This is a genomic window from Peribacillus sp. B2I2 (assembly GCF_041261685.1).
Taxonomy (GTDB): Bacteria; Bacillota; Bacilli; order Bacillales; family DSM-1321; genus Peribacillus.
On the sequence record NZ_JBGCCB010000001.1, the window covers coordinates 3,461,335 to 3,519,005 of the forward strand.

Below are 57,671 nucleotides of genomic sequence, written 5' to 3' on the forward strand. Positions count from 1 at the left end.
AACAACATCCCATCTTCCGGTGTAAAAGATAGCTGGATGGCGGGTTATACAACCAATTATACAGTCGCAGTATGGGCTGGTTATGATAATGCATCAGGTGAGAAATTGGAGTATCTGGGTGATTCTTCTCAAAGGATCCCTAAATCAATCTTTAAGAATTTAATGGAGCATATGGCTCAATCAAAAGAAACGAAAGACTTTGATCAACCTGACAGCGTTGTAAAAGTTGGAGTCATAAAAGGTTCGAATCCGGCTGTTAAAGCCAATGAATATACGCCAAGCAGTAAAATCACTTATGAATATTATGTTAAAGGTCACGAGCCAACACAAGTGACGACAGAATATGAGAAAATTGACTCACCAGGCATTAACGCTTCTTACAATCAAGAAAGTAATGCAATCGATCTATCATGGTCATATCCTAAAGGAAATGCACAATTCGAGGTTATGATGTCCGTTGATGGCGGAGCACAGAGCGTATTAAAAAAATCGAAGGATACTAGTTTAACAATCCCTAACCCAACCCCTGGAAGTAAATATACTTTCTCAGTGGTAGCGTTAGTGGATAACCAACAAAGTGATCCTGCTAGTACATCTGTCAAAATACCTGCTGAAGCGGTAGTCCCTGAGGATACTGAGGACGAGGAGATTGAAGATCCAGCCGAAGGTGAGGATACGGAACAAGAAACTCCTGCTGAAGGCGAAGAAGATAAACAAGACGAAGACAAAAACAACAATGGCAACAATGGAAATGGTAATGAGAATGGAAACACTGATAATAATGGCAATGGAAACAATCCTGATGATGGAAATGGCAATAAGGATGATGAAGACGTTGAAGGCGGGGATCCTGGCACCGACCCTGGGACGGTAGAAGAAAAACCAGTCGAAACCCCTGACCCTGACCCTGACCCTAATCCTAACCCGGACCCTGATCCAGAAAAAGAGAAAGACAAGGATAAAGAAAATCAAGATTGACTAAAAAACGTCTAAGCTTATAGCTTAGACGTTTTTTTTATTCTTATTTTTGATCATGAACTTCACATATTGTTTTTCAAATTCTCGGAACAATTCACTAAGTTGTCTATACGAATGGAAAGAAGCAGGTCTTTCAAGGATGAAAGACAGCCTTTCGGCCAGGTTCACCGGAATATGATTTAAAGATTTTATTTGTAGCCGGAAATCACTCAATACCACTGGCTTTCCATGCATCCAGAAGACTGCAGTTAAAAATAATCCTATACCCTGCTTCATGAGTCCCAAGGTCCGTCCCACTTTTCGCTCTGAAAATAGCAAGCTGCATTCTGTATCGATTCCCTTCCATTTTTCCATTAGTTCCTTTACATGAAAAGCCCCCTTAGTCCAAGGAGTATACGACTCAACATCATTATAGTAAAGTAACTCATACGGAAAAGCCTCGAATGGGATCGAAACACTCCACCCTGCATAGTGTTCTTTTTCCAAGATGGTTTCCTTTTCAGGGAAAAACAAAGGATGGGCCAATTCTGCAGGGACTTTTAATGATATGGACTGCGTCAATTGGCCTCTTTCCTTTTCATTCTTTTTTTTCCTTCACGGCATAATTCGAGAAGTGGGCAGGTTTCACATCTTGGTGACTGTGCCTTGCAATGATAGCGTCCAAAGAATATCAGGCGGTGATGCGTAACGGACCATTCATCCTTTGGTATCTTAGCCATCAACGTTTTCTCAACATCGAGGACACTATCTTTCCAACGGCATAATCCCAGGCGCTTGGAAACACGCTCTACATGGGTATCCACAGCTATCGCTGGCACATCAAACGCAACGGAAACGACTACATTAGCCGTCTTTCTGCCCACGCCAGGCAATTTAACAAGCTCATCACGATCTCTGGGTACTTCCTTACCGTAATCTTCGATCAGCATGCGCGACAACTTTTGTATGTTCTTAGCCTTGTTACGAAACAAACCGATTGAGCGAATGTCATTTTCCAACTCTTCTATCGGAACGCTTATGTAATCCTCAGGCGTTTTATATTTTTGAAATAAATCCTTAGTGACTTTATTGACTAATACATCCGTACATTGAGCTGACAGGGCAACGGCAATCACCAATTCAAATGGATTGGAGTGATTCAGCTCACAATGGGCATCCGGAAACATTTCCCCCATTGTATCCAGACAATATCGAATTTGAGCTTTATTCAACATATTGGTTCTCCTTCAATTTACATTACTGCTCGAGCCAGTTATAAAAAGGCACATCTTTCAATGGTTGTGCAGTTTCCGTCTTCCGGTCCCTCTTTTGATGAACTCTAAATTTTTGTCCTTGCTCCCTTGCCTGTTCCAAGGTTTTTATTCCATTCTTTTTCCACTCGAATAAAATTCGATCAATGTATCGGAAATTCAATTTACCGGAAATGACAGACTCCCTAAGAGCTGACTTAATGATCTCAGGCTGATGGTCGTCCTCCATCCACATTGCCAATGTCTCACATTCAAATGGAGATAAAGGGCGGCCGAACTCCTGTTCAAAAATTGTATAAAGGCTCTCCCCCGCTTTTTGGACCTCAGCCGACTCTGACTGTTTCAAAGTTTTTAAGAAACAGTCCATCATTTTTTCATAAAGTGGAGACAACGAATATTTTTCCTGTCCGATTTCTTGACTCCCTTCAACAACCATTTCAACAAATCCCCTTTGAACCAAACGCTGGATTAGGAATAGACATTCCGTTTCCTGCAATGTCATTCGGTCAGATAGTTGGGATGGTGCAGGGAAATGGTTACCTTTATCGATAAAGCTTTGCAATTGTAATAATAGGACCATTTCTTGTTCATTCAGTCCCATTGTCTTATAGTTAGTCAACAAAAAGGATGGAATCGTTATCGTTCCTTCCTTAAACCACGCATATAAATGTTCTTTATTCATGTTTTTGGACACCTCTGATTAAGTATAACATGAATATGGCTCCCCGAATAAGCTTATAATTTTAACAAAAAACGGTTATCTGCCCAATATGACCAGATAACCGCTTCTTTAAGAGATCAAGGATATAAACGATTTAATAGACGTGGGAACGGAATGGTTTCACGGACATGTTCAACTCCACTGATCCAAGCAACAGTACGTTCTAACCCCAATCCGAAGCCCGAATGCGGTACAGATCCGTATTTTCTTAATTCCATATACCATTTGTAAGCATCTTCGCTCAAGCCATGCTCGTTGATTCTTTGTTCAAGCAATTCCAGATCATGAATCCGCTCCGAACCGCCAATTATTTCCCCGTATCCTTCGGGAGCGATCAAATCGGCACAAAGAACGACTTCTTCCCTGTCAGGAGCAGGCTGCATATAGAAAGGCTTGATTTTGGTTGGATAATGAGTTATGAAAACTGGCTTTTCATAACTTTCTGCTATTGCAGTTTCGTGCGGCGCCCCAAAATCATCTCCCCATTGGATATCATCAAATCCTTGTTCATGAAGGAACTTAATGGCTTCATCATAAGTAATACGCGGGAAAGGAGCTTTAATTTGTTCAAGCTTTGCTGTGTCACGGCCCAGGGTATTCAACTCAAGCTGACAGTTTTTCAATACAGATTGGATGATGGAAGATACGAATTGTTCCTGAACCTCCAGATTTTCTTTAAATTCGATGAAAGCCATTTCCGGTTCAATCATCCAGAACTCGATTAAATGCCGTCTTGTTTTGGATTTTTCTGCCCTGAAGGTAGGACCAAAAGAAAATACCTTCCCTAGTGCCATTGCTGCCGCTTCCATATAAAGCTGTCCACTTTGTGAAAGGTATGCATCCTCATCAAAATATTTAGTCGCGAACAATTCACTCGTTCCCTCTGGAGCGCTTCCTGTTAAAATTGGGGGATCGACTTTTACGAAACCTTCTTCATTAAAGAATTCATATGTAGCCCGGATTATTTCATTACGGATTTTCATGACTGCATGCTGTCGTTTTGAACGCAGCCACAAATGGCGGTTATCCATTAAGAATTCAGGACCATGCGCTTTAGGTGTAATTGGATAATCCAATGATTCATGAATGATTTCAATATCTTTCACTTGTAATTCAAAACCGAACGGCGAGCGTTCATCCTTTTGAATGACACCTGTTACATACATGGATGTCTCTTGCGAAACCGATTTCGCACGAGCGAAAACTTCTTCACCCACTTCAGCTTTCACGACCACTCCTTGAATGAAACCGGAGCCATCACGGATTTGAAGAAAAGCAATTTTCCCACTGGAACGCTTGCTGGCAAGCCAGCCTCCAATGGTAACTTCTTGATTGACGAATTTGCTAGCATCTTTTATTGTAATTTTCACGGAATTTACCTCCAAAAATAGCTTAACTTACTATGTAATTTACTCTACTTATTATACCCATAGCCCTGCTTACAAGCAAATAAATCAATTGAAGCGGAAGTTCCACGCCTTTGATATCACTTTCAGGTTTTTTGAGCGTATTCGCCAGATTGCATGGTAGATACTACACTAACGAATTTGCTGACATGGTAGCCGCCCAAGGCAGTAGGATCACCTCGGTATATGTATCGATTGGCATTTCAGCTTTTAAAACTATGATTGAACCCTATCATCATAACTTTTAAATATCTGCTACAGGACCTGTTCAAATATCTATTTTCTTGTTCCCAGACCATTGATGGAACAACCACCTATAAGCAGTTATGTATGTGCTGTTGGGTAGAACAATGCCATTAGGTCCTTTCATCGTATTTGTAGCCATCGTTACCCAAAACAAATTCCTTAAAGTAATCACTTCCCCCCCATATAGGCACGAACACCCCTATATTGCCATTACAGTAGCCTGCAGAGATTACAGCCATAAAGTCCAATTTTTTCGGATACTGTGTGCATCCATGAATGCATATCGGTTCAACCACCCATTCTTAAGAATCTGAACCCAAAGGGAATTTCCACATTATAAGAGAATCCTCCTATGAGTTATGACCAAGGAAGATGTCTGGATGCTCTACTAACTAAATGTTCAAGACATTTTTCAGTTAAAACCAATCTTTTTAACAATTTTTTGCATAATTATACTGAATAATCTAAAAATGTTGAACTTAAACAAAAAATCATATACGATATCATATATGATTAATAATAAATCAAGGGGTGAGTGTCCATGGCAAAAGCAAGAGTGAAACTCCAAAAATCTGAATATTCTGAAGAAGTGGAAATATTGTCGAAAAAGTATTTATTAATGAACGGTGATAAATATGAAGTATCTCAAATAAAGTTGGATATCCCTATTTCAGGAACGGTATATGGGACATTATTAAACTATAAAGGATCATTGGATGCATTGAAGGAGAAGTTCCACCAAGCTCCTTATAATGAACCTCCTAAAGGGCCGATCCTTTATATTAAACCTAGAAACACGTTATCTTCTTTTTCAAATCCAGTTCCCCTTCCAAATGGCATACCTGCATTGGAAATCGGGGCGGCACTTGGAATAGTTATCAATAAAACGGCAACAAGAGTCAAGAAAGAACATGCACTGGATTTTATAGAAGGTTTTACGATCGCCAATGATATTAGCATTCCGCATGAAAGCGTTTACCGACCTGCGATCCGCTATAAAGCACGTGATGGATTTTGCCCGATCGGTCCCTGGATCGTATTCAAGGACTCCATATCCAACCCCGATTCTCTAGGGATCCGTGTATATATTAATGGGGTGCTTAGGCAAGAAAATTCAACTTCAAATCTAATTCGCTCCATCTCCCACCTAATTGAGGATGTAACAGACTTCATGACTTTGAATCCGGGTGACGTCCTTTTAGTAGGAGTCCCAGAGAATGCACCACTGGCAAAAGCCAATGACCATATTAGAATAGAAATTGACGAAATCGGATATTTGGAAAATACAATCATTTCCGAAGAAAAACTATCAATGGAGGGAATTTTATGAAGAGAGCACGTATAGCCTATGCAGGTGCCATACATCAAGCAAGTGAATATAATGGCCAGCTCCAATTGGCGGATGGCCGGATTGTCCATGAGCAAGATGTTGTCTGGCTTCCCCCAGTGGAACCGCGGACTGTGTTCGCACTTGGTTTGAATTATGCAGACCATGCGAAGGAGCTTGCTTTTAAAGCCCCGGCAGAACCCCTGGCGTTCTTAAAAGGTCCCAATACCTTTATCGGCCACCGTGGGCAGACAAGACGGCCTGCTGATGCATCTTATATGCACTATGAATGTGAACTGGCAGTCGTCATCGGTAAAAAGGCGAAGAACATAAAAAAGGAAGAAGCCTTTAAGTATGTAAGTGGATATACCATTGCAAATGATTATGCAATACGGGATTATCTTGAGAATTACTATCGACCTAACTTAAAGGTTAAAAATCGCGATACCTGCACCCCCATCGGTCCTTGGCTAGTAGATGCCGAAGATATTACAGACCCTTCAAATCTTGCCATCAAGTCATATGTCAACGGAAAATTGACTCAGGAAGGCAACACGAAAGACATGATTTTCAGCATCGCTGATTTAATTGAATATTTCAGCAGCTTCATGACATTGAGTCCAGGCGATATAATATTGACAGGCACACCGGAAGGATTGGCGGATACTGCTGTAGGCGATGAAATCATCACTGAAATTGAAGGTATCGGAAAACTCGTCAGCACAATAGTCGGTGACGATATATTTACAGAAGGCGGGGATCGGCCACATTTAAAATCCATAATTAACGGAAGGGACTAATTACATGCCTCATATTATTATAGAGTATACGGATAATATCAAAGATGAAATCCAGATTGACAGCTTATTGAGCAAGGTGAATGATGTACTGATCTCCTATCCTTCGATCTTTCCAATTGGCGGCATCCGATCCCGGGCCATTGAATTGAAGCATTATCGTGTTGCCGATGGTACAGAGGATGATGCCTTTGTTCATGCCATACTAAAAATTGGCGCTGGCCGCCAGGATAGTGATAAAACCAAAGTATGTGACCAACTTTTTGAAACGATGGAATCCCATTTGGCATCCCTCTTTTCAAAAAGATATCTTGCCCTCTCCATGGAACTTACGGAATTCAGTGATTTTGGCACATATAAAAAGAATAATATTCATGATCGATATAAATAAATGAACTATTGGAATTCCGACTGTACAATAAAAGGCCTTCCCGATCATCGGGAAGGCCTTGAAATGATCGGATACCGCTACCGGTCTCAGTTGATTTCTGCAAGATGTTCAGTACGGTTTAAGAACTCCTTGACACGATCCACATATTCCTGTTTATCATAGCCGTTATATAAAGCGCTGGCCATACGGACCGGATCCCCAAAAAAGAATCTTTCGTACAGTGTTTGCCTGGTTCCAAATGAACTCATGCATACATCCCATGCGAGGCGATACAATTTAACCCTGTCATAGGCTCCACCATTAGCGGCCTGAAGATATTTATCCAAATCCGGTCGAAGCTCCGAATTGAAATCGGCTTCATTAGGTATCGCCATTAAACCACTAGCACCAAGAAGCTGCATTATTTCACTGAATCTAGGGTAAATCTTCGGATAATAATTACGGGCTATGTTTAACGGTGTGAAATCAGGTGTCATCATTCCCCACTTATCCACTTTCGCGTTTGCTTCCGAAGCTGTAATGAAAGCTTTTACCGTTTCAAGGGCTATGATGACTTCCGAAATTTTCTCCTGAACATGCTGGTATTGCCCTATATTGATGGTCTCCACCATTAGTTGCAAAATCCCTAGAACGAACTCGGTTTTGACGATATTCTTCGATACTACCTGATGGGTCATATGAACAACCGCATTGCTTTCATTATAAGCCTGGTTGCAAATGCCTACATCCCCATATGCAAATACCCGATTCCAAGGAACAACTACATCATCAAAAACGATAATCGAATCCATTTCCTCAAATCGTGAACCAAGTGGATGGTCGAAATGTGATTTTCCATAGTCAAATGATTCACGACAGATGAATTTTAACCCCGGTGTATTATTTGGTATGGAGAATGCGAATGCATAAGGGTTTTCTTCTTCAGATTGTTTAAGCAATGTTGAAGGGAAAACCATGATTTCATCCGTAATTCCTCCTTGTGTAGCTAATAACCTGGCTCCCTTTATAATAAGCCCTTCCGAATTCTTGCCGGCAATCCGGGCAGCGATGTAAGGGTCCGGAAGCTTTGCCGCACTAACTCCCCTATTTACCTGTGGTTGAATCAGGGTATGTGTCAACGACAAATCCTTTTCCCGGCAGAGCTCATAGTAATCTTTCATATTTTTCGCAAATGCCGAATCCTGGTTGCCGAACATATCCGCCGCAGAACCGTACGCCATCATCCCACTGTTGATATAATCAGGGGAACGTCCCATCATTCCATTATTATGTCTTGCCCATTCTTGAATCATTTTCCTCCTTTTTTCAAGGTCTTCCTTAGTACGGGGCTGCATGAATGAGGTTCCTACTCTTTCATTGGAAGTTGGTGAAATATAAGTCATGATGTCTTCTTTCGCAGAATCATGTTGGAGGTCATATAATTCCGCCTGTGTTTTCATGACCCCTTTAAAAGCTGGATGTTCACTGATCTTATCCTCTACTTGCTCCCCATTGATCCATACATTCGCCTTTGCTTTGTCTACCCTATTAATATATTCTTTACCCGTTTTTGCCGGCATGATTGTATCCCCCTTCAGCATCAATAAACGAAGCGCTTACAAATGAATAATTTCAAAAGTTCAATTAATTAATAGAATTGCAGTTAAGTGTGTGCTGAACATGAATGATATCCAAATCCATCTACAAGAAATTTTCCATTAAAAATTTCAGTAAGCAGTTCTTCCATAATATAGCGGTTTTCCATTTTATATTCACCAGTTCATTTTTTCCCTTAACCGGTAAACAGTTGGTATGATCGGATGAATTGTTTGTCACGGAAACGTGAACACATGCATAGTCACTCCAAAATCAGAGTCAACGTTAGCTTTGACGAGACGCTCATTCATTCACCCTATATCCGCGCTGCAATCAGATGATGAATTCAGGCTTGCTTTTTTCCAGGATCGGTTCTTCAAGAGTAACTTCTTCACCTGATATAATATCAAGAACAGCGGAAGCCTCATCAAACCATGAATCCGGAGCTTTGGCTCCCCAGAATGTCTGACGCCTTGGATCATTCAAATCCCAATGGATTGGTTCTGTATCTGGGTCGGACGTTAAGTAATCCCCATTGTATAATTCGATCCTATGACCGTCCGGGTCTCTTAAATATAGGAAAAATGCATTGGATAGGCCATGTCTTCCGGGGCCGCGTTCGATGGACTGTGCATATCCGAGTGATGCCAGCACATCACATGCATGGATAAGTGCAAGGGGATCTGGCAGAAAGAAGCCTACATGATGAAGTCTTGGACCGATTCCGTTCATGAATGCCTGGTCATGGACCGTTTGTTTTCTATGTAGCCATGTCGCCCATAATTGACCTGACTCATCAACAGTGTCTTCCGAACAGGCAAAACCTAATTCCTTCACATAAAAATCATGGGCTTTTTGCACATTTGTTACACTACAATTCACATGATCGATCCTTTGGACCCTTGAACCCCTATGCAAATCGAATCGTTGCAGCAATCTCTCGGCTTTATCCATTTTGTTGAAAAATTCCACTGGCAATCCGGAAATATCCTGAACTCGAAGCGATTTGCCTAATGCATGCTGTGTTCCTTCTTTCATCCACTTCATTTTCATCCCCTTTGAAAGGAAAAAAGATTCCAATTCTTTAAGGTCTTCCTCTTTTTCAACTTTGTATCCTATCGCTTCAACGCTTGGCTTTTTTGCCTTTTTCAAGATAAGCGAGTGATGATGCGCTTCCTCTAAACCACGTAAATAAATGTGTTCATTTGTTCTTTCCGTTTCAACAAAACCTAAAGCATCCACATAAAAGGCCCTTGATTTATCTAAATCTGTTACATTAAGTATCGTTCTCGCAACACGAATAATAGAAAAATTCATAGTATTCTCCCCTTCTTTTGAAATCCGAATTATTTTTCAGCAGAAGAAACGGCATTTCGTTTCGAATCCCCGAATTTTGGAATATGGTGTTCTCCAATCGCCACGTGGATAACTTGTGTTTCTGTATAAAATTCAAAGCTATAATGGCCACCTTCACGTCCAACCCCACTATATTTCGATCCTCCAAATGGTATCCGTAAATCTCTTACATTTTGAGAATTCACCCAGACCATCCCACTATCGACAGCTTGAGCAAATCTATGTCCTCGTTTCATATCATTGGTCCATACATAAGCAGCAAGCCCATACTTTACATCGTTGGCCATTTTCAGTACTTCCTTTTCCGTCTTGAAAGGAATGACTGCCATGACAGGTCCAAAAATTTCTTCCTGTGCTACCGTCATATCATTTGTACAGTTCAAGAGAAGCGTCGGGGCGATAAAATTCCCTTCTTTAAATTCACCCGGTATGACACCGCTTACAATTTCTGCCCCTTCATCTTTTGCTATATCCAGATAACGGGAGACATTATCAAAATGATTCCGATGGATCAGCGGTCCAATTTCCGTTCCTGCTTCCATTGGATTTCCAATTTTGATATTATGAACACGTTCCTTCAATTCTGCAACGAACTGGTCTATTATCGATTCATGGACAAATAACCTGGAATTAGCCGTGCAGCGCTCCCCATTGAATGAATAGATTCCCCAAACCACTGAATCCATGGCCTTTTCCAGATCGGCATCTTCAAAAATGATAGCTGGTGATTTACCTCCGAGTTCCATGGAAAAACGTTTCATTGTATCCGCACCATTTTTAATGATTTCAGCGCCAGTAGTCGTTTCTCCGGTAAAGGATATCAATTGGACATCAGGATGGGCGACCAAGGAAGCTCCTGCTGTCTCCCCAAAACCGTGAACGATATTGAATACGCCTTTTGGCAAACCGGATTGGTCCACGATTTGAGCCAATTTATTAGCTGTCAACGGAGACCATTCCGCCGGTTTAAGGACACATGTATTACCTGTAGCCAGAGCCGGGGCGATCTTCCAGGTTTCTAACATGAAAGGCGCATTCCAAGGAGTGATCAACCCCGCCACTCCTATCGGTTTATGAATCGTATAATTAATGAAAGTGTCATCCACTTGATACGATTCTCCTATAAGCCTGCTTTTCACCATTTCAGAATAAAAACGGAAATTCTCCGCTCCCCTTGCAGCCTGTTTTTTTGTCTGGCTAATCGGCAACCCTGTATCAAGTGATTCCAAGTAGGAAATTTCTTCGGCATTTTCTTCAATTAAATCAGCAATCCTATTAATGTATTTCAATCTTTCTTCCACTTTCATCTTTCTCCATGGACCGTTATCGAATGCATCTTTTGCAGCAGCTACCGCTAGATCAATGTCCTGTTTAAACCCTTCTGCCACATTATTGATTGCTTGATTATTAAAGGGGCTAAGATTTTCAAATGTTTTCCCTGAGGTACCATCAACAAATTGACCATTGATGTAATGTTGGACATCTTGCACGGGATAAGTTGGCATGATAAATCCTCCTTAATAATTAATTCGGGAAGAAGCCAAAAATAGTATGAAATTCTGCTACCTTCCCAATCTACCAATTATGAGCCGATCACTTGGTCAATAAGTCCGTATGATTGAAGGGTTTCACGCAGTTCCTTTTCTAATGGTTCCGAAGGCGGGCCCATAGGCGGCCTTAATGCAGGATTGATTTTTCCCATCATCCCCATCGCTGCTTTTAAAGGTCCTGGATTTGTTTCTTTAAACAAAACATCATTCAATGGCATTAATTTATAATGGAGGTCCAGAGCCTTATTCACATCACCTTCCACCCAATGGTTATAAATTTCCGCCACTTCTTTAGGAGTGATATTGGCTGTAGCACTTATATGTCCAGCTCCTCCTATAGCCAGCATTGGATAGCATAATAATTCTATGCCTGAATATAAGAGAAAATCCCTTCCACAATTCAATAAGACACGGTTCACATGTTCGAAATCCTTATTAGATTCCTTTACACCAATAATATTTTTACAATCTTCAGCAAGGCGTGCCAATGTCTTCACTTCTAAATTCGTCGCCGTTCTTCCAGGAATGTTATAAACGATAAGCGGGATGTCAACAGAATCAGCTACTGTCTTAAAATGATTGTAAAGTGCCTGTTGATTTGGCTTATTGTAATATGGAACGATCACTAAAGCAGCATCCGCCCCCATTTCCTGTGCCCTTTTTGTCAAATGCAACGTTTCTTTCTGATTAGCAGATCCAGTACCAGGAGCGACTGGAACACGGGAATTTGCTGTTTTAATGGCCGTTTCCATCACTAATTCCCGCTCCTCAATCGTTAGAGAACTGGGCTCGCCTGTAGTCCCGCATACCGAGATTCCATGGGAACCGCTTTCAATATGCCAGTTTACCAGATTTTCAATTGCTTTTACATCCACTTCCATCTTGTCATCAAACGGAGTGATTACAGGAGCGATGGATCCTCTTAAACGGCTTTTGATTTCTTCGTACATTTTTCCTACCACCTTTTCATTATTTGAATATTCGGAATAATATAAGTGGAAAAATCGGCCTTGCTTTTATAAATAATCGTTCGACTATTATAAAACAAAGCCTTGATCATCAAAGTGCCTGATCGTGATTAGTGTCCGACCTCTGCTTGAATGTACTTATGGCATTCAGTTTATGCTTTCTCACCAATGATTCAATATCTTCAAAAGACGCTTTTTCCTTTAAAAGCTTTATGATGCTTTCATGTTCAAGAATGGATTGGACTGCGCGTTGCGGCACCATGGTGAACATTGACTTTCTGACTCTATTCATTCTTTGTTGCGCCTGTTTAATTTCCTCAATTAAAAAGGAATTTCCGCATCTTTCATAAATTTCAGCATGAAAACACTCGTTTAACTTACCAAACAGCTCTAATTCAAAGTTATGGAGCGCTTTTTCCATTTCTTTGTTTAATTTAATTAGATTTTCAAAATCATGATCATTCATCGTTAAAGAACTGAGTGCGGCTGCATAGCCTTCAAGCAAAGATAAAACAGAAAGAGTTTCAATGTATTCGCTCTCATTTATGCTTGTAACCACTGCTCCACTATAAGGCTTATATTGAATAAGGCCGTCAGATTCAAGTTGTCTGATTGCTTCCCTGACAGGAATCGGACTTAAACTAAGTTCTTTTGCCGTTTGATCGATAATGATCCGCTGTCCAGAACCGTATGTTCCATCCAAAATTAATTTACGAAGGTGTTCATAAGCAATTTGCTTTTTGCTGGGGTTTTTGTTTTTATCTTCCATATTTTCATCATATATGAAATCATATATGATTGCAATCGGTTTTCATTAAAAATCATATATGATATTCCTTTTTCCTTTGCAAGCTTGATTTGCATTATATAATGTTCAGTTACCTATGAAAGGTTTGATGTGATAAAAACTCCCTTTAAATGGGAGGGGTATTAATTCCACTAAAAAAACCTGCAGACCCTGTTGTAGCCAGGTAGTCTGCAGGTTTTTTTAAAAATTATGCCATTTTTGATGTAACGAATGAATGGATTCTTTCAACGGCTGCTTCCAGCAATTCCAATGAAGTTGCATAAGAGAGTCTGATGTTATCAGGTGCACCAAATCCTGAACCTGGAATAACAGCCACTTGTGCTTCCTCCAGCAATGCAGTCGTAAACTCTTCGACATTGCTGTAACCCGTTAATTCAACTGCACGTTTAACGTTCGGGAATAAGTAAAATGCCCCTTGTGGTTTAATGCAGCTAATGCCCGGAATCTCAACCAATTTATCATATATCTTATTCAAACGGCCTTCAAATGCCTGACGCATTTCCTCCACAGGCTCCTGCGAACCTTCATAAGCAGCAATCGCTCCATATTGAGCGGTTGTCGTAGGGTTGGAAGTGCTATGGCTAGCAAGGTTCGTCATTGCCTTAATGATGGACTCTTCACCGACTGCATAACCAATTCTCCAGCCAGTCATCGAATGGGATTTAGATACACCATTGATGATGATCGTTTGCTTTTTCAATTCCGGTGAAATCTCTGCAATGGATGTATGTTCAGCATTTCCATAAACCAACTTTTCGTAAATCTCGTCGGAAACGATCAAGATATCATGAGCTAGGCAAACTTCCCCGATAGCCGCTAGTTCTTCCCTGGAATAAAGCATGCCCGTTGGATTGCTTGGCGAGTTGATGATAACAGCTTTGGTTTTTTCGGTAATCGCTTGTTCTAATTGTTCCTTAGTGATTTTATATTGGTTTTCTTCCGTTCCGACTACATAAACTGGCTTTCCGTCAGCAAGCTTGATTTGCTCAGGATAACTTACCCAATACGGTATCGGAACAATCACTTCATCTTCTTCATCCAGGATCGCTTGAAACAATGTGTAAAGTGCGTGCTTTGCACCAGAACCAACTAAAATTTCAGAAGGTTTGTATTCCAGGCCTTGATCACGCTTCAATTTAGCTGCAATTGCTTCTTTTAGCTTCGGCAGACCAGCGGATGGCGTGTATTTTGTTTGACCTTCATTCATGGATTGAACGGCTGCATCTATAATATGTTGGGGCGTATTATAGTCTGGTTCACCTGCCCCCAAACCAATTATATCAAGACCTTGGGCCTTAAGTTCCTTTGCTTTTGCAGTGATGGCCAATGTTGTTGATGGGGTTAATGACTGAACCCGGTTCGCTAATTTCATTGTAAATTAATCCTCCATTCTAAATGCTTCGATAATACTTAAGCCATTCCCCAGTTTTAAAATCGTAATAATCATAGTTAAAACGCTCTGATTCATCAAGATAAGTTACTTCCCAAAGCGGAACGTTCTTTTCCATGCCTAGCTTAACTGAAATGATTTTTTGGGGATTGAGCTTTTCATTGACAATGCTTAAGATTTCTTTTTTTGATTTACCATCTTTATAGTTTTCCACTACTATTTCTTTCTTCTTGTCCTCAGGAAGCCAGACTATTTTTTTAGTCCCTTTTTCTCCCTTACCAATGATGACAGAGTATGAATCCTGCCCATTATAAAGGTAGAAATCTTCCATAGTCACAAGGCCGCCCTCTTCCTTCGCCTTTTTAAAAGCCTCATCACCAGCTTCTTTTTTAGGCTGCAACGCTTTAATATATGCCCCGCTGACAAATCCGATAAAACAAAGGACCAGGATAGAAGCAATAATCAACCATTTTTTCAAAGCTGCTTTTCCCTCTTTCTATGTACGATAAATTGTAAATATCGCTTTTTCTTGATCTTCGGAATCCAATGCCAGACCGAACATTAAATCATCTTTTTTCAATGTTCGGTTCAAAGAATCCACAATTTTATACAGATCAGGAGAATGTTGCAACCTGACTGTTGAAATTACTTCAATTTTACTTTCCATGAAAACGCCCCTCCATTTTTAAATATTGTCAACAACCACTGGTATGAAAAGGATTTGAAGGCTTTACCACCTTTCACATTATACCAGTTCATAAGTTATTTTTCTTTATAAATTGATAAAAATTCAATTGGATTAATGAATAATCTAAAGATTCTTTATATCCACTCTTCTATCATATCAGCCATTTCTATTATTGAGGCTTGATGCCAGTCGACTGCCGGAATGGCCTTTTGAAATTCGGGACCATATTTGGCAGTGACGATGCGGCGATCAAGAATAACCAAAATCCCTTTATCTTCTGGAGTTCGTATAAGCCTGCCGAATCCTTGTCGGAACCTTAACAGGGCTTCAGGTAAAGAATACGCAGAAAAAGCATTACGCCCTTGCTTTTCGAGAAGTTGGCATTTTGCAGCTGTCACTGGTTCATCCGGAGGAGAAAAAGGCAGCCTGACAATGATTAAACAAGATAAATCCTCGCCTGGTATATCGACGCCTTCCCAAAGGCTGGTTGTCCCAAAAAGGACGGCTTTTTCGAAATTTTGGAAATTCCTGAGCAGCCTCATACGGCTTCCACCAGAAATTCCTTGTGCAAACAGGGTGAACTCATCCAGGACACCAGTGTCTTTAATGGAATGATACGTTGCCCGCAGCATCTCATGGGAGGTGAACAATACCATCATCCTGCCTTTAGCTGCCTGAGCGGCGGCAATAATATGGTTTGCTGCGGTTTCCGAGAATTCCTCCACCGTTAAGCAATTGATATCCGGTATATCATTTGGAACCAGAACCTTTACGAGTTCCTTATAAGGAAAGGGCGAAGGAAAACTCGCTGTCTGAATAAGCTCATTCTCTAAACCGAGTTGTTCTTTAAAATAATTAAAAGAATCCTTCACCACAAGGGTTGCTGATGTCATGATCACACTTTTTTGGCGCCCGAAATAGGAATCCCATAACCATTTACTTCCTGAAATCGGCTGAACCGTAAGAGTCACCCCGTGCTGAGGTGCTGAATTCGTATAATCAAGCCAATAAATATTTACTTCATGAGGCTTAATGAAAAATTCATGTAGGGAGTCCCTGGTATCCTGCAAATGCCCAAGCAGCACTTCAATATCATTTAAGTAAAATAATGAATTTTTACCCAAGGGGGACTCTTTATTCAACAAAAGCGCCAATCTTTTCTCTAATTCCGTGATGATATAACCTAACAAGTCAACCAATCGCTCAGCCACCAGGATCGCTTTACCCCATCTGCCATCATCTATTTTGAATGAAAGCCGTTTCGGACTCATGGAACGGGAAAGTTTTTCCGCCTGACTGGAGATGTAATAAAAAAGCTGTTCGAATTCATAGGAAAAGTCACTAAGCTTTTGATCTAATTCATGCGAAGACTTCCCATCCGTCAGTCCATTATTTAAGAGTAACCTGTCCAATTTGTACAATAATTGCTTTTGATCTGATGTCCCTAGTCTATTCAAAACCGTCTTCACCGAAATATAATTAAGCCTGCTCCCAAGCTGTTTAGATGCAGCCTGTTCCAAATGGTGTGCTTCATCGAGTATCAGATACCCTTTCTTGGGAATCAAAGCGTCTTCTGTAAGTAGATCCGTCATTAAAAATGAGTGATTAGTGATGATGATATCCGCCTTGGTCGCCGTTTTTTTTGCCCTTTCAAAAAAATCCAATTCTAGCCAGGGCTGTTTTAAACCGGCGTATGTAAGACCATCACTTTGCAGCCTATTCCAAAACAGTTGACCGCCGCTTGTGAGATTCAATTCATCTTTATCGCCTGTTACGGTTTCAGTAAGCCAAACCAATATCTGCATTTTAGTTAATGCCGTTTCATAATTATCTTCCTTTTCACGCAATGCCCTTTCGAACTTCGCCAAGCTCAAATAATTACTTCTTCCCTTTAACAAAACAGCTTGAAAGGTAAAAGGAAGGATTGACTTAAGCTTAGGGACTTCGTTTTGGAGAAGTTGATCCTGTAGCTGAAGCGTATACGTCGAAATGACGACCGGTTTTTGATGTTTTCTTGCAAAATAAACGGCTGGAAGCAGGTAGCCTATGGATTTTCCAATACCTGTCCCAGCTTCAATGATTGCATCTTGGCTGGATTCGAAGGAATGGTGAATCATGTTCATCATATCAAGCTGACCGCTTCTTGCTTCAAAAGCAGGGAATGCACTTTGAAGCATGGAGATTTTTTCCTCATCATCGAGCGGGAATTCTGACTCCGTGTCTTTATGGTCACTCTCTTCTTCGGCCTTTTTAAATGCAAGGCCCCTATAAGTTATAAGATCTGGTGAATGGACTTCTGCTTTAGCAAGTTTGCTTGCTATGCAAGCATCTATCAATTCGGAAATTTCACTTTGTAAGGAATAAGATAATCGATATAATTGTTTAAGCGTCATCACCGGAAGATTCATCAGCTTTTTTTTCAATTCCAATAATAATAGAGCGGTGGCATATGCATCACTATCCGCTTGATGGGGCCTGGAATGATCTAGGTTTTCTTCTTTAGCCAGCTGGTGCAGCTTATATCCATCGGATGTTGGCTTTAATATTTTCGCTAATTCTACTGTATCAAGGGTGGAACCATAAAACGGCTCAAACCCACAGCGTACTAGTTCTTCCTGTAAAAAAGATAAGTCAAATAAAACATTATGGGCAACAAAACAAGCCCCTTCTATCAGCCGGGCAATATTTTCTGCGACATCTTCAAAGTCAGGTGCATTTTTTACCGTCTCGTTGCTTATTCCGGTCAATTCTTCAATAAACAAGGAAATTTCCTGTCCAGGGTGGATGAATGTCGAGTATTCATCCACAATTTGGTCATTTTCGATGACCACGCCAGCAAATTGAATAATTCTATCCCCTTTTTTCGGAGAATTCCCTGTTGTTTCCAAATCGACCACTACATATCGTTGCATCATGAATTGTACACCTCAAACTTCGCTTTCTCCACTTCCTGATGGAATTCTCTTATCTTTTTTATACCATAATAATCGTAATAAAGGAAACAAGCCGTTCATCATACCTATTCTAAAACCCGTTCCACCATTCATCATCCGCCGAAAAGGGCCGACACCCGTGCATGATTCATGCACATGTGCCGGCCCTCCGCTTACATGATTGTAGCTGCAGGTTCTTTTGAAATCAGTTCAATGATTTTGTTATTTTCATCCATGATCGCAACTTTTGGTTGGTGATCTCCCAGTTTATCCTCGGCAACCATCACGTAAGAAATGATTATCACGATATCATCCGGCTGCACCAGTCTTGCTGCCGCTCCGTTCAAACACACGACACCGCTCCCCCGTTCACCCGCAATCACATACGTTTCAAGTCGAGCACCATTATTATTATTCACGATGGTGACTTTTTCATTAGGCAGAATACCCACCGCATCGATTATGTCTTCATCAATTGTAATACTGCCAACATAGTTCAAATTAGCTTCAGTTACCCGTGCACGGTGGATTTTTCCATTCATCATCGTTCGAAACATCACATTTCCCCCTGATCTTCATGAATTATTCTACATTTAAAGTAATATTATCTATTAGCCTTGCATGCTTGAACTTAACGGCGATTGCAATGATGACGTTTCCAGAAAGCATTTCAATTGGTTTAAGTTCCGGATATTGATAGATTTCAATATAGTCGATCACCCCATTTGTATGGGCACCAATATGTTCACTTACCAGAGCCGTGGCGGTTGCAGTATTTCTTTCACCTGATATAATCGCATCTTTGGCCTTTAATAAACTTTGGTACAGCTCTTTAGCTTCCATTCGTTCCTGATCTGATAGGTTAACATTTCGAGAGCTCTTTGCTAACCCATCTTCTTCTCGTACGGTATCTACAGCTACAAGCTGGATCGGGAAATTAAAGTCTTTGATCAATCCATCTATCACGGCGACTTGCTGGGCATCCTTCTTCCCGAAGTAAGCTCTATCAGGAAGGATGATATTGAAGAATTTCGTCAAGACCGTCGCTACACCATCAAAGTGTCCAGGCCTTTGTCTCCCGCATAAACAATCCGTCCTGCTTTGGACAACAACTTTGACTGATGGTTCTTCACCGTACATTTCGTGGACTGTTGGATAGAAGAGATAATCCACTCCGGCATTGGCTGCGACATTTTCATCCCGTTCCAAATCCCGTGGATATGTTTCAAAATCCTCATTTGGTCCAAATTGCAACGGATTAACAAAGATACTCAATACCACAATATCATTTTCTTTGCGAGCCTTTTCCATTAGGGTTGCATGCCCCTCATGTAAAAAGCCCATTGTCGCTACATAGCCAATGCTTTGGTGATTGCTTTTTTCCTCCCGGAGCGCCTTTTGCAAATCTGCTGCTGATGTAAAAGTTTTCATCTTTTCCCTCCGTAAAGTTCTGTAAGCTGCTCTTCCTTCATCGTAAATGAATGTTCTTTCGACGGAAAATCTTTAGATTTCACTTCATTGACATACCTTGTTATCGATTGGCCAATCAGTTCATTCGCATCTCCATAAACTTTTACGAATTTTGCAACCCGATCTACCCCATACTTGATGACATCATGATAAACGAGGACTTGACCATCCGTGTCTGCACCTGCCCCAATTCCAATGGTAGGAATCCCCAGGTTCCTTGTGACGAGTTCCCCCACTTGATATGGTACACATTCAAACACTACTGCCATCGCACCTGCCGCCTCACACTTTTTCGCATCTTCCACAAGCTGTGCTGCAGCTTCAGCGTCTTTTCCTTGCACTTTATATCCGCCCAGAACGCCGACTGATTGAGGAGTCAAGCCAAGATGGGCTACAACCGGGATGCCCGCCTTCGTCAATGCTGATATTTTATATACAACATCGTCTGCTCCCTCAAGCTTTATGGCATCCGCATGACCTTCCTGCATGATGCGGGCTGCATTCTTAAGTGTTTCATCCATGGATAGGTGATAGCTCATAAAGGGCATATCAGTCACGACAAATGTATTTGGGGCCCCGCGTTTTACTGCTTTTGTATGATGGATCATGTCATTCACCGTAACAGGGATCGTAGAGTCATAACCCAAAACGACCATTCCTAAAGAATCACCGACTAAAATCATGTCTACACCTGATTGTTCGGCTAACTTTGCCGACGGATAATCATAAGCCGTAAGCATGACAATTTTCTCTTGATTTTGTTTCATTTTCAAAAAATCTCCGGACAATTTCATTACGTTTCCTCCTTTTTGTTGGAGGAGATGAAAACATCAGAGTAAACTGGTGTCTATACATTCATACGCAAAAAAAGACTGACTAAAAAAGTATCTGTTTAGCTAAGAAAAATGGCTTAAAAAGCCAGATTTCGTTCAATAAACAGCACTTGTCATTTTAGTCAATCCCTTTGTTCCATCAGAAGTTTCATCCCTCCGTCCCAGTCCAATCTCTGGATCAAGGCAGATTTTCAAATAATTTGGTATTTATGGGGGTGCAGTTCACATGAGATACTGCCCACTTGCATTATATCAAGCCAATTTCAATAATTCTATTTATTTTTCGCGGATTTGACAAAAAAATCTACTGAATTTCAATATCTGCAGAATAAATCGAATGTACTTTTCCTTTTCCGTCTTCAAGTAGTAAAACACCTGAATCCGTTATGCCCAATGCTTTTCCGACAATCGTGTCATTGACGGTACTGGCTTTGATAACCTGTCCAAGGCTGATCGCATAACTCTCCCATAGGTCCTTTATTGGCATGAAGCCTTGTTCTAAATAGAGTTCGTACAAGTTTTCCAGACGAAACAATGCTCGTTGAATGACCTTGGACCTTGAAACCGTCCCTCCATTTTCTATGAGAAGGGAAGACGCTTTTTCCTGCAGTTCTTCAGGAAAATCCTCCAATTGCTGGTTGATATTCATTCCAATTCCGATAATGACAGAATGGATTCTATCTGACTCCGCCTGCATCTCCGTCAGGATGCCCACCACTTTCTTGCGATTCACCAAAATATCATTCGGCCACTTTATTTGTGGCTTCAAATCAGTGGTATCCTCTATAGCCTGAGCCACGGCGACCGCGGCCAATAATGTAAGTTGTGGAGCCTCATGAATCGGGATTTTCGGTCTTAGTATGAGACTCATCCATATGCCGCTGAATTTTGGGGAATGCCAAGATCTCATCAATCTTCCTTTTCCGGATAATTGTTCCTCGGCAACGACGAGGGTCCCCTCCTGAACGCCTTCATTTGCTAGTTGATGCGCAATTTTTTGAGTGGATTCCACAGTTTCCTGATAGTGGATCATTTTGCCGATCGTTTTTGTTTCCAAGCCAAGTTGTATTTCACTTTCTGACACTTTTTCCGGCGCTGATATGATCCGGTAGCCTTTTTTCCTAACGGCTTCAACATTATAACCTTCACTGCGCAGGTCTTCTATATGCTTCCATACTGCCGTACGTGAACAACCAATATATTCTGCAATTTCCTGACCGGATATAAATGCACCATCCGCTTTTGAGAGGGCTTCCATCAACTTTGTTCTTAACTCAGATTGCATTTCTCCAGCCACCTCTTTATTTCTTCTTTATCATTTCTTAATTCTTCATTCAAGACAGCTTTCAATATTTTTTCCAAGTATTCTTTCACCCATGGACCTGGTTTCTCTTGATGCCAATTCAATAAATCCGTCCCCGTTACGGCAAGATCCGACATATGTTTAATAATGAGTTCATTGTAGCGTAGATGTGCATTCTCCTCTGCACGCGATACATTTCCCCCAGTCAGTGCTGCCCTGACTTTAGCAGCTTGTACAGTTACGCCATGACCTGCCTGAAATACATCGATAGCTGAATTTTCAAAAGAGGGTTCTTTCTTTACTAGCTGTATGATACGTTGAACGTTTCTTATCGTTTTCAATGGCAGCTTCCATGCCCTTAATGCCTCTTCCATTTCCCGATCACTTGTATGAACCATGATTACTGACCATATTTCTGCCGCTTTAAGCTGATGAAGCGGAAGATTTAGTAATTTACTTAAATGCTCCTTCTTACTGGAGAATTGAGGCAGGTATCGATATAATCCGCTTTCTAGCAAGAGAGAGAGAGCCCTTAACTTATTGGATCCGGCCAATAACTTTTCAAATTCAACCAGGATTCTTTCGACAGCGATTTCACTGATGATCTGGGCGTTTTCTTTAAGGGAATCAAAGGTTTCTTGATCCAGTTCAAAATCAAGTTGACTGACGAACCTTAATGCACGCATCATTCTCAAAGCATCCTCATGAAACCTTTCATGCGGGTTGCCAACCGTGATGATCCTTTTTTCAGTCAAATCACGCTTTCCATTAAATGGATCGATAATGTTTCCGGACTTATCCATGGCCATTGCATTCATCGTGAAATCTCTTCTCCGTAAATCCTCAGTCAAAGAACGGACAAATTGCACAGAATCGGGTCTGCGGAAGTCCGAATACCCGCTTTCCGTTCTAAACGTCGTAATTTCGTATGTACCCGAATCCGTAATTACAAGGACTGTTCCATGGTCAATCCCGATATCAGCCGTTTTAGAAAAAATCAGTTTGATTTCCTGGGGTGTTGCGGAAGTAGCAATGTCCACATCGTTGATGGGCCTGCCGAGGATATAATCCCTTACTGAGCCACCAACGAAATAGGCCTCGAATCCTGCTCCTTCAATCAATTCGAGAATGGGTACTGATTTTAAGAATAACTGATCCATCAGCATCCCCTCCCTATTCCATAGATTTACTTTCAAGTGCTTGAAGGTAGATGGCTTCATACTCTGACATGATTGTAGCCGAATGAAAATTGGTATTGGCCCTTTCCAGCGCAGCCTCAGAAAAGCGTTTATGCAAAATCGGGTCGCTTAAAAGTCCAATCGCTTTTTCTGCAACCATTTTGACATCACCCAATTCACAAATATAACCAGTCTCCCCATCTACGATGACTTCAGGAATTCCCCCGATATTCGTCCCGATACAAGGAACTCCACATGCCATCGCCTCGAGAAGCACGAGGCCGAAACTCTCCTTTTCAGATAATAGGAATATCAGATCACTGATTGAATATAATTCGGCAAGGTTATCCTGCTTGCCAAGAAACAAGACCGATCCATCGATCCCAAGATCTTTAGCCAATTTCAAAACGGTTGTCACTTCCGGTCCGTCACCTACGAGCAGAAGCTTGGCAGGCATTTTCTTTTGTGTTAAATAAAACGCCTGGATGACATCTTTCACACGCTTTACCGAACGGAAATTCGAGACGTGTATGATCACTCTTTCATCTTCCCTGATTCCGTATTCATCCCTCAGGTATTCTGAATTGGATTTATGGTAATCCCTTTCATCAATAAAATTATAAACGGTTTTGATTTCCTTATCCGGTGCGATTAAATCATGCGTTTCCTGGACAAGGGAATTAGATACCCCTGTAACGACATCGGACTGCTCTATCCCGAACTTTATCAAATTGGTCAATGAGGGATCATGGCCTAATACGGTTATGTCCGTACCATGCAGTGTGGTCACGATCTTTACTTCATTACCTGACATCTGCTTTGCAAGGATCGCACAAACAGCATGTGGAATTGCATAATGAACGTGAAGGATATCTAGTTTCTCCCGTTTTACCACATCCGCTATCTTGCTGGCAAGGGCCAGGTCATATGGTGGATATTGAAAGACTGAGTAAGAGTTCACTTCAACCTGGTGATAATAAATATTACAGTACATCTTATTCAAGCGAAAAGGGAGGCTTGATGAAATGAAATGTATTTCATGTCCTTTTTCTGCAAGCATTTTACCTAATTCAGTTGCTACGACACCAGAACCCCCAACTGTAGGGTAACAGGTAATTCCAATTTTTAATTTCATAAGATTATTTTTCTCCTAACAAGTCGGCATCGATCAGTAACGGTTTTTTTGTCATGAATCCTTCCGCATAGGCGACACCCACTTCTTTTCCGAACATCCGCTCCCGTGCCTCCACTGTCTCGATATAGCCATTCACTAGCGGGGTTTCAACAGTTCGTTCACTTTTTTCGAATTGGCTGCCATAGGCTCTAAGACTATCCAGTTTTTGTGATATTGAAGAAGTGATGTCCACGACGAAGTCCGGTTTGTGAAAACCATTTATCATATAATAGTACATATTCTGGACACGATGAGAATCCAGGCCTTCTTCTTCCATATACTTTCTGACTCCTGCCGAAAAAACTGCTTCTTCGACTAATTTGGCACAGTTTCCATGATCGGGATGCCGATCTTCAAAAAAAGGGGCAAATACAAGGGCAGGTTTATATTGACGAATGACTGTAATGATTTGATCTATGTATTCCGCTTTCATATATAAACCCCGGTCGGGTAAATCAAGGGAAATCCTTTTCACCCCAAGGATTTCAGCAGCCTTATCCGCTTCCTCCTGACGCAATGGAACGGTTCCATTGGATGACATTTCAGCTTTTGTCAAATCACAAATGACAATTTCCTTTCCTTGCTTCACATATTTAGCAATCGTGCCCCCCATACCTATTTCAACATCATCCGCATGCGCGCCGAAAGCCAGGATATCTATGTTACTTTTGTTTATCATTTATCTCACCTTGTTTTTTCCGTAGTTTTAGCCAGTCCATATACCCATGTTTCAAACCTTGTATCAGCACTTCTGCCGTGCCCATATTTGTCGCTAAGGGAATTTCATAGACATCGGATAGGCGTATAAGCGCTGATACATCCGGTTCATGTGGCTGTGATGTCAATGGATCGCGGAAAAATAGGACCATATCCATTTCTCCGCGCGCAATCATTGCACCTATTTCCTGATCTCCGCCAAGAGGTCCTGAATGAAAACGATGGACAGGCAGTGAGACTTCTTCCATAATTCTTTTACCAGTCGTACCTGTAGCAAATAATTCATGCTGCTCAAATACAGCTTTATAGGCTGTTATAAATTGAATGATATCTTCTTTTTTCTTATCATGGGCAATTAAGGCAATTCTCATCGTAAATCCTCCTTCTCCCTATTCGATAATATTTTCCAGGCCGTATACAAGAACATCCAATTTCATGACGGTATCGACAGCTAGTTTGACTCCTGACATGAAGGATGCTCGATTAAAGGAATCATGTCGGACCGTCAATAGCTCTCCCTCACTTCCAAAAAGCACCTGTTGATGAGCAACTAGGCCCGGAAGGCGTACACTATGGATATGCATACCGTCTACATTTGCTCCTCTTGCCCCCTGGATGGTTTCTTTTTCATTTGGGTGTCCTTGTTGTTTTGTTTCACGTACCGCTGCAATCATATCTGCCGTTTTGGAAGCCGTACCAGAAGGTGCATCCAGTTTTTGATCATGATGCATTTCGATGATTTCCACATCCGGGAAATACTTTGCGGCCATTTGTGAAAACTTCATCATCAAAATGGCTCCGATTGCAAAGTTTGGCGCGATGATGCAGCCGATGCCCTTTTCTTTTGTAAGTGAATCAAGCTTCGCTAAATCTTCCTTTGTAAAACCTGTCGTCCCCACTACAGGGCGGATGCCATGATTAAGTGCCGTTTCGGTATGAAACATCCCCACTTCAGGTGTTGTTAAATCGATCAATACGTCTGCTTCAACAGAAGAAAAGCATTCATTTATATCCGAAAAAACAGGTGCTTCAATACCGTGGAAACCTTCTATTGCGGAGAGGCTTTCCCCGTTATACTTACGATCTATGACAGCGGCCAATTCAAACCCTTCTGTCCCATGTACGAGCTTCACCGCTTCATTTCCCATTCTGCCACGAGGACCAGCTACAATTACTTTCACTTTACTCATTTTTACCTTCCCCTTCCATTTCCTCTTCTTTTCTTGTCCATCTATCTTTATCACGGGTTGTAAACTTTTCCATGACCTTATCATGTGAGCTTTGAAGGTCAATCCCTAAAGAATTGGCAAAACAAATTAACACAAAAAGCATGTCCCCCAATTCCGCTTCAATACTATTCTCTTCCTCGGTTGGTTTCTTCGGTTTTTCACCATGGTAGTGATTGACTTCCCTAGCCAATTCCCCAAGTTCTTCCGACATGCGGGCAAGCATGGCCAAGGGGCTGAAATATCCTTCTTTGAATTGTCCTATGTATTGGTCGACTTCCGCTTGCATTTGTTGGAGCGTCTTTTGCTTTTCCATATAGTCACCCATTCTTGATTTTCGTTTTCAAACATTATACCTTCTCCATGTTAGCTAAAAGTGAAACGGATGACAACAGATACGTTTGCGAATCAAAATTGCCCATAGTTGGTTAATTAGTTATAATAAGTAAATTACTGATATGCTAACCTTTGGAGGTATGGGACATGCTTTTGGGCTTAAAATTGAAAAATACTATATTCATCCTTTTTGGGGCTGGAATCTTCGCCTTTGGCCTTGTGCATTTTAACATGCAGAACCACTTGGCCGAAGGCGGATTCACCGGTCTCACCTTGATTATATATCAACTTATCGGGATAAATCCTTCTTATTCTAATTTGATTTTGAATATTCCCCTATTTTTAATAGGGTGGAAATATTTAGGCCGCACATCTTTCTTTTATACGATTATCGGAACAGTCGGCCTCTCCGTTTGGCTCTGGGTTTTCGAGAGATACCAAATCGATATAGATCTCGGAAACGATTTGATGCTGGTGGCATTGTTTGCCGGGGTCTTTGTTGGTGTCGGGCTCGGGATCATCTTTCGTTACGGAGGGACAACAGGCGGAGTAGATATCATTGCCCGTTTTGCCCACCGTTACTTAGGAATGGGCATGGGACGGACCATGTTCATCTTTGATGCAGTTGTAATTGGCCTGTCCATCCTTACCTACCTGGATTACCGGGAAGCGATGTATACCCTCGTTGCCGTATTTATAGGCGCTAGAGTAATCGACTTTATGCAAGAAGGAGCCTATGCAGCCAGAGGTGCAATGATCATTAGTGAGAAGAACAAGGAAATTGCCGAAAAAATCATGAATGATATGGAGCGTGGCGTAACGGTATTACGGGGATACGGGTCCTTTACACGCAATGACCGGGAAGTCCTCTATTGTGTTGTTGGGAAAAATGAGCTTGTCCGCTTAAAAAATGCCATAACATCGGTGGACCCTCATGCATTCGTATCTGTAAGTGAAGTACATGACGTATTGGGCGAGGGCTTTACACTTGATGAGAATAAGAACCCCATTGAAAGGTAATCGAGGGGCTGGTGGCATACCGAATGGAATGTAATCCTTTTGAATGTTTCCCCGAATACCTGACTTTTATAAGCAATGTACAACAAATATTTTTAAAAAGCGTTTATAATTGCATGTTAAAAAGGACCCCATCCCGTGATGGCGTCCTTTTATCATTAATCTTCTTCTCTCATTCCTGTATACATAAGCAGAAGACGAACTAATTCCAGTACGGCTACAAGAGCGGCAGCAACATAAGTCATTGCAGCTGCACTTAATACTTTTTTCGTTTCCCGTTCTTCATCATTTCGGATGACCCCAACTGAAACGAGTTGATCCATCGCCCGTGAAGAAGCATTGAACTCAACCGGCAGTGTTATCACTTGGAAGAGAACAGCGGCTGCCATGAAAACGATACCCGCCAATAGCAACCCAGGAATTGAGGCTAACATCCCGATTAATATTAAAATCCAAGATATGTTAGAACCAAAGTTAGCTACCGGTACTAACGCATGGCGGAAACGTAAGAATGCATATGCTTCTTTATCTTGAATCGCATGTCCAACTTCATGGGCTGCAACCGCTACACCGGCAACTGAATGGCCGTGATAGTTATCTGTTGATAAACGCACCGTTTTATCCCTTGGATCATAATGGTCCGATAGCATTCCAGGTGTCTCTTCGACCCTGACATTGAACAGACCATTTTGATCCAAAATGGCCCGCGCCGTCTCAGCACCATTCATACCAGAAGAAGCCGGTACCTTTGTATATTTTTTATACGTGCTTTTCACTTTCATTTGTGCATAAATCGGGATTAAAATGATAATCGCCAAATAAATGAAATACATGGTATCCTCCTATGACTATAATTACTCTTAATTCTATGGATTGAGGGCACCCCTGTCAAATATAGTGTTCTCTTCCCCTGTCTTTTTAATCATTATGTTCTTTCCTTGGTTTCTCCCTATCACCTTTATATTTTCTCCAGCCTACATAAGAAAGCGTCATAATGATGATACTGCCTGTCGATATGATGACCCACCAAAGGGAAGGATCTGCATCATCTTCCCCCATTTCATCAAAAATGGAGGTTAGTTCGCTTTGTAATGCATCCAGTTCCTTTTGACTCTCTCCATCACTGATTACTTCCGGTCGGTATTGGTTGATGTATTGAATCCTCGTGTCCAGTTGCTGCATCGTTTCTTTAGAAAGGTCGACTTTCAAGCTAGGATATATCATTTCATATTGTGAAAGGAATAAGTTCAATTGGCTATTGAATGTAATCGTGTCTTGATTGATGGCGGCATTCTTTGTCTGCTGGAAAGAATTCATCATTTGATCCTCCATCTCTGTCCAAAGGGGCTGATGGGTAGACTTGACCGCATCAACGACAAGCCGGAACTTTGTTACAGAATTAACCTTTTCGGAATCTCCCTTATTCATATCCTTTATTGTCATCAACGCTTCATTATGAGCTACAGTAATAATTCGAAGTTCGTCCATGTCAAGGATCTGCTCTTTCGCTGTCTCTTTTAAAAACCGATCAGAAAAAAACGTCAGCATCTTTTCCGAATCTCCATATCGCTTCAACTTGGCCATTTCCAAGGCACTATCGGAAATGTTATCTAATTGCTCCAAACTTGAAGAGGATTCTGCATAGACAGGGAAATGTAAGACGACAAATAAAACAGCAATGGTTAATATGAATTTTTTCAACATGCTACTCGTCCCTCCTCATATCTCTACTAAAACGATATGAAAGAACAAACATGAGTAGACCTCGTTCAACACAAAAAAAAATTAACCCTGCTTTTACAAAGCTGTATACAGGGCTAACTTTTTAATGGATGAAGGATAGGGTGATCCGCTTTTTTCTATATCCAAAATACCAGCCGACAAAAATGGAAAGTATGCTGAGCCAAAAAGTAAAATAACCTATCGAGTTCATATATACCAATAGATCACGATATATTGGCATCATTTCAAAAACATAATCGATTATGTCATTATGTATGGTCCAAATCCCTGCGACTATCAAATGCCAAGGTTTTATTCGATAAAATGGTGCATATAATACCCCTTGAATCGCCATTCCCAAATGAGAAGCCATTAACATATAGCCTTCCCATGGCAATGAACCTGTTGTCACTAATGTCATTAGATTCATAACAACTGCCCATATACCATATTTGAATAGTGTTATTATCGCCAACGCTTCCATAAGTCTAAAGTTTCTTTTTAATAGGAACCCCAATAAAACAAATACAAAAAACAGGCTAGCTGTCGGGCTGTCCGGTACAAAAGCCAAAAAAATGGCCGGAGTGTTTTCCAATTGACTTCCGTACCAATAATATCCAAAGGCTGTTCCGAATATATTTATTATTAATAACAAAAAGAGCATTTGCCGATTTGCAAGCCAACTGTAGATAACATTCATTCTTTTACCCTCACTTACATTCTCATGTATACTCATTTTACATTCCATCACCTTGAAAACCAAGCATTCATTTCAATTTCCTTTCATTTACGCTTCAATTTACCAATAAAAAAGCCGACAACCGTAGTCGTCAGCTTTTCATTTACAGCATATGAAAGAAAATGCTGTTGATGGTTATATTATTTTGCTGATAATCCAGATACAAATTCAGCTAATGTTGCCAATTCTTCATCTGTACCTTTGAACATGCCAGCTGGCATGGCACCCTGGCCTTCGCGAGCGATTTTAGAGATTTCTTCTGGCTTTAAACCTGTGTCAATTAAGCTTGGCGCTCCAGCTCCACCAGTTAATTCTGCTCCGTGACAGCTAATACAGCCACTAGAATCCATCAGTTTATACCCATCGCTTTCTTTATCAATGTCTGCACCTTCTACGATTGCTCCTTGCTTCTTGGAAGCTTCCCAATCGTGATGTGCCGCAGACTCCCATGTTAAATAGAAAACACCCGCCATTGCCAATAGCATGAAGCCTACAGCAAAAGGACGTTTCGCTGGGCTCCGCTCTGGACCACGATCTAAAAAAGGTGCCAAGAGCAATGCCCCGAAAGCCAAACCAGGTATTACCATGGACCCGATTGCATTATAAGGGCCTGAAGCATAAGTATACTTAAGTAATTGGTAAAGGAATAGGAAATACCAGTCTGGCAGCGGAATATACGCTGTATCTGTAGGATCTGCTATCCTTTCCAATGGCGATGGATGTGCGATTGTCAGGCATAGATAACCTACAAGAAATACGGCTCCGACCATCCATTCTTTTAAAAAGGAAATTAGGCCAAAATGCTTCAGTTTTCCCAGGATATTCTGAATAATCTTTCGGAATATTCGGTTTACGGTCCGCGGAGATACGCGAGTCACCTACGAATTTCATACCTTTCCCACGATGCATTGAACAATTCCCCTCCTTTATGAAAAGGTTTTTTTGGTTCTTGATTCACCATTCTTTTATAGTGGACCTGAAATACCTTGTTTTCGGATCATTAGGAAATGAGCCGCCAGTAAAGCAAATAATGCTGCAGGCAGGAAGAATACATGAATTGCAAAGAATCGTGTCAATGTCTGTGCTCCAACGATGGTTGGATCTCCTGCTATCAATGTCTTGAGTGCCGGTCCCATTAACGGTACCGATTCGACAATTGTCAACGTAACTTTCGTTGCGAATAGCGCTTTCATATCCCATGGCAATAAATAACCAGTCAAGCCTAATGCCAGCATGATGAAGAAAATCAATACGCCGACCATCCAGTTCAATTCACGCGGTTTTTTGTAAGCTCCCTGGAAGAAGACACGAAGAGTATGTAAAAACATCATAACGATAACTAGACTTGCTCCCCAGTGATGCATACCACGGACAATTTGACCGAAGGCAACTTCATTTTGCAAATAATAAACAGATTCCCAAGCGTTTTTAATGTCCGGGACATAGTACATCGTCAAGAACATGCCTGACAAGATTTGGATGACCGTAATAAAGAAAGTTAACCCACCAAAACAATATACGAATGCAGAAAAATGATGTGCGGGGTTAACATGTTCAGGAACCTCATGGTCAGCAATATCCCGCCATAATGGCGTAATATCTAAACGCTCGTCCACCCAGTCATATAACTTTGTTAGCAATGTTTACGCCTCCCCATGCGGTTTTAGTTGACCCAAATAAAGAATTCCATCTTTTTCTTTCGTGCCATAGACATCCAATGGTGAAACCGGCGGTGTCCCTTTCACGTTCACTCCATCTTTCGTATACCTGCCGTAATGGCAAGGACAGAAAAATTGATTCGGATTAGACTTATCCGTATTCCATGCTACCGTACAGCCTAAATGCTTACAGATTGGAGATAATGCAACGATATTGCCATCATCCGTTTTGTAAACCCACGCTGTATTTGTTTCTTCAGACTCATACCACCCATCGACCTGCTTGAAACTAAAGTCGACACGGGTTGGTTCGGTAGTCAGTTCACTTACCTTCTGCTTAGTTGCAATGTAATCCCCGCCTTTATCTGCTGATAATACAGGATCAATTGCAAACCTAACCATAGGCATCAACATACCGGCCGCCATAAATCCACCAACGCCAGTAAGTGTGTAATTAAGGAATTGACGTCGTGAAACATTATGCTTGCTCATGCGTTTTCCCCCCCTCTATTACTATACTGAGAGCCCAAAGGACCAATAAATAGCAACACTATAAAACTAGGACATTTCCATGATATCTCAATAATTTACCAAGGTCAATATTTGTAAAACCCAAAAGGTGGCAACTATGTGTCAAATAATGCGAAAAATCCTACTTTTTTTCATTTTTCCAATTATAAGTGAATATATCAAGGATCTGGAGAACCTGCTGGTTAATCATTTCCCTGGCTTGTTCAATTTCAAGCCCCTCCAGGGGGACGGCAGGAATCCATACTAAATTATTTTCCAATTCCCGCTCTTCCTTTTTCCACTCGAAATCTGATGTAAGAAAAAAAACATGCTTGAAATTATTTTCTTTCACTTCATTGGCCCAACCCTTTAACCGCTCAATCTTATCCAATTCATCACTTAAATAATGAAATGTTGGCAATAAAAGAATTCTTCCTTTCATCTGCTTTTCAAGTTCCAAGCTTAAAATGGTAAGAAATTCATTCATTGAACCCGTTTGCTTCATTTGCGATCCAAAAGATAGGGGAACCAAAGGAATTAATACGGTATCCACATATTCTTTAGATTGCATATACATGTCAAGATCTTTTGCTGTCCACTTCATGCTTTTCTTCACTCCCGATTTTTTAAATCAACTCCTTATCATTTTACCATTATTTTTATAACATCTTTACCATATACCCATAGTCTTTACAAAAATGTGGATTTTATCAATGTTTTATAAAAAATAAAAACCTTTCCTGATTACGGAAAGGTCATTTTATTTCATCCAAGTACTTTTAGTTGATTCAATTGTTCGGTTAAATCCTTAAATGCTTGTTCATCATGCTTATCAAGTGCTTCATCGATTTCCTTTAGCAGACGATCCCTTTGAAAATAAAGCATGCTTTTTTCTAAAAATTGTTCAGCCAGCAGCTGATCTTTTTCGTTCGATGCCGTAGATTTCGGCATGAAGGGATTATTTTCCAATACCGCTGCATATTGATAGGAAGAGTAAGCGGATTTAAAATTGAGCTGAATATAAATGTCTTCATCCCGATTTAACCGGATATCATGAAAAGATTTCTCTGCATCGGTCGTCATGATATTGGACTTATAGAACCTGAAAGGGACTTCATCCACACAATGTGTCGACATAATTAGTCCGCGTGGGCAATATTGGGCATTTTCTACAAAATGAACCTTTTTCATTAGTTGATCATGACTCATTAAGTAATTCAATATCCACACGCATTCTCTTCGTTTTAGTTGATAATGATTTAAAAACCACCGAATAAAATCCTTCTTCTCATTCACAGAAACAGGGGCAGCCACCATGAATTCCCTCCTCTGTCTTGATTTAGTTTCATTTCGCTTATCTACAGTTCATCTGTACTTTCACCTAGCCGCTCCAAAATCATCGCATACTCATCATTTGCTGGGTTTATCTCAAGCAGCTTATTAAATACTTCTCTAGATGTGGCTCTGTCTCCTTCTTCAATTAAAAAGAAACCATAGTCTTCCAGGAAATCTTGATTGTTCTTGAATGAATTATATGCTTTATGATAGCTGGTTAATGACTCTTTAAATTGTTCGGTGTGTTGATAAGATACAGCAGCTATCCAGTCAAACTGCGGATCATCCTCTCCATACCGCCTTACTTCACCAATACACTCGAGTACATCTTCATACCTTTCGTGGTGCATATAAAGTTTCAAGAGGGTAAGTGCAGCTTCCAGGTATCCTGGATCAATGGCAAGAGCTTCTTTAAATAGATTTTCCGCCTCTTCATCAAGTCCGCTTTTCAAGGCAATTTTTCCACCGAAGAAGTAAAGTTCCTTATTGAATTCATCAGCCTTGATTCCTTCTTTGACCGTTTTCAGGGCATTTTCCAAATCCTCAAGATGTTCATAACTCTTTGCCAGGTATAAATATAGGGAATGGTATTCATGATCTAATTCTTTCAGTTCAACAAACTTTCGTACCGCTGTCTCATAAAGACCTGCCTGAAAAGCCGTAAATGCATATTCAAATAGGGTATTGATTTCAAGTCCATCATTCAAGGCCTTTTCAAAGTGCGGAAGGGCCTCCTCGAATTTCCCAGAACTGCTTAATGCTTCAGCAAGCCTCTGATTGACATTAACTCCAGCGATTTCTTGTTCCTGTTCCAAAACCTTTATGTAATTTGCAATGGCTTCCTGATCCCTTCCTTGATGAAAGAACAGTTCAGCTAGCGCAAAATCAATGATGATCTCATCGGGAAGTATTTCCTTTGCCTGCAGTAATTTTCGTTCACTGACCTCATCCATCCCCTGTAATTGATAAAGGTCCGCTTCCAAAAGCAAAGCACTTGGATATACTTCATCATCTGCACTTACTTTTTCAAGCATCAGCATCGCTTCATCTTCCTGGTCCATGTCAATCAGGATTTCCGCCAATGAAACAATCAATTCTCCTTCATCAGGATAGAGTTCCAGAAGATGTTCAAAAAGATCCTTTGCCTCCTCCACAAAACCAAGCTGGAGCATTTCCTCGGCCAGCAACAATATGTCCTCTGCTGACTCTGATGATTTAATACGATTTATATGTTTAAGAGCTTCTGTTAATTCCCCTTTTTTTAAATGCTGTATAACTTGTTCCACTGTGTTCATTGTTGATTCCTTCCTTTTGCATGATTGACTTGGTCTCTAGTCATACACACTCACGTCATTATGTGACATTCTCTGCCATCAAGACAAAATACCCATGTTGCAATAGTGAGATGCATAGTAAACAGTATTTATTAGTTTACCATACTGTAGCCCTGTATTCCATTGATGAAGTCCCCTCCTCATTCTCATTAAAAAAAGGTTACTAGTTAATTCTCCATGATCCATTCATTCTCCTTTTTGATCAGGAATCCCTTTTTCTTAATTTTCATGATTAATACAGGCAAAAACGCCTAAATGTTAGCGCTTTCAACACTTTAGAGCGTTTAAAAAAAAAGTTTACAGACCAAAAAGGTTTGTAAACTTTTTTAATATTTACTTTATCAATTCCGTCAAATGCTCAAAAAATTGTGGATATGATACATCTATGGCATCAGGGTCGGCAAGTTCCACTTCCCCATTCGTTATCAAAGCTGCAACAGCGAGCATCATTCCGATACGATGATCTCCATGGCTTGTAACCGTACCTCCATTTAGGGCATTACGTCCTTTGATAATCAATCCGTCTGCTGTCGGAGTTATATCTGCCCCCAGGATGGAAAGCTCGTTTGCGACCGTATCAATTCGATTGGTCTCTTTCACTTTTAGTTCTGCTGCATCCTTGATTGTCGTTATCCCTTCAGCCTGTGTTGCCAATAGTGCAATTACCGGTATTTCATCGATGAGACGGGGAATTAGATCACCGCTGATGGTGGTTCCTTTTAGTCGGGAGCTTCTGACAATGATATCTCCTGCAGGTTCACCTACGCCCGTCTTCTTCTCAATCGTAATGTCCGCCCCCATCGATTTCATGACTTCGATGATTCCAGTTCTGGTCGAATTAAGACCCACATTCTTTAGTACCACTTCGCTATTTTCCGTAATCGCTGCAGCCACCATGAAGAAAGCCGCTGAAGAAATATCACCCGGCACATGGATGGCCGTTCCTTTGAAGACTTGATTTCCGCTTACTTTAATCGTTTGACCGTCTTTTTCGATTTTCCCGCCAAACTCTTGGATCATTCGTTCTGTATGATCACGGGTCTCTTCCGGTTCGATAATGATCGTTTCCCCTTCAGCCTGTAGACCAGCCAGGATTATCGCAGATTTGACCTGCGCACTTGCCACAGGTAATTCATAGCGAAACCCTTGTAGTTTGCCTCCTCTTATGAAGAGCGGGGTATATTCGGCTCCTTTACGGCCATTAATGACCGCTCCCATCTGACGAAGTGGGTTGACCACCCTTGTCATTGGACGTTTGGCTATCGATTCGTCACCTGCCAAAACAGCCGAAAAATCTTGACCCGCCAAAATGCCCATCATTAACCTGATCGTTGTACCCGAATTTCCGACATCAAGCACTGCTTCCGGTTCCTTTAATCCATTAAAACCCTTGCCTTCAATTCTGACGTGCTGGCCTTCTTGTTCGATATGGACTCCAAGCTGCTTAAAACAGGAAATCGTACTTAAACAATCGGCTCCTGGAAGAAAATTAGAGACTGTCGTTTCCCCCTCGGCAAGGGCTCCGAACATTATCGAACGATGGGAGATGGACTTGTCTCCCGGTATGGCAATCGAACCACGTAATGACTGGATGTTCGTTTGTAATTTTTTTGTATTCATACAACCATCCTTCCCTATTAATATCATGCTAGGATCGTTTCATAATCTGTATGTCTTGAGATACAATCCGCGGCTTTTATGCGATCAACATCCGTTTGGAAGCTGATGACCAGCACTCCGTATATCTCTTCCCTGGTTTCTATGATCCTTATGTTTGTAATACTGATACCTTCTTGTGCCAAATATCCGGTAATTTCAGAAATTATCCCGGCATAATCCGGTATATCGATATATAAGTCATAAAACGCTGGTATGGCGCCTTTCGCATGGGTTGGCAAATCATCCCTGAAAATCTTTGCATCAGTAAAGAATCGAAGGATTTCTTCACTATCTTCATCTGCTACCAGCCCTTTTATATGCTCCATTTCATTAAGCCAATCATTCATTAATTCTAGTAACACATCCCGGTTATGTAACAAAATGTCACGCCACATTTCCGGACTGCTTGAAGCAATTCTTGTAATATCCCGAAAACCACCTGCTGCAAGCCTTGAAATCAACTTATTTTCCTTACTATAATTTTCTGCCTGCTTAACAAGCCCTGATGCGACAATGTGCGGAAAATGACTAATGACTCCAGTCAGTTTATCATGGGTAGCAGGAGTGACAACCAAAAAGTTCGCTCTTGTCCCTTGTAACCACTCTTTCAGTTGCTCCACTTTTTCTTCTTCGATGGAATCGCCGGGAGTAAGCAAATAAAATGCATGTTCAAATAAATGAAGTTTGGCTGCTCCGGCACCGCTTTTATGGGAACCAGCCATAGGGTGCCCTCCGATGAAGGCCACCCCTTTATCTATCAATGGTTTTGCTGCCTTAACGACTGTATCCTTCGTACTTCCTGCATCCGATATGATTACATCACTTTTTAAATCCATTTCAGCCAATTGAGCTAAAATCTTGACGGTTTCATTTACAGGCACAGCAAGTAGAATCAAATCAGCTTCACATGCTCCCGCTTCCAGAGATGATACAGAATCATCAATGATCCCCAATAGCATCGATAGTTGAATATTCTTTTCACTTAGGTCCGTACCAACAATCACGGCTTCAGGATGTGCATGGCGTACAGCCATGGCCAATGATCCGCCAATTAGACCTAGACCTATTACAAAAACCTTTCCCTTCACTCTTCTCTCCCCCGCATCTTTTATGCTCCTCTAGGTTTGATAAAACCTTATAGCAGCGAATCAGAAGGTGCCTCAACTTCATTCAAGAAAGTTTTAATAGCGTTAATCATTCCTTCATTTTCTTCAGTAGAACCAATTGTTACCCTTAGGCTGTTAGGAAAACCGAAAGATTTCCCCGATCTTGCAATGTATCCGCGCTCAAGCAAATATTGAAACACCATGTCGGCATCCTGTTTAAAATGGATAAAGATAAAATTACCTTGTGACGGGTAATAAGCTAAATTTTCTTTACTGCAAAATTCATAGTACCGCTTGAGCCCCTTCTGATTTTCTTCCTTGCATTTTTCAATGAAAGCTTGATCTTCCAAAGCGACTATAGCAATATTCTGTGCGAATGTGTTGACATTGAATGGTTCCCGGGATGGATCCAGTTTCTGAATGATATCCTCATCAGCTAATCCGTACCCTACCCTAAAACTGGCTAGACCATAAATTTTTGAAAATGTACGAAGTATGATCAAGTTTTTAAATTTATTAATCCATTGATTCGTTCTCGGGTAATCCTCAGCCGTTGCATATTCACAATAAGCTTCATCCAGAACGATAAGAACATCTTCCGGAACTTTTTCGATGAACGATAATAAGTCCTGTTCCGAGATATATTTACCTGTAGGATTATTTGGTGTACAAAGCCAGACAACCGCGGTTTTTTCATCTATAACTTTTAGCATTCCTTCTAGATCATGAGCTCCGTCAATATGAGGAACTTCCCTGATTTCCGCACCTTCAAGCGTGGCATTATGGCGATACTGCGAAAAAGTGCCTGTTGCCATGACCGTATTCTTCCCGGCTCCCAATATGCTTCTGGATATGATTTGAATGTTCTCATCAGATCCATTCCCAAATATAAGCTGAGTTTCTTTCACACCTGTATGTTTTGCAACAGCTTCCCTAAGCATCGTTGCATATCCATCCGGATAGATGGCAAAAGAATGGGTTGAATTCCTAACGGACTCCTTGACCTTTTCCGAACAGCCAAAAGGATTTTCATTTGAAGCTAATTTCGTGATTTTTTCCAACCCGTATAATTTTTTCACTTCATCAGTGGATTTTCCCGGTTGATAAGACTTCAAGGAAAGGACCGCTTCATTCCATTTCATGTCAATCACCTCTATATTTTTATCACTTTAAAGTAAGAAAGTGTGAGAATAGTATATCATATTCATAGCTTTAAAATCATCTTATATCTGCTTTGTCAAATCTGGCCGTAATACCGTAGCCCCTGCCTGATATACATGCTGTATCTCTTTTTGAGATTTCGTCGTATTTACGTGAATCATGACCCGGATGCAAAATGGCAAGGAATTGCTCACCGGTATTTCTTTCATGCATGTAACCGGTACATAAGTCCAGCCTTCGAATTTCCTCAAGGCTTTGGCAGGGAAGACAGAACGAATCTCTTCCGTAGCAGAAAAAAATACAGAAGCCACCATATCGGGATCAATCTCGTTGACCTGAATGATCTCTGCCATCAACTTTTCGACAGCTGAAATCACTTCCATTTCTGTGTCTCTTTCTACTGTAGTGGCACCCCTTATTCCTCTTATCACACATAGTCCCCCTTCTCCTGAACTCTATATCATATCCGCCATTTCCTCTATCAGATCAGAGTCGCCTATATCCATTAGTTGCGGTGACCCCACTTCGTTTAGCAGGACAAAGGTAGCTGCATCATTGACTGATTTTTTGTCCGTTTTCATTAATTCCAGTAGCATTGCATGTTCAAGTCGGGTTGGAATGGTCATTTGATAACCTAAAGAAGAAACCCAATTAATAAACTCATCCAGTTTAAAATCGAGACCCACTTTCTTTTTGCTTAATTTAAGAGCATATACCATCCCGATTAAAATGGATTCCCCATGCGTAAAGTTTCCATATCCCATTGAACCTTCCACTGCATGCCCAAGCGTATGACCAAAATTCAAAAAGGCACGAATGCCGGTTTCCTTCTCATCCTCTTCGACAATTTTAGCTTTGATGCCGATCCCTTTTGTAATCATTGTTAGGAATTGCTCATCCGTAATATCATTCAAATCCACAATATTCGACTTTAACCATAGATAAAACTCATTATCGGCTATCAAGGAATGTTTAATGACTTCGGCAAAACCTGACCTTAATTCTTTAAGCGGCAGGGGTTTTTAAGAATTCAAGATCATATATGACCGCTTCAGGCTGGTGAAAGGCACCAATCATATTTTTTCCTAGTGGATGATTGATGGCAACCTTGCCGCCCACTGCACTATCGTGGGCGAGCAAAGTCGTCGGTACCTGTATGAATGGAATCCCTCTCATAAATGTAGCCGCAACAAATCCAGCCAAGTCACCGACCGCACCACCACCAAGGGCGATAATCAATGACTTGCGATTAAGCTGTTGGGATAAGCAGTAGCTTTGACATTCATAAAACACATCGAAAGTTTTAGCATGCTCCCCCTCTGGCACAACATGATGCAGGACAGGTTTCCCCGTCTTGACAAGGGCGTTTTTCACAGTTTGCAAATGAAGTTCCGCCACTTTCTCATCAGTTATAATCAGAATCTTGTTTAGATGATTTAATTCATGTGTTATTAATTCGGGCAATTCATTAATCGCCTTCTTGCCAATTAAAACCGGATATTGCTTGGAAGCCGTTTTTATTTGGATGGATTCCATGATTTAAAACTCCTTTACTTCTTCCCGATAAGATCTAATGTATTCAGCTAATTGCTCATATCGATCTGAAGGGAATTGATCAACGATGGCAGCCGCCAGTTCCCACGCAACTACTGCCTCGGCAACTACTGCCGCTGCAGGAACTGCACAACTATCGGAACGTTCCACACTTGCTTCGAACACTTCCTTCGTGTCAATATCAACACTTTTCAAAGGTTTATATAAAGTAGGGATCGGCTTCATTACACCGCGCACAACTATCGGCATTCCCGTTGTCATACCGCCTTCAAAACCGCCGAGGCGATTGGTTTTCCGGTAATAACCCTGTTCTTCATCCCATGCGATTTCATCATGGACATCACTGCCGAATAGATGGGCCGCTTCGAATCCAAGACCTATTTCCACCCCTTTAAATGCATTGATGCTCATTATCGCTGCTGCAAGTTTTGCATCAAGCTTACGGTCATAATGCACATAACTCCCTACACCCACCGGCATTCCTTCTACAATGACTTCAACGATGCCTCCGATGGAATCTCCTTTTTGTTTCGCTTCATCAATTGCATCCTTCATTTGTTGCTCTACATTTTTGTCAAAACATCTTACAGAAGATTCTTCTGTCACCTGTTGCAACTGCTGAATCGTTTCGTATTTGGGGGGTTCTGCCTTCACTCCACCAATTTCCAAAACATGCGATGCCACTTCTATTCCCAATAGAGACAATAGCTTTTTAGCGACAGCCCCAGCTGCCACCCTTACAGTCGTTTCACGGGCTGAAGACCGTTCCAAAACATTTCTCAGATCACGGTGACCGTATTTAATCCCACCGTTCAAATCGGCATGACCAGGGCGAGGGCGGGTGATTTTACGTTTGATTTCTTCAGCCTCTTCCTCTGAAAGCCCTTCACTTCCCATGATCTTTGTCCAATGCTTCCAGTCGTCGTTCTCAACCACCAAAGCCACCGGTGAACCTAGTGTGTAGCCATGTCTGATTCCCGAAGATATGAAAACCTGATCTTTCTCGATTTGCATCCTTCTTCCACGCCCATGCCCTTTTTGCCGGCGTCCTAATTCTTGATTAATATCCTCATTCGTTATCGGCATTCCTGCCGGTAATCCCTCAATTATAGTAGTCAGTTGCGGACCATGTGATTCTCCCGCTGTTAAATATCTCATCTTCCAGCCCCCTTTTAGCACTTTAAAGTGTATATGTATCAATATACCACAATTTTATGAAATGTGGGTATATGTAAAACGTAAAAACCATATTGTTTGAATTTAATCACTTTTCTATCTATTTTACAAGTACTTAAACATTTTCGATATAGTTTAATCTTTCAAATTGAAGTTCTACTGGATTTGCTATTACACGACAAACGAAAAGGGACTGAATGCTCTGTGCAGAATCAGTCCCTTTCAAGGTATTTACTTTTTCTTATAAAAAAATGTGTCGATCGTTTCAAATTGATATTTTCCTGGGGTGAATATTTGCTCGGTGCTTCCTACAAAAAAAACCCCGCCGCCTTTTAGTGATGCACTGAATTTTTCATATAATAAACTTTTGGCTTCTTCAGTGAAATAAATCAAAACATTGCGGCAAACGATTAAATCGAATCCCTGTTCGAACCGATCTGCGAGAAGGTTTTGCTTTTTAAATGTCACTCTCTTTTTGATTTCATCATCGACACGATAAAAATCCGCTTGTTTTTTAAAGTATTTCCTTTTTATTTCTTCAGGTACTTCATTTAAGGATCGGTCAGGATAAATTCCCAATTTCGCACGCGCCAATACATTTTCATCCAGATCCGTCGCCACTATCTCTATCTGGTTAATTGGAACGAGATTGGATAGTATCATTGCAATCGTATATGGTTCCTCACCAGTAGAACAGGCGGCACTCCATATTTTCAACTTTTTTTTGCTTCCTAATAACCCAGGAAGGATTTTTCGCTCCAACACTTCCCATCTTTTCGCATTTCTATAAAATTCTGAAACATTAATTGTCATTCTATCCAAAAACTCATTTAATACTCCCGGACTTGTTTGAATGTCTTTATAGTATTCACGAAATGAATGATATCCTCTTTTTTCATATAGAGAAGTTAGTCGCCTTTTCATTTGCCCTTCTTTATATGATGCCAAATCAATCCCTGTCAACATTTTGATATTACGAATAAACTCTTCATATTCTCGAGGCATTCCTACGACTCCCCTGCACATAATTATTTTAAGTAGTTCTACTCTTTATATATCGGAAAATGCCATATTTTCTTTAAATTAAATAAGCTCAAAACAAAAAAAGCGGGTTCCATCTCATAATGACGATGGAACCCGCTTTTTTTATGTGTGTTCGTATTAATTAATAAACCCACTCGTTTACAAGTTTTGAATACTCAACAAGTTCTTCTTCTTTGAAGAATAAACCGATTTCACGTACAGCGCTTTCAGCTGAATCAGATCCGTGAATGATGTTTTTGCCAACAGTTACGGCAAAATCACCACGAATTGTTGCTGCAGCTGCATCTTTAGGGTTAGTAGCACCCATCATTTGACGTGCAGTAGCGATTACATTTTCACCTTCCCAAACCATTGCGAAGACAGGACCTGAAGTAATGAAGTCCACTAATTCGCCAAAGAAAGGACGTTCTTTGTGTTCGCCGTAATGTTGCTCAGCCAATTCCTGAGAGATGACCATTAATTTTGCTCCTGCAAGAAGGAAGCCTTTCTTTTCAAAACGGGAAACGATTTCACCGATTAAATTACGTTGAACGCCGTCAGGTTTAACCATTAAAAATGTTCTTTCCATGAATGTCACTCCTAATATGTATCATTGTTATTTGCCTATATAAGGCAATCCTTTTAGAATATTACCATTGTTTGATGAGTTTCGCAACTCCCAGTATTAAAACTTTCTTTTTCCGATATTTTTCGCGATATCGGATAAAGTTTTTCTGGCTTTAATTGCAGGAAGACCTTTCAACTCAGTAAAAGCCTTTTCTAAATACATATCACTGATCCTCGCAGCCTGTTCAATGGCACCGGATGATTTTATCTCATTGATTATGTGGGACATTTCGTCTTTTGGCGTATCTTCCCGAACTGTTTCGATAAGCCTTTTCAACTTTGGATCTTCCATTGCAATCAAAACTGGTAAAGTGATATTTCCTTGAATCAAATCACTTCCGGCTGGTTTACCAAGCTCTTCTTCCGAAGCTGTAAAATCCAATATATCATCGGTGATTTGATAAGACATACCGACATAATATCCGAATTTAAATAGCTTTTGGTGAATTTTCTCTTCAACACCGGCTGAAATGGCTCCCAACTGGCAGCTGGATGCAATGAGTAATGCCGTTTTTCGTTTGATCCTTCTAAAATATATCCGCCAATTCTGTTCGAAATTGTATTTATCTTTTATTTGTTCAATTTCCCCAAGGCATAGTTCAACCATAGTATCAGCAAGAATTTGATGCGCAAGGGGCGACTCGATCACCGCCATCATTTCCAGTGCACGAGCAAAAATGAAGTCGCCTGTGTACATGGCGACGCGATTATCCCATTTTGACTTAATGGTGGCAGATCCCCTGCGTAAATCTGCATCATCTACAACATCATCATGCACAAGGGAAGCTGTATGGATCAGTTCCAATGTCGCTGCGACATGCTTTACGACATGTATATCATAATCGCCAAACTTCGCACCCAAAAGGACGAATACCGGACGGATCCGCTTTCCACCGGATTGCAGTAAATGTAGGGAAGCCTCCCTTAAAACAGTGGAATCCGCTTCAATTGCGGCTTCCAGTTCTTTTTCTATTAATTGCAAATCTGCATTCAAAAACGAATACATCATTTTAAATTTCATACATTCCACCCAGCTTTGTCCATTCCTATTATGCTTATTTTGAAGGCTTGTACCCGAAATGTGTTGCTGCAACACCGCCGAAATGGGCCTTGTAACTGACATTATCCATTCCTGCCTGCTTGAACATGCTTTCAAGCTTTTTCATGCCTGGGAAATCTCGAGCTGATTCCTGCAACCATGAATATTCGCTATAACTTTTTGCGAATAATTTGCCGAACATGGGCATGATGAAACGGAAATAAAAGTAATAGCCCTGTTTAAAGCCAAGCATCGTTGGCTGTGAAGTGTCCAGGCAAACGACCATTCCACCTGGCTTGGCTACCCGGTTTAACTCTTTAAGCACTTGCATGTAATCAGGGACATTCCGCAGCCCGAAACCAATCGTGACATAATCAAAGCTATTATCCTCAAAAGGAAGTTCCATTGCATTCCCATGCATTAGGGAAACTTGATCTAAATTGAGTTCTTTCACCTTTTGTTCGCCGATTTTCAGCATGTTTTTACTAAAATCGAGACCAACAACCTTTCCTTCCGGTCCTACTTCGTTAGCAAGGGCAATGGTCCAGTCTGCTGTTCCACAGCATACATCAAGTGCATGGGCGCCTTTTGGGACATTCATGATGGCCATTGTAGCCTTCCGCCATTTAAGATGCTGTTTAAAGCTGATGAGGGAATTCATCTTGTCATAGTTTCCGTAGATCTTTTCGAAGACATGATGAACTTTTTGCTCTTTAGACTGCTCCATGACTCACCCTTCTTTCACATATGAATTTGCTATACTCTCTGTTTCTTCCAAGATGACTTTCACTCTATCAAGAAGTTCATCATCAAACTTTGCAAGTTTCCGCATCGAGCACTGTACGGATTGCCTGGCATCCCTCAGGCACTTATCGAATTGGGCCCGTACCTGTTCTTCTTTTTCCGAAATGAGTACGTCCCCACTAATCGAGTCATCAAAAGGCATTGCCCTTAGGACATCAAAAACTATAGATTGACCCGTTTTCAGATAGCTCCGCTTCTCGGCATGCAGCCTTTTCAAAAGCAGCAGATCTTCCGATATGTCTATCCAGGCAGGCTCATTATAGTAATCCGCCAGTTTATGGATCAGCGAAGCCTCGATCGCTTTTATCGTCATTAAAAGCGTTGGTACATCATTAATGGACCCTTGTTGATAAAGAATGATTTTATTATCATTTATTTTTTTTATTGCGCTTGAAAGTATACGGATCATATCAACATTACCCACACTGGCAAGCCCTTGATAGTATAAGCCACTATAGTAATCTCCAGCAAGCACTTGTAATTGGCGATTTTTCAATACCTCAGGCAACTCGATTCCATCACCCGAATTCGAGACGATTTCATGGGTATCCAGAGCTATTTGCACTAACATGGTTGAAATGATGTATTGATTCCGTTTTTCGTTTAAAACGTCCAAATCGTTAAACAATCCCCAAAGCAATATCAGTTTATCTTCGTCCAAGCTTGGCTTTTGTATGTGCTTCAATAAATATGGATGTTGAGCTTTCGTTTCTATTAATCGTTTTAATTGCCTTATGTCGTCCGTTATGTTTAACAATTGAGATCACCCTTGCATCCCCGAAAGATAATTTTTTTCATACATATTGGTTTCTGTCTGTGTAAAATACACATTATTATACCATAAAAACAATCAGATGAAATGGACAACGTTTATAAAATGAAACTTCCAAAAATAAGGAAACCTTCATCATTTGCTCTTCAAGAAAATGGATGCGGGAAATTTACGGCTTGTTAAACGCGATATCAGATGATTGATTTATATTTAACCAATTAAATTGGAGCTATCATTTGTCAGGTGAATTCTTTTTAGAATCACTTTCTATCTCCCCGAATGGAGTATAAATTTTTGCATGGCCCCTGATTTTAATCGCCGAGGTATGCTCTGTGAATTGTGCGATCATCACCTCTCCTGAGTCAAGTTTTTCGGAGTGATGAAACTTGGTGTCCGTACCTCTTGTTAACCCGATGACATTCACACTATCCTCAATGGCTTTGATTACGACAAAATCATTCAGAATCTTTTTTTCATTCATTTTTTTCCTGCCCCCATGTCCTTAGTCTTTTATGAATGCCAGCACTTCCGCTCTAGTGCGGTGATCCTTCGCAAACGTTCCCCTTACAGCTGAAGTCACTGTTTTAGATCCGGGTTTTTTTACACCTCGCATGGTCATGCACATATGTTCAGCCTCTACTACAACCATTACACCATGAGGCTCAAGCTTTTCCATTATCGAGTCAGCCACTGTCGAAGTGATCCGCTCTTGAAGTTGCGGACGCTTTGATACAGCCTCAACCGCCCGTGCCAATTTACTTAACCCAGTTACTTTTCCGTTTTTCGGGATATATGCTACATGTGCTTTTCCGTAAAAAGGGACTAAATGATGTTCACAGACTGAGTAAAACGGAATATCCTTTACAAGTACTAGTTCTTCATGATCCTCTCCAAAAACAGTATCGAAATACTCTTTTGGATCCTGATTAAGTCCAGAAAAAATTTCTTCATACATTCTGGCTACACGGCCAGGAGTATCAAGCAATCCTTCCCTCGTTGGGTCTTCCCCTACAGCCTCAAGAAGCATTTTAACCGCTTCTTCTATTTTGGCATGATCAACATTAGCCATTTATAGTACCTCCTAAAAAATCATTAATATTATGTATTCAGAATAAAATTCAAGGCATTACACCCTGACATCCATATTTCCTATTATCAAGGCCACCCATTCCCACTTGCAATGACGCTCTTGAAAGGCAGTTTCCTCGGAATCGGCTTTTTTGTAATGGCTTTTGACGGATTTGCCATTTACAGCGTTTCTGAAATATTCACTGTCTTTTATATTATCACAGATAGAAATTAAGAAGCAAAAAAAGGGCCGCGTTTTCACGCGGCCCTTTTCGGTTAAGCACCCGTATGTAATGGTAGAATTACTTCACTGCATCTTTCAGTGCTTTACCAGGTTTGAAAGCTGGCACTTTGCTAGCTGCAATTTCAATTTCGTCACCAGTTTGTGGGTTACGGCCTTTACGAGCCGCACGTTCACGAACTTCAAAGTTACCAAAACCAATCAATTGGACTTTATCACCGTTTTTTAGAGCTTCTAAGATTGTATCAAAAACAGCATCAACAGCTTTTGTAGCGTCTTTCTTAGAAATTTCAGTTGCTGTAACAACTTCATTAATCAATTCTGTTTTGTTCATGCCATTCACCTCCTCCCAAAAGGATTCTTTATAAAAAATCATTATTACAACACTATAATAGTGATTTGTTATTAGTTTCGGTCCAAAAAAATTCATTCCATGGAAATCAAGGATTACCAAGCCGAATTAATTTCCAAATAATGCATCCGGAAATTTGGAAATAGGTTGAAATCGCTGTTATAACGCGTTTTCTGTATGTAGATTATCACAAATCCTATTAGCTTAGCAAGGGAATTCAAAAAATAATGGGAATCTTTTCATTAATAATTGTATATATTATAAATTTTGTCTTTCGCTATTCATCATTTCCCTTTTTTATAGAAATTAAACTTATTATATTACTGAAAATCGCTTAACCACAGGGTTTTTTCAAGATTTTACTAAAAAACAACTGGTTTTTTCAAATATTGGCCTTCATAAGGGGTATTTTTCTTGGGATACTTTCGTCCATTGCATGCAAAAAGACCAATCCATTGAAGGAATTGGTCCAGCTTTAAAACGTTTTTATAAGATGATGGCAATCAATCCCCCACTGCCCTCATTAATTATTCTCTCCAGTGTCTCTTTCAATTTATAGCGCGCATTGTCTGGCATCATCGCTAATTTCACCTGTATGCCTTCCCTTACATAGGAACTTAGGCTCCTGCCAAAAATATCAGAGTTCCAAATGGAAAGTGGATTGTCTTCGAAATCCTGCATCAGATACCGGACCAATTCTTCACTTTGCTTTTCCGTCCCGATGATTGGCGAGAATTCGGATTCGACATCGACCTTGATCATATGGATGGAAGGAGCTACAGCTTTTAGCCTTACACCGAACCTGGCTCCCTGACGGATGATTTCCGGTTCATCAAGACTCATATCGTTAAGGGAAGGTGCTGCGACACCATATCCGGTTTGTTTGACCATTCTCAGTGCATCTGCCACCTGATCATATTCTGCTTTGGCATACGCAAAGTCCTGCATCAAAGATAACAGATGATCCTTGCCCCGAATCTCCACACCGACTATTTCCTTCAGAATATCATCATAGAGCTCATCAGGGGCGTACAGGTCGATTTCCGCAACACCCTGCCCCATCTCAATGCCTGCAAGCGCGGCACGGTCAATGAACTCGAATTCATTAAAATGACCGACAACACGATCTACGTCCCTCAGGCGTTTAATGTCCTTAACGGTCTCTTTAACCGCTTCCTGGTAACTTTCCCTTAACCAATGATCTTCTCGCAGAACCATTACCCAGCTCGGGAGATTCACATTGACTTCGAGTACCGGGAATTCGTAAAGGGCCTCACGCAGTACGCTGTAAACATCCGATTCCCGCATTCCTTCGACACTCATGGCCAATACAGGGATATCATACTTTTCCTGCAAGGATTCCTTCAGTGCTACCGTATTTGGGTGGTGAGGCTGAACGGAATTGACAATCATGATAAATGGCTTGCCAACCTCCTTCAGTTCTTCAACAACCCTTTCCTCCGCCTCTAAATAATCACTACGAGGAATTTCCCCTATTGACCCATCCGTCGTAACGACTACACCTAATGTGGAATGATCCTGAATTACTTTGCGAGTACCTATTTCAGCCGCTTCATTGAACGGAATCGGCTCTTCATACCAAGGCGTGTGAATCATGCGGGGACCATTTTCATCTTCATACCCTTTAGCCCCAGGTATTGTATAACCGACACAATCGACTAAACGAATGTTAACTTCGAGCCCTTCAGCTACCTGAATCGATGCTGCCTGATTGGGTACGAATTTTGGTTCTGTCGTCATGATCGTCTTTCCAGCAGCACTTTGAGGCAATTCATCCTGTGCCCTTGCACGGTCGGCCTCTGAAGGGATATTCGGAATAACGACTAACTCCATGAATTTTTTAATAAATGTGGATTTCCCAGTCCTGACGGCACCGACCACCCCCAAATAAATATCGCCACCGGTCCGTTCAGCTATATCTTTAAAAATATCTACCTTTTCCAAGGTATCCCCTCCCGAATTAGAGTTTTGGGATTTCGTTTATCCATTTGCTTTTATTTAGGACACTATATATCTATGATGTTGTCCTAAAAATTTATTCCAATTATTTCCCTGGTTCATTCCCTTCCTCCACCAGAAATTTTATATAAGGGTTGTTATTTTAAAAGTAAGATGAAATAAAGATAAAGAAATAACCCTTCCCCTACAATATATTTTGTAGAAGAAGGGTTATGCCTATTTTGTAAGAAATATTGGATTATTTGTTTTTTCATCAATTGTATATGGCAATGAATAGGCTGGTACGAACTCCGAACTCTGCACTAGCAGGTCCCGGATATCCTCACCTGGCTTGACTTCCCCATCATGCTTCTTTAATGCCTCAAGTAAATCCGGGGTATAATCAACAAAAATATCACCTTGGCCATCGACTACAAGATATAAATCTTTTTGTGAAAATGGACTCGTGACCGTAGGAGCTTCCTTCAGGCCCATTTTTTCATAATCGAGCGTAAAGACATTATCGGATAACCTTTCCTTAAATGGCGGGTATCCATTGCTTTGCTGATAAGCAGTCAATCTCAAGGAAATATCCTGAATCTTCTGTGCCATCCTGACATCCAACAGCTTTACAGTCGGATCCTTTTCGGCATTAACGAGGATGTATTGAAAGACACCTCCTGATTCAAAGGCATTGTCCGGCGGTTCAGCCATGTACCTCGGCGAGATCTTAGAAAACTTTATGACATATTTTTGATAAATCGGTGTCTCTGCATCTTTTGTAACGATGGGCAGTATGCCGCCCTCGTCTTTCTGAAATTGATCGACTGCACTTTGGACGGATTGTATTTGCTCTTTATAAGGCAGTTGGTTTTGCATTTTTTGCTTCTCCGGATATAAACAGCCAGATAATGATACGGAGATGCATAATAAACATAATATTTTGAAAAAATTCTTCATCATTTCTCCTCACCTATCAAGTGGTTGGCCCGCTAAGAACAACGATAAGGATGATCAAGCCGGCTAGAATCATAAGTATGTATGCGATAATTGCTGTCAAGCCTCTCCAAAAACCTTTTAATTTATAACGGCTTAAGTAGATTAGAAATATAGAGATAACCATAAAGCCCATAGCTATAAAGGATATCCACATTTTTTGCAGAGCAGGTGTCATATCTTCATCACTCCTTTTTCCAGAAATTATTATAACATACCAAATTACGTTAAAGGAATTAAATCATTGTCCAAACTGTGTAATTCTCGTTTTCATGACTAATTTTCGCAAAAAAAAATTTCTGAGGTGCGGTTAAATAACGAGAAATATGTAATGAATTTTCCATACTTTCTCCTTCCAATCAACAAAAAAAACAGCCTAAAGGCTGTTTTTCTGCTTATTTAAATTAAGATTGAAGCGTCGGCAAGACCTCTTTAAACGCTTTTATGACTGTGTCCACTTCATCCAAATGAATAGTCAATGACGGCTCAATCCTGATTGTTTTGGAGTTTATAAGCGTTCCTGCCACCAATATGCCTTTATCAAAGAGGGCTTTTGAAAATTCATAACCCACTTCGTCTTTATGGAACTCGATACCAATCATCAATCCTTGGCCGCGAATCTCCAATACTTTATCTTTGTGCTCGTTAGCCACTTCCTTTAACCCATTTAGGAAGTATTCTCCAACTTCTGCAGCACGCTGAGGTAAATTTTCTTCCAAAAGCACGTCGATCGTAGCGATGGCAGCAGCACACGCGAGTGGATTCCCTCCAAATGTCGTAGTGTGCATGAATGGATTATCGAACCAGCTTTTAAACACTTTCTCATTGGCTACCACAGCCCCTGCAGGCATTACTCCGCCGCCAAATGCTTTCGCTAAACAAATAATATCCGGAACAACATCATAGAGCTCAGAAGCGAACATTTTACCTGTACGTCCCATTCCTGTTTGCACCTCATCCAATATCAATAACGCATCATATTCATCACATAATGCCCGAACCTGCTTTAAATAATCTTGCGGAGGGAGGATGACCCCTCCTTCACCCTGGATCGGCTCCAACAGCACAGCAGCAACATCTTCACCGACCAACGCACAGCTTTCAAACGTTTTTCTCATCATATCCACATCACCGAAAGGTACATGACGCACACCAGGAATCAGTGGAATGAACGGTTTACGGAACATGCCCTTTGCCGTTGCCGATAGGGAACCAAGACTTTTACCATGGAATGATTTTGTCGTGGAAATAATCGTGTATTTATCACTGTACATTTTAGCGAGCTTAAGTGCAGCCTCCACGCTCTCCGTACCGCTGTTCGTAAAGAATGAGTATTTTAAATCCCCTGGCGTGATATCGGCTAGGATCTTTGCAAGCATTGCACGCAATGGATCTAGTAAGTCCTGGCTATGAAGGGCTTGTCTTTGCAATTGATCGGTTACGGCCTTAACGACTTTAGGGTTACGATGGCCAACATTATAAATACCAAAGCCACCTAAACAATCGATATATTTTTTTCCATTAACATCCGTAAAACAGGAATCTTGATCAGACCACTCCACCGCAGCGAATTGTGTGTCTTTAGTGACCGTCTTCCGATATTCCAAGAACCCTGGGTTTACATGGTTCCGGAAATTCTCGACCGTTTCTTTTGTTATCCATTGCGCATCTTCTTTTGTAATTTCCTTTTGTTCGATTAATTGAAGCACTTTTTTAATATAATCCTGAGTTGCTGTTTGGTTGGCTTGAGTATTTTTACTTTCTACGTTAATTGACATTTTAAAATCTCCTTTTTTTATAACTTTAGTGGATTTGTTAATGAAGAACGCCTCTGATGAAACTTTAATGATTACCTCCCTTTTTTCTTATACTTACTAATCAAGCAAGAACCGTGCCAATATAATTTCCCAATAAAATCGCATTATTTTTGATAAACCGCTCTTAAACTATGCAAATTTGCATATTACTATTCCCCATTGCATAAAAGCTTTTTCTTTTCTTAAAAAAAGCCGCTGACAAGTGATTATCATCACTTGACAACGGCTTTTTTTCAATATGCATTTTTTTCGATTCTCTTACTCTGTTCAGCTAAAACTTTTTGATACTTCCTGCTCACTGACGATTGACTTATCCCCAGAGCTTTTGCCGCTTTGGTCGTAGTTTTATACTGTTTCATGGCAAGCATGATCAATTGCTCTTCGACATGATCCTGTGCTTCCTGTAAAGGAAGGATTCTGGTAATGATGGGTTTCGTTTGTTTAAAGTCACTGCCGACCGGAATGAACCTTTGAATGAAGTCAGCATCGATCATCTCTTCATCAGCAGAAACAACCAATCTTTCAATCATGTTCTGCAATTCACGAATGTTCCCCGGCCATGTATAGACTTCCAGTATATTTAAGGCATCGGGGGAAAAGTGGTAATTCCGCTGATACCTTTCATTCAGTTTTTGCAGAAAATGAAAGGCTAGCGGCGGTATATCCTCCGGCCTTTCCCTTAAAGGGGGCACATGAATGGGAATGACGTTCAATCGATAGAATAAATCTTCTCTGAACGTCCCCATCTCGACCATTTTTTCCAGACTCTTATTCGTGGCCGCAACAATTTGAACATCAATGGAGATAGGTGTAGTACTGCCTATCGGGATCACTTCCTGTTCCTGGAGGACCCTCAGCAGCTTGACTTGAAGATGAATAGGCATGTCACCCACTTCATCAAGGAATAAAACACCTTTATTGGCCTGTTGAAAGTATCCTACCTTCCCATTTTTATCAGCTCCTGTAAATGAACCCTTCGTATAACCAAACAATTCACTTTCGAGGAGGTTTTCCGGAATCGCTCCGCAATTTATCTTCAGGAAAGGTTGCTTGGACCGCCTACCCATTTTATGAATGGCTTCAGCTATCACTTCTTTACCTACCCCTGACTCCCCGTTGATTAAAACAGTGGATGAAAAATGAGCGATTTTCTTGACTTGGCTGATTATCTGCTCCATTTTAGGACTGGCAAAAATCAACTCTTTATAAAATTGATCTTGTTTTTTGAATGAGTCCAGTTCTTTCCTCATTTCATTTAATTCCGATTTCAATTGTGTCGTTTCGGTTATATCCCTTGAAGCAATGACTATACGATCTATATCCCCTTTTTCATTGAATACAGGAGTTCCGACGGAAAGGACTTTCTTATTCATTTTCGTATCTTGGACAATCGATACTTTCTTTTTTTGTTCAAGGACCAATCGGGTGACCGAAGGATTAAAAATCCCTTCATCTTCTAGTTGCAAGAGATTCTTCCCGATATAATCTTTTAAATCCTTCCCCCAGAATCCTGAGATGATGCTGTCACTATAGCGCAGCAGCTCCCCTTTTTGATTGACTACAAGTATTTCATCATAGATATTCGCTAAAATGGCATTCAAGTCTTTATTCGAGCTTTTTATTAATTCTATTTCCATGGCCATTTCCTCAACCATCGGTAAATCCTGAACGATGATGATCAGCCCTTCGACTTCTTTTTCATGGTTCAGAATCGGACTATAGTCGACAAGCACACTCATGACATCAGTGATTTCCAGCTGATTCAGAATACTACTCCCGCTGGCAAACACGCTATGTATATGCTGCTTATTGAAGATGTTCGCAGCAGGTTCATTTAGGACTTGTTCAGAAGGCTTTTTTATCATCTTCAAGCCTGATTCATTGAAGTTCACGATATTTTTTTCTTTATCAGCCACAAAAATCCCCATAGGAATCGAAGTTAAAATAACATTTAACAGGTCTAAATTTTGTTTGCTGTCCTGCTTGAATAATTCAGCTAACACATCTTCCCTTTTTACATAACCGGTAAGCAGGCCATCATCCGTTTTTATCAGTACGATAGGTTCACCAATAATTTGAAACAGAAGCGGCAAGGATATGTTAGGAGTTAATTTACAGACATTATCGATCGAAAAAGCATACTGTAAAAGCTGATCGACTGTCGTTATTTTTTCATTTAACGGGAGGTCATCCATGCGGATATACGCAAACACTTGATTTTCCTTCATAAGAAAGAAGAAAGGTTCCTGTATCTCATCAATTTTTTGCTCTGAAAATGTTGGCTGATCAATTGTTATAGTTATGAATGGTCTAATTTTATCATCCGGAATAGATAACACAGTTTCACTCTCCTTTTGTAACCTAACCTATTTTAACATAATTCTGAATTGCAAGATAAAAAATAATATGCACCCTTACATGTATCCATAATTTACCTTTATTTAACCCACAATAAAAGGGTCCTTTAAGGGACCCTTTTGACCTAAAACCAGATCATCTTAAACTTTTTTCGACCGTTCACCTTTTCTTAGTTCAGGAAATAATCGGCAGTTTCCTCAGTAAATGGCATTGCCGAATCAAAGCCAGGAAACGAGAAAATAGGAGTGCCGCACCTGCACGATGTAAGAAAATGACTCATTTGGATTATAGAAAGAATGAAAACTCCAAAGAGTTCCCGTTCCTTCCCCGTCACGAATAGAAAAATTGGCGAATATGGCAATGGAAAGCAAGGAGACATCGTAAGAGAAGCCTTGCTTTCGTAGCCATTTTCTCATCAACAACATTGATAATCGTCACAATAATCAGTAAACTAAGCACACATGCATAGGCTGGTACAGAAGCAAAAGCTGCTGAAAAGAAAAGCTGAATAACAAGGAATTAACCATTGAAATGTATAAATAATCCTTTAGTATCATTTGGATTAATCGACTTGTTTCTGTAAGCATATGTCGAACCGAACCGGCCCGATCAAATGACCTTTTTGCCCTGTCCGTAACTGTACGCAATCAAAAGCATCAGAAATATATAACAACCTCCTTCGTTTCGTGAATAGCTTGGATTCACTGGGCTTCTTCAAAATGAAATAGCGGAGGGGAGTCCGTAAACCATTTTGTCCGGTACAGAAGATAACCAATTCCAATAACCGCCCAGACAACTCCTAGAATCAATGAACTCATACCAAGATTAAGCCAAAGGATGAAGACCGATGCCGCGCCAATAACCGGGGACAGAATAGTTGTAAGAAATCCCTTAATCGTAAGGAAACTTTTGTTTCTAATTGCATGGACGATTACACAAATATTCACGAAAGTAAAAGCAATTAAAGCCCCAAAGTTTATGAGGGAAGCAGCCGTAACCAAATCAAGGAATAAGGCAACCATTGAAATGACCCCGACGAATATGACATTAAAGAATGGCGTGTTGTATTTGGGGTGAACAAACCCAAATGGTTTTTTCGGGATCACTTGGTCACGCCCCATGACATATAACAACCTGGAAACACTAGCATGAGATGCAAGACCGGAGGCAAGAGTACCGGATAAAGTTCCTGCAAGAAAGAAGGCTTGAAATAACTTCCCGCCCACGAAAAGGGCAATTTCCGGGGAAGCCGCTTCAGGATCGCTAAAACGGGAAACATCCGGGAAAAATAACTGTGTAAAGAATGAAGCCGTCATAAATAAAATCCCTCCGATAAGGGCAGTCAAAAAGATGGCCCGGGGAACCGTTTTGGTTGGATTTGGTGTTTCTTCCGATAATGTAGTGACAGCGTCAAACCCCAGAAATGAAAAACAAAGGATTGTAGCACCTGTTATGAGCGTCGACATTTCAATATGAGGCCCGATGAATGGCTGAACCGATAAGACCTCTCCTGTTCCTTCTCCACTCATGACTCCTTTAACGACAAGTGCCACAAAAATAATGATGACCAACATTTGAAAAAAAACAAGAAAGCTATTAAAGTTGGCAGCAAAATTAACATTGAATAAGTTAATGCCTGTCATTAAAAGGACAAATGCCACCACCCATATCCACGGGTATACTTCCGGAAAAAGTGCTGTTAAGTATATTTTTGTTAAAATGGCGTTCACCATCGGTAAAAATAAGTAATCAAGCATCGATGACCATCCGACAAGGAAGCCTAAATGCGGATTGATCGTTTTTTGTGTATAAGTATAGGCTGAACCTGCCTGCGGATAAATTTTCACCATTTTCCCATAACTGGCTGCTGTAAACAACATCGCTAAAAGAGCGATGACATAAGCGGTTGGCACATGCCCCCCCGTTTTTTCGGAAACTATCCCGAATGTATCAAAAACAACCATCGGCGTCATATATCCAACACCAAGCAATACGATATGCCATAAGTTTAAAGACCTTTTCAATTGACCTGTTTGCATGTATCATTCCCCTTCCCATTTAAGCAGAAAAGTTAACCAACTTTTCTGGAATTCCTTATAATTTTATTGGTCATATTACACTTCGCAATTTTCATACCAAAAAAAATAGTCGAAATTTAACAAAAAATAAGGAAATAAGGAGAATATTTGATGCAAATTTGAATAACCTATTCAATTATTCATAATCCTTAAAGTTAGCTAAAAGAGAACCGCTGATTTTTGCCCATAAAAAAAGCAGAAGATATCAAGATATCTTCCGCTCATTTGACTAAATCCCCCCGTGCCGAGGTCAAATTACTAGTTTACTTTCGTTGCATTGTATGCTGATACATGGCAAGGCGCATCATCGAATGCCTAATTTAATGAAATTCTTTTATTAAAATCAACAGATTCGAGGTTAATCCTGCTTTCTGCTATCCAATATGTTAAAAAGTTCTTCCATTTCATTCGTTTTTGAACGATTCATTAAAAGGTCAAGTGCCTTTTTCACTTCTTCCCCATTGAATAAGACATCGTACAGGGCTTCAGTAATCGGCATATTCACTTCGTACTTCTGAGCTAATTGATAGGCGGCTTTAGTCGTTCTGACACCTTCGACGACCATACCCATGTTTTCCAATACTTCTTCAAGCTTTTGCCCTTTACCAAGCATATTCCCAGCTCTCCAATTTCGGGAATGAACGCTTGTACAAGTGACGATCAAATCACCTATTCCAGCTAATCCGGAAAAAGTAAGTGGGTTAGCTCCCATGGCCACCCCTAGACGGGAAATTTCAGCCAATCCACGTGTTATTAAGGCAGCCTTGGCATTATCACCATAGCCTAACCCATCCGTAATGCCGGCAGCTAAGGCAATGATGTTCTTTAATGCCCCTCCGATTTCAACGCCAATCAAGTCCGGATTTGTATACACACGGAAATTATTGTTGATAAAGATGTCTTGAACCTTTTCGGCAGCTTTCATATTCTTTGAAGAAACGGCAA

Annotated in this window: 58 protein-coding genes and 1 pseudogene (2 of these 59 only partly in view); 5 read left to right on the top strand and 54 right to left on the bottom strand. The window is 40.7% G+C overall.

Going from position 1 to position 57,671, the window contains the following annotated elements; translation table 11 throughout:
* Positions 1–978: the end of a PBP1A family penicillin-binding protein gene (locus tag ABIE66_RS17010; RefSeq protein ID WP_370015665.1), read on the top strand. The gene continues 1,749 nt to the left of window position 1, outside the view; the window shows 978 of its 2,727 coding nt (coding positions 1,750–2,727); the start codon falls outside the window, past its left edge; its stop codon occupies positions 976–978.
* Between the two features lie 24 nt (positions 979–1,002).
* On the opposite strand, the gene ABIE66_RS17015 is transcribed toward ABIE66_RS17010, so the two are convergent.
* The 4 genes from ABIE66_RS17015 to asnS form a co-directional block, all read right to left on the bottom strand.
* The gene (locus tag ABIE66_RS17015) at positions 1,003–1,539 is read right to left on the bottom strand and encodes a YpoC family protein (RefSeq protein WP_289325575.1); all 537 of its coding nucleotides are present in this window, start codon (positions 1,537–1,539) and stop codon (positions 1,003–1,005) included.
* Positions 1,536–2,192, bottom strand: coding sequence for an endonuclease III (gene nth / locus ABIE66_RS17020; protein WP_289325576.1), 657 nt, complete (start codon positions 2,190–2,192; stop codon positions 1,536–1,538). The genes ABIE66_RS17015 and nth overlap by 4 nt, the downstream gene beginning before the upstream one ends.
* A 22-nt stretch (positions 2,193–2,214) precedes the next feature.
* Positions 2,215–2,910 (bottom strand): DnaD domain-containing protein, encoded by a 696-nt coding sequence (locus ABIE66_RS17025; protein ID WP_289315865.1) that lies wholly within the window; start codon positions 2,908–2,910, stop codon positions 2,215–2,217.
* A gap of 116 nt (positions 2,911–3,026) precedes the next feature.
* On the bottom strand, positions 3,027–4,319 hold the full coding sequence (gene asnS, locus ABIE66_RS17030) for an asparagine--tRNA ligase (protein ID WP_370015668.1): 1,293 nt from the start codon (positions 4,317–4,319) through the stop codon (positions 3,027–3,029).
* Between the two features lie 823 nt (positions 4,320–5,142).
* Here asnS and ABIE66_RS17035 point away from each other — a divergent pair.
* The 3 genes from ABIE66_RS17035 to ABIE66_RS17045 are packed head-to-tail and all read left to right on the top strand — an operon-like array spanning position 5,143 to position 7,116.
* A complete protein-coding gene (locus ABIE66_RS17035; protein WP_289325577.1) occupies positions 5,143–5,931 on the top strand; it encodes a fumarylacetoacetate hydrolase family protein in 789 nt (262 codons plus the stop codon).
* Positions 5,928–6,728, top strand: a complete 801-nt coding sequence (locus tag ABIE66_RS17040) for a fumarylacetoacetate hydrolase family protein (RefSeq protein WP_370015671.1) — start codon at positions 5,928–5,930, stop codon at positions 6,726–6,728. The genes ABIE66_RS17035 and ABIE66_RS17040 overlap by 4 nt, the downstream gene beginning before the upstream one ends.
* 4 nt (positions 6,729–6,732) lie before the next feature.
* A complete protein-coding gene (locus tag ABIE66_RS17045) occupies positions 6,733–7,116 on the top strand; it encodes a 5-carboxymethyl-2-hydroxymuconate Delta-isomerase (RefSeq protein WP_289325579.1) in 384 nt (127 codons plus the stop codon).
* 86 nt (positions 7,117–7,202) lie between these two features.
* Here the strand turns inward: ABIE66_RS17045 and hpaB are convergent, their stop codons facing one another.
* The 19 genes from hpaB to ABIE66_RS17140 form a co-directional block, all read right to left on the bottom strand.
* Positions 7,203–8,675: a 4-hydroxyphenylacetate 3-monooxygenase, oxygenase component gene (gene hpaB, locus ABIE66_RS17050; RefSeq protein WP_289334835.1), complete on the bottom strand. Its 1,473-nt coding sequence runs from the start codon at positions 8,673–8,675 to the stop codon at positions 7,203–7,205.
* 349 nt (positions 8,676–9,024) lie between these two features.
* On the bottom strand, positions 9,025–10,008 hold the full coding sequence (hpaD, locus tag ABIE66_RS17055) for a 3,4-dihydroxyphenylacetate 2,3-dioxygenase (protein ID WP_289315859.1): 984 nt from the start codon (positions 10,006–10,008) through the stop codon (positions 9,025–9,027).
* Positions 10,009–10,037: 29 nt separating this feature from the next.
* Positions 10,038–11,552, bottom strand: a complete 1,515-nt coding sequence (gene hpaE / locus ABIE66_RS17060) for a 5-carboxymethyl-2-hydroxymuconate semialdehyde dehydrogenase (protein ID WP_370015673.1) — start codon at positions 11,550–11,552, stop codon at positions 10,038–10,040.
* A gap of 77 nt (positions 11,553–11,629) precedes the next feature.
* Positions 11,630–12,547 carry a 2,4-dihydroxyhept-2-ene-1,7-dioic acid aldolase gene (gene hpaI / locus ABIE66_RS17065; protein WP_289325583.1) on the bottom strand — a complete coding sequence of 306 codons (918 nt, stop codon included), beginning with the start codon at positions 12,545–12,547 and terminating at the stop codon, positions 11,630–11,632.
* Positions 12,548–12,656: 109 nt separating this feature from the next.
* Entirely contained in the window at positions 12,657–13,334 is a 678-nt protein-coding gene (locus tag ABIE66_RS17070) for a GntR family transcriptional regulator (protein WP_370015675.1), read from the bottom strand.
* Positions 13,335–13,560: 226 nt separating this feature from the next.
* Complete coding sequence (locus ABIE66_RS17075) at positions 13,561–14,745, bottom strand: pyridoxal phosphate-dependent aminotransferase (RefSeq protein WP_289325585.1); 1,185 nt, start codon at positions 14,743–14,745, stop codon at positions 13,561–13,563.
* 19 nt (positions 14,746–14,764) lie between these two features.
* On the bottom strand, positions 14,765–15,241 hold the full coding sequence (locus ABIE66_RS17080) for a cell wall elongation regulator TseB-like domain-containing protein (protein WP_370015676.1): 477 nt from the start codon (positions 15,239–15,241) through the stop codon (positions 14,765–14,767).
* Positions 15,242–15,259: 18 nt separating this feature from the next.
* The gene (locus ABIE66_RS17085) at positions 15,260–15,430 is read right to left on the bottom strand and encodes a YpmA family protein (RefSeq protein ID WP_064505144.1); all 171 of its coding nucleotides are present in this window, start codon (positions 15,428–15,430) and stop codon (positions 15,260–15,262) included.
* Between the two features lie 155 nt (positions 15,431–15,585).
* A complete protein-coding gene (dinG, locus tag ABIE66_RS17090; RefSeq protein ID WP_370015677.1) occupies positions 15,586–18,363 on the bottom strand; it encodes an ATP-dependent DNA helicase DinG in 2,778 nt (925 codons plus the stop codon).
* 194 nt (positions 18,364–18,557) lie between these two features.
* Positions 18,558–18,941: an aspartate 1-decarboxylase gene (gene panD, locus ABIE66_RS17095; RefSeq protein ID WP_289315852.1), complete on the bottom strand. Its 384-nt coding sequence runs from the start codon at positions 18,939–18,941 to the stop codon at positions 18,558–18,560.
* A 25-nt stretch (positions 18,942–18,966) separates the two neighbouring features.
* Positions 18,967–19,815, bottom strand: a complete 849-nt coding sequence (gene panC / locus ABIE66_RS17100; protein ID WP_370015678.1) for a pantoate--beta-alanine ligase — start codon at positions 19,813–19,815, stop codon at positions 18,967–18,969.
* Positions 19,812–20,648 (bottom strand): 3-methyl-2-oxobutanoate hydroxymethyltransferase, encoded by an 837-nt coding sequence (gene panB / locus ABIE66_RS17105; protein WP_289315850.1) that lies wholly within the window; start codon positions 20,646–20,648, stop codon positions 19,812–19,814. Before panB ends, panC begins: the two co-directional genes overlap by 4 nt.
* 343 nt (positions 20,649–20,991) lie before the next feature.
* The gene (locus ABIE66_RS17110) at positions 20,992–21,972 is read right to left on the bottom strand and encodes a biotin--[acetyl-CoA-carboxylase] ligase (protein WP_289325590.1); all 981 of its coding nucleotides are present in this window, start codon (positions 21,970–21,972) and stop codon (positions 20,992–20,994) included.
* A complete protein-coding gene (locus ABIE66_RS17115; RefSeq protein ID WP_370015679.1) occupies positions 21,957–23,150 on the bottom strand; it encodes a CCA tRNA nucleotidyltransferase in 1,194 nt (397 codons plus the stop codon). Before ABIE66_RS17115 ends, ABIE66_RS17110 begins: the two co-directional genes overlap by 16 nt.
* Before the next feature lie 13 nt (positions 23,151–23,163).
* Complete coding sequence (bshA, locus tag ABIE66_RS17120) at positions 23,164–24,303, bottom strand: N-acetyl-alpha-D-glucosaminyl L-malate synthase BshA (protein WP_370015680.1); 1,140 nt, start codon at positions 24,301–24,303, stop codon at positions 23,164–23,166.
* A gap of 4 nt (positions 24,304–24,307) precedes the next feature.
* Positions 24,308–25,021 (bottom strand): bacillithiol biosynthesis deacetylase BshB1, encoded by a 714-nt coding sequence (gene bshB1, locus ABIE66_RS17125; protein ID WP_370015682.1) that lies wholly within the window; start codon positions 25,019–25,021, stop codon positions 24,308–24,310.
* The gene (locus ABIE66_RS17130) at positions 25,005–25,430 is read right to left on the bottom strand and encodes a methylglyoxal synthase (RefSeq protein WP_289325594.1); all 426 of its coding nucleotides are present in this window, start codon (positions 25,428–25,430) and stop codon (positions 25,005–25,007) included. Before ABIE66_RS17130 ends, bshB1 begins: the two co-directional genes overlap by 17 nt.
* An 18-nt stretch (positions 25,431–25,448) precedes the next feature.
* Complete coding sequence (gene dapB / locus ABIE66_RS17135; RefSeq protein ID WP_289325595.1) at positions 25,449–26,249, bottom strand: 4-hydroxy-tetrahydrodipicolinate reductase; 801 nt, start codon at positions 26,247–26,249, stop codon at positions 25,449–25,451.
* Positions 26,242–26,613, bottom strand: a complete 372-nt coding sequence (locus tag ABIE66_RS17140; protein WP_370015684.1) for a nucleotide pyrophosphohydrolase — start codon at positions 26,611–26,613, stop codon at positions 26,242–26,244. Before ABIE66_RS17140 ends, dapB begins: the two co-directional genes overlap by 8 nt.
* Before the next feature lie 155 nt (positions 26,614–26,768).
* Between ABIE66_RS17140 and ABIE66_RS17145 the strand changes: the two genes are divergently transcribed.
* A complete protein-coding gene (locus ABIE66_RS17145; RefSeq protein ID WP_289315842.1) occupies positions 26,769–27,641 on the top strand; it encodes a YitT family protein in 873 nt (290 codons plus the stop codon).
* A gap of 155 nt (positions 27,642–27,796) precedes the next feature.
* On the opposite strand, the gene ABIE66_RS17150 is transcribed toward ABIE66_RS17145, so the two are convergent.
* The 31 genes and pseudogenes from ABIE66_RS17150 to ABIE66_RS17300 form a co-directional block, all read right to left on the bottom strand.
* The gene (locus ABIE66_RS17150; protein WP_289325597.1) at positions 27,797–28,471 is read right to left on the bottom strand and encodes a zinc metallopeptidase; all 675 of its coding nucleotides are present in this window, start codon (positions 28,469–28,471) and stop codon (positions 27,797–27,799) included.
* An 85-nt stretch (positions 28,472–28,556) separates the two neighbouring features.
* A complete protein-coding gene (gene ypjB, locus ABIE66_RS17155) occupies positions 28,557–29,342 on the bottom strand; it encodes a sporulation protein YpjB (protein ID WP_289315840.1) in 786 nt (261 codons plus the stop codon).
* Between the two features lie 121 nt (positions 29,343–29,463).
* Positions 29,464–30,060 (bottom strand): lipoprotein heptaprenylglyceryl N-acetyltransferase LhaT, encoded by a 597-nt coding sequence (gene lhaT / locus ABIE66_RS17160; RefSeq protein ID WP_370015685.1) that lies wholly within the window; start codon positions 30,058–30,060, stop codon positions 29,464–29,466.
* 179 nt (positions 30,061–30,239) lie between these two features.
* Positions 30,240–31,008: pseudogene (locus tag ABIE66_RS17165) on the bottom strand (c-type cytochrome).
* Between the two features lie 56 nt (positions 31,009–31,064).
* The gene (gene qcrB, locus ABIE66_RS17170) at positions 31,065–31,739 is read right to left on the bottom strand and encodes a menaquinol-cytochrome c reductase cytochrome b subunit (RefSeq protein WP_034307974.1); all 675 of its coding nucleotides are present in this window, start codon (positions 31,737–31,739) and stop codon (positions 31,065–31,067) included.
* Between the two features lie 3 nt (positions 31,740–31,742).
* Complete coding sequence (locus ABIE66_RS17175) at positions 31,743–32,249, bottom strand: QcrA and Rieske domain-containing protein (protein WP_289325599.1); 507 nt, start codon at positions 32,247–32,249, stop codon at positions 31,743–31,745.
* A gap of 160 nt (positions 32,250–32,409) precedes the next feature.
* Positions 32,410–32,871 carry a YpiF family protein gene (locus tag ABIE66_RS17180; protein WP_370015686.1) on the bottom strand — a complete coding sequence of 154 codons (462 nt, stop codon included), beginning with the start codon at positions 32,869–32,871 and terminating at the stop codon, positions 32,410–32,412.
* A 161-nt stretch (positions 32,872–33,032) separates the two neighbouring features.
* Positions 33,033–33,584, bottom strand: a complete 552-nt coding sequence (locus ABIE66_RS17185) for a ReoY family proteolytic degradation factor (protein WP_289315836.1) — start codon at positions 33,582–33,584, stop codon at positions 33,033–33,035.
* 41 nt (positions 33,585–33,625) lie between these two features.
* Entirely contained in the window at positions 33,626–34,897 is a 1,272-nt protein-coding gene (locus ABIE66_RS17190; RefSeq protein WP_289325602.1) for a tetratricopeptide repeat protein, read from the bottom strand.
* 372 nt (positions 34,898–35,269) lie between these two features.
* The gene (gene aroA / locus ABIE66_RS17195) at positions 35,270–36,556 is read right to left on the bottom strand and encodes a 3-phosphoshikimate 1-carboxyvinyltransferase (protein ID WP_370015687.1); all 1,287 of its coding nucleotides are present in this window, start codon (positions 36,554–36,556) and stop codon (positions 35,270–35,272) included.
* Between the two features lie 23 nt (positions 36,557–36,579).
* On the bottom strand, positions 36,580–37,683 hold the full coding sequence (locus ABIE66_RS17200) for a prephenate dehydrogenase (protein WP_289315833.1): 1,104 nt from the start codon (positions 37,681–37,683) through the stop codon (positions 36,580–36,582).
* Positions 37,684–37,730: 47 nt separating this feature from the next.
* Entirely contained in the window at positions 37,731–38,843 is a 1,113-nt protein-coding gene (gene hisC, locus ABIE66_RS17205) for a histidinol-phosphate transaminase (protein WP_289315832.1), read from the bottom strand.
* Between the two features lie 81 nt (positions 38,844–38,924).
* Complete coding sequence (gene aroH, locus ABIE66_RS17210) at positions 38,925–39,293, bottom strand: chorismate mutase (RefSeq protein WP_095389661.1); 369 nt, start codon at positions 39,291–39,293, stop codon at positions 38,925–38,927.
* A 24-nt stretch (positions 39,294–39,317) separates the two neighbouring features.
* Positions 39,318–39,827 (bottom strand): 3-dehydroquinate synthase family protein, encoded by a 510-nt coding sequence (locus tag ABIE66_RS17215; RefSeq protein WP_370015688.1) that lies wholly within the window; start codon positions 39,825–39,827, stop codon positions 39,318–39,320.
* Between the two features lie 40 nt (positions 39,828–39,867).
* On the bottom strand, positions 39,868–40,398 hold the full coding sequence (locus tag ABIE66_RS17220; RefSeq protein ID WP_370015689.1) for a 3-dehydroquinate synthase family protein: 531 nt from the start codon (positions 40,396–40,398) through the stop codon (positions 39,868–39,870).
* Positions 40,399–40,401: 3 nt separating this feature from the next.
* Positions 40,402–41,574: a chorismate synthase gene (gene aroC / locus ABIE66_RS17225; protein ID WP_289315830.1), complete on the bottom strand. Its 1,173-nt coding sequence runs from the start codon at positions 41,572–41,574 to the stop codon at positions 40,402–40,404.
* A 249-nt stretch (positions 41,575–41,823) separates the two neighbouring features.
* Positions 41,824–42,597: a CheR family methyltransferase gene (locus tag ABIE66_RS17230; protein ID WP_370015691.1), complete on the bottom strand. Its 774-nt coding sequence runs from the start codon at positions 42,595–42,597 to the stop codon at positions 41,824–41,826.
* Between the two features lie 160 nt (positions 42,598–42,757).
* Complete coding sequence (gene ndk, locus ABIE66_RS17235; protein ID WP_034308008.1) at positions 42,758–43,204, bottom strand: nucleoside-diphosphate kinase; 447 nt, start codon at positions 43,202–43,204, stop codon at positions 42,758–42,760.
* A gap of 96 nt (positions 43,205–43,300) precedes the next feature.
* The gene (gene hepT, locus ABIE66_RS17240) at positions 43,301–44,263 is read right to left on the bottom strand and encodes a heptaprenyl diphosphate synthase component II (protein ID WP_289325608.1); all 963 of its coding nucleotides are present in this window, start codon (positions 44,261–44,263) and stop codon (positions 43,301–43,303) included.
* 34 nt (positions 44,264–44,297) lie between these two features.
* Entirely contained in the window at positions 44,298–45,008 is a 711-nt protein-coding gene (locus ABIE66_RS17245) for a demethylmenaquinone methyltransferase (RefSeq protein WP_289325609.1), read from the bottom strand.
* A 3-nt stretch (positions 45,009–45,011) separates the two neighbouring features.
* Complete coding sequence (locus tag ABIE66_RS17250; RefSeq protein ID WP_370015692.1) at positions 45,012–45,842, bottom strand: heptaprenyl diphosphate synthase component 1; 831 nt, start codon at positions 45,840–45,842, stop codon at positions 45,012–45,014.
* A 247-nt stretch (positions 45,843–46,089) separates the two neighbouring features.
* Positions 46,090–46,338 carry a trp RNA-binding attenuation protein MtrB gene (gene mtrB / locus ABIE66_RS17255; RefSeq protein WP_370015693.1) on the bottom strand — a complete coding sequence of 83 codons (249 nt, stop codon included), beginning with the start codon at positions 46,336–46,338 and terminating at the stop codon, positions 46,090–46,092.
* 21 nt (positions 46,339–46,359) lie between these two features.
* Entirely contained in the window at positions 46,360–46,926 is a 567-nt protein-coding gene (folE, locus tag ABIE66_RS17260; protein WP_285766234.1) for a GTP cyclohydrolase I FolE, read from the bottom strand.
* Positions 46,927–47,227: 301 nt separating this feature from the next.
* Entirely contained in the window at positions 47,228–47,500 is a 273-nt protein-coding gene (locus tag ABIE66_RS17265) for an HU family DNA-binding protein (protein ID WP_034308023.1), read from the bottom strand.
* A 504-nt stretch (positions 47,501–48,004) separates the two neighbouring features.
* Complete coding sequence (gene spoIVA, locus ABIE66_RS17270) at positions 48,005–49,483, bottom strand: stage IV sporulation protein A (protein ID WP_289315825.1); 1,479 nt, start codon at positions 49,481–49,483, stop codon at positions 48,005–48,007.
* Positions 49,484–49,714: 231 nt separating this feature from the next.
* A complete protein-coding gene (locus ABIE66_RS17275; RefSeq protein ID WP_370015696.1) occupies positions 49,715–50,440 on the bottom strand; it encodes a hypothetical protein in 726 nt (241 codons plus the stop codon).
* Positions 50,441–50,453: 13 nt separating this feature from the next.
* Positions 50,454–50,651: a DUF2768 domain-containing protein gene (locus ABIE66_RS17280; RefSeq protein ID WP_284470311.1), complete on the bottom strand. Its 198-nt coding sequence runs from the start codon at positions 50,649–50,651 to the stop codon at positions 50,454–50,456.
* 226 nt (positions 50,652–50,877) lie between these two features.
* Positions 50,878–52,251, bottom strand: a complete 1,374-nt coding sequence (locus tag ABIE66_RS17285; protein WP_370015697.1) for a putrescine aminotransferase — start codon at positions 52,249–52,251, stop codon at positions 50,878–50,880.
* A 272-nt stretch (positions 52,252–52,523) separates the two neighbouring features.
* Positions 52,524–54,629, bottom strand: coding sequence for a sigma 54-interacting transcriptional regulator (locus ABIE66_RS17290; RefSeq protein ID WP_370015698.1), 2,106 nt, complete (start codon positions 54,627–54,629; stop codon positions 52,524–52,526).
* Positions 54,630–55,349: 720 nt separating this feature from the next.
* The gene (locus tag ABIE66_RS17295) at positions 55,350–56,687 is read right to left on the bottom strand and encodes an APC family permease (RefSeq protein WP_370015699.1); all 1,338 of its coding nucleotides are present in this window, start codon (positions 56,685–56,687) and stop codon (positions 55,350–55,352) included.
* 397 nt (positions 56,688–57,084) lie between these two features.
* Positions 57,085–57,671: the 3' portion of an NAD(P)H-dependent glycerol-3-phosphate dehydrogenase gene (locus tag ABIE66_RS17300; protein WP_370015700.1), read on the bottom strand. It continues 466 nt past the right edge of the window; 587 of the gene's 1,053 nt are visible here — the last part of the coding sequence; its start codon lies off the right edge, out of view; it ends in the stop codon at positions 57,085–57,087.

Coding starts and splice junctions, on each gene's coding strand:
- ABIE66_RS17190 (WP_289325602.1), bottom strand. CDS start 34,897: ATGAACACAGTGGAACAAGTTATACAGCATTTAAAAAAAGGGGAATTA.
- hpaD (WP_289315859.1), bottom strand. CDS start 10,008: ATGAATTTTTCTATTATTCGTGTTGCGAGAACGATACTTAATGTAACA.
- hpaI (WP_289325583.1), bottom strand. CDS start 12,547: ATGTACGAAGAAATCAAAAGCCGTTTAAGAGGATCCATCGCTCCTGTA.
- ndk (WP_034308008.1), bottom strand. CDS start 43,204: ATGGAAAGAACATTTTTAATGGTTAAACCTGACGGCGTTCAACGTAAT.
- ABIE66_RS17150 (WP_289325597.1), bottom strand. CDS start 28,471: ATGTATTTCATTTATTTGGCGATTATCATTTTAATCCCGATTTATGCA.
- aroC (WP_289315830.1), bottom strand. CDS start 41,574: ATGAGATATTTAACAGCGGGAGAATCACATGGTCCGCAACTGACTACT.
- panD (WP_289315852.1), bottom strand. CDS start 18,941: ATGTTTCGAACGATGATGAATGGAAAAATCCACCGTGCACGGGTAACT.
- ABIE66_RS17110 (WP_289325590.1), bottom strand. CDS start 21,972: ATGCAATCTGAGTTAAGAACAAAGTTGATGGAAGCCCTCTCAAAAGCG.
- hepT (WP_289325608.1), bottom strand. CDS start 44,263: ATGAAATTTAAAATGATGTATTCGTTTTTGAATGCAGATTTGCAATTA.
- ABIE66_RS17070 (WP_370015675.1), bottom strand. CDS start 13,334: ATGGAAGATAAAAACAAAAACCCCAGCAAAAAGCAAATTGCTTATGAA.
- ABIE66_RS17145 (WP_289315842.1), top strand. CDS start 26,769: ATGCTTTTGGGCTTAAAATTGAAAAATACTATATTCATCCTTTTTGGG.
- ABIE66_RS17280 (WP_284470311.1), bottom strand. CDS start 50,651: ATGACACCTGCTCTGCAAAAAATGTGGATATCCTTTATAGCTATGGGC.
- panC (WP_370015678.1), bottom strand. CDS start 19,815: ATGAAAACTTTTACATCAGCAGCAGATTTGCAAAAGGCGCTCCGGGAG.
- ABIE66_RS17175 (WP_289325599.1), bottom strand. CDS start 32,249: ATGAGCAAGCATAATGTTTCACGACGTCAATTCCTTAATTACACACTT.
- ABIE66_RS17245 (WP_289325609.1), bottom strand. CDS start 45,008: ATGGAGCAGTCTAAAGAGCAAAAAGTTCATCATGTCTTCGAAAAGATC.
- ABIE66_RS17045 (WP_289325579.1), top strand. CDS start 6,733: ATGCCTCATATTATTATAGAGTATACGGATAATATCAAAGATGAAATC.
- ABIE66_RS17220 (WP_370015689.1), bottom strand. CDS start 40,398: ATGGAATCCATCCAAATAAAAACGGCTTCCAAGCAATATCCGGTTTTA.
- dinG (WP_370015677.1), bottom strand. CDS start 18,363: ATGCAACGATATGTAGTGGTCGATTTGGAAACAACAGGGAATTCTCCG.
- ABIE66_RS17075 (WP_289325585.1), bottom strand. CDS start 14,745: ATGAAATTAGCGAACCGGGTTCAGTCATTAACCCCATCAACAACATTG.
- ABIE66_RS17035 (WP_289325577.1), top strand. CDS start 5,143: ATGGCAAAAGCAAGAGTGAAACTCCAAAAATCTGAATATTCTGAAGAA.
- nth (WP_289325576.1), bottom strand. CDS start 2,192: ATGTTGAATAAAGCTCAAATTCGATATTGTCTGGATACAATGGGGGAA.
- ABIE66_RS17085 (WP_064505144.1), bottom strand. CDS start 15,430: ATGGAAAGTAAAATTGAAGTAATTTCAACAGTCAGGTTGCAACATTCT.
- ypjB (WP_289315840.1), bottom strand. CDS start 29,342: ATGTTGAAAAAATTCATATTAACCATTGCTGTTTTATTTGTCGTCTTA.
- panB (WP_289315850.1), bottom strand. CDS start 20,648: ATGAAATTGTCCGGAGATTTTTTGAAAATGAAACAAAATCAAGAGAAA.
- hpaB (WP_289334835.1), bottom strand. CDS start 8,675: ATGCCGGCAAAAACGGGTAAAGAATATATTAATAGGGTAGACAAAGCA.
- bshA (WP_370015680.1), bottom strand. CDS start 24,303: ATGAAATTAAAAATTGGAATTACCTGTTACCCTACAGTTGGGGGTTCT.
- ABIE66_RS17130 (WP_289325594.1), bottom strand. CDS start 25,430: ATGAGAATTGCCTTAATTGCCCATGATAAGAAAAAAGAAGATATCATT.
- ABIE66_RS17040 (WP_370015671.1), top strand. CDS start 5,928: ATGAAGAGAGCACGTATAGCCTATGCAGGTGCCATACATCAAGCAAGT.
- ABIE66_RS17230 (WP_370015691.1), bottom strand. CDS start 42,597: ATGCCTCGAGAATATGAAGAGTTTATTCGTAATATCAAAATGTTGACA.
- ABIE66_RS17180 (WP_370015686.1), bottom strand. CDS start 32,871: ATGAAGTGGACAGCAAAAGATCTTGACATGTATATGCAATCTAAAGAA.
- ABIE66_RS17185 (WP_289315836.1), bottom strand. CDS start 33,584: ATGGTGGCTGCCCCTGTTTCTGTGAATGAGAAGAAGGATTTTATTCGG.
- ABIE66_RS17115 (WP_370015679.1), bottom strand. CDS start 23,150: ATGGATCAGTTATTCTTAAAATCAGTACCCATTCTCGAATTGATTGAA.
- ABIE66_RS17285 (WP_370015697.1), bottom strand. CDS start 52,251: ATGTCAATTAACGTAGAAAGTAAAAATACTCAAGCCAACCAAACAGCA.
- lhaT (WP_370015685.1), bottom strand. CDS start 30,060: ATGAATGTTATCTACAGTTGGCTTGCAAATCGGCAAATGCTCTTTTTG.
- ABIE66_RS17140 (WP_370015684.1), bottom strand. CDS start 26,613: ATGGGTGACTATATGGAAAAGCAAAAGACGCTCCAACAAATGCAAGCG.
- ABIE66_RS17275 (WP_370015696.1), bottom strand. CDS start 50,440: ATGATGAAGAATTTTTTCAAAATATTATGTTTATTATGCATCTCCGTA.
- ABIE66_RS17025 (WP_289315865.1), bottom strand. CDS start 2,910: ATGAATAAAGAACATTTATATGCGTGGTTTAAGGAAGGAACGATAACG.
- folE (WP_285766234.1), bottom strand. CDS start 46,926: ATGGCTAATGTTGATCATGCCAAAATAGAAGAAGCGGTTAAAATGCTT.
- dapB (WP_289325595.1), bottom strand. CDS start 26,249: ATGAGTAAAGTGAAAGTAATTGTAGCTGGTCCTCGTGGCAGAATGGGA.
- ABIE66_RS17295 (WP_370015699.1), bottom strand. CDS start 56,687: ATGCAAACAGGTCAATTGAAAAGGTCTTTAAACTTATGGCATATCGTA.
- hpaE (WP_370015673.1), bottom strand. CDS start 11,552: ATGCCAACTTATCCCGTGCAAGATGTCCAACATTACATCAATGGTCAA.
- bshB1 (WP_370015682.1), bottom strand. CDS start 25,021: ATGATAAACAAAAGTAACATAGATATCCTGGCTTTCGGCGCGCATGCG.
- aroA (WP_370015687.1), bottom strand. CDS start 36,556: ATGAATACAAAAAAATTACAAACGAACATCCAGTCATTACGTGGTTCG.
- ABIE66_RS17265 (WP_034308023.1), bottom strand. CDS start 47,500: ATGAACAAAACAGAATTGATTAATGAAGTTGTTACAGCAACTGAAATT.
- mtrB (WP_370015693.1), bottom strand. CDS start 46,338: ATGAATGAAAAAAAGATTCTGAATGATTTTGTCGTAATCAAAGCCATT.
- hisC (WP_289315832.1), bottom strand. CDS start 38,843: ATGAAATGGAATGAAGCGGTCCTTTCCTTGAAGTCTTATCAACCGGGA.